Origin of the sequence: Kiloniella sp. (genome assembly GCF_048259265.1) — a bacterium.
Classification (GTDB): Bacteria; Pseudomonadota; Alphaproteobacteria; order Kiloniellales; family Kiloniellaceae; genus Kiloniella.
Map to the genome: position 1 here is coordinate 1 of NZ_JBLXHT010000004.1, position 57,671 is coordinate 57,671.

Below are 57,671 nucleotides of genomic sequence, written 5' to 3' on the forward strand. Positions count from 1 at the left end.
CCCTAAAACTTCCGCTAACTGCCTGTTTTTACTCTGTCTTTCCGATGTACCGTCGAAGCGTCTGCCCCGTCGGTGAGCGGTGTTATAGGCCCCACACCACACACTGTCAAAGACCTTTTTGCAAAAAACTCACATTTTTTTAATATTACCGTCATACGACCGATTTGCGTAAGTTTATTGCGCAAAAACACCCCACTTGTGATGTTTTCTAAATATCCCAGTTTCCAAGAAGGTAAGTTCAAGGGAAAATTAGGGCAAATCCATGAAGAATCCCTGAATCCAGATGTAAAAAAATGCGAGATTCTTAATAAATAATCTTTAAACGTAACTTTCAGACTACAAGATTTGCACCTATTTCCGCGAATCCCCCCAAACAAGAACAATCACAACACAGAATTCTGATAACAGATGCCTATCCATAATGTTTTTACACTTAAAAGAATCCTATCCGAGGACGCAGCTCTTTATAAAGGGCTCAGAGTGGAAGGCCTCGATGAAAGCCCAGAAGCTTTTGGCGCATCTTATAGTGATGAAGTAAACACTCCTCTGAGCCACTACTCCAAACTTTTAACAAACAACATTGTTTATGGTGCTTATAGTGATAGAGGCTCTCTGGTTGGTATCGCAGGCCTACGAATCCCCAAGCAAGAAAAGCTCAAGCATAAAGCGACGCTTTGGGGAATGTATATAAAGCCGGAAGCACGCGGCAACGGATTGGCCAAACAGATCCTTTTACAGATTATCGAAATAGCAAAAGAAACCACCGAAGAGATTCTCTTAACTGTAGTAGTTTCAAATGTCTCAGCTATCACCTTATATGAGAATCTGGGTTTTATTGAATACGGACGCGAACCCAGAGCACTTAAAATCCAAGACCACTATCATGACGAAATACTTATGCGCTTGCCACTCACATAAAAAGCCACGCGAAAGTGTCTCTCCTAGATCAAAGTCACTATTGCTAAATAGTGCCTCTATACACTCCCCCTGATAAATAGACCTACTATAAACCCCTCCTATAACCATTAAGGCACCACGTGATAGAAGCTGAACTTAAGCGTGAGAAGGAATTTTCCGTAATATTGTCGTCGCACTTTCAAGGTATCTTGCCTAATCTCAATTCCTCTGTGATCTTAGAGACTTATAAGAGAGGGACAAACTAAGTATGAATGCGAGTACAGAACCAGCAAACGGACAGGTCGTTATCGGGCTGAATGCCGTTATTGTTGCTATCATTGAAGAGCAACCAAAGGTTCTTGTCGTCCAACATACTTCTGAAACACTTACTGCTCAGCATGAAACCCTGACAGAACGGACAGCACTTCCCCATGACAATCGGGCCCATGACAATCGACACGAAGCACTGCCCTTTGGTCCCTTTTATCCGCTGAAACACCGTACGCTTGAATCCGGGCTGAGATCGTGGGTCGAAGAACAGACTGACCATGAGATTGGATACGTCGAACAGCTCTACACATTCGGAAATGAAGGGCGCGACCCTCGTGAAGAGGCAGCTGGCGCCCGCTTGGTGTCCGTCGGCTATCTCGCCCTTGTACAAGATACGGCTCCAACAGCAATTGAGAATGCTGTGTGGCAGGACTGGTATCGCTTTTTCCCATGGGAAGACTGGCGCGATGGACCCCCTACTATACTAGAGAGTGATATCATCCCCGCACTGCGAAAATGGATTGAACAGGCAGAAAATAACATCGAACAGAAAGATCGTTACGAACGCACCTGTATTACCTTTGGTCTAGATGACACCCCCTGGAACGATGAACTTGTTCTGGAAAGATACGAATTGCTTTATGAAGCCAGCCTGGTCGCGGAACGACAGGATAGCCTTGATAAAGGCGACATAAGTAATCAGCACGGAACGGCGATGGCACTGGATCATCGACGTATACTGGCAACGGCAATCGGACGGTTACGGGGCAAAATTAAATATCGTCCCGTCGTGTTTGAACTCATGCCGCCGACATTTACCCTGTTACAGCTCCAAAAAGTTGTTGAAGCTCTTTCTGGATCACTTCTTCATAAACAGAATTTTCGCCGTCTAATCGAGAAAAAAGGTCTGGTTGAAGCTACGGGGAAGATCGAAACCCAAACAGGTGGGCGACCTGCGAATCAATTCCGTTTTCGCCGGGAAGTTCTGATGGAACGGCAAACACTAGGCATTTGACAGAACCGCCCCCTCATCCACGTCTCCCAGTTCATCCCACCAACACCACTTATACTAATATTGAGCATAATGTGCTTGACCCAAGTAATACTCACTTGTAGCATAAGTATAACTGGGAGCTCCGGTATTTTTTATAGCCCCCTTATACTCAAATAGAGCAAAAGAGGTTGCCATGTCTGACAATACTGCAGTCGCAGAGACAGAAGAATATACATACACCCCAGAAGTAGCAGAGCGTACTGCCGCTATCTTTGAGCAGGTGTATCCCGCGATCAGTAAAGAAGAATGGCCCGATTTTGCGCCCTATGTTGATGAAATCCTACGTTTGAAAAAAGAACGCAATGCTGTTGTTCTCGCCCACAATTATCAAACCAGAGACATCTATCACTGTGTTTCCGATATCGTTGGAGATTCACTGGCGCTTGCGCAAAAGGCTATTGATGTCGAAGCCGATGTGATCGTTATGGCTGGTGTTCACTTCATGGCAGAAACAACAAAGCTTCTTAACCCATCTAAGACCGTGTTAATACCGGACCCCAAAGCCGGCTGTTCACTGGCAGATTCCATCACAGGCGAAGACGTCCGCAACCTTCGCAAAAAGTATCCCGGCGTTCCGATTGTGACCTATGTAAATACCTCCGTCGAAGTAAAGGCTGAATCAGATATCTGCTGTACATCCGGAAATGCAGTGAAGATCGTTGAATCACTGGGTGTTGATCGGGTGCTATTAATCCCCGATCGCTTTCTTGCTGCAAATGTTGCCGCCGAAACCAACGTTGAAATTCTAACATGGCAAGGCGAATGTGAAGTGCACGAACGCTTTACCGCGCGACAGGTGAAGCAACTGCGCAAAGCACACCCCAATGTCACGGTCCTCGCGCACCCGGAGTGCCCGCCGGAAGTTGTTGAAGCTGCAGACTATTCAGGATCAACAGCAGGCATGATCAATTTCGTATCCGAGCAAAAGCCTGCTGAAGTTGCCCTGATCACTGAATGCTCTATGGGCGATAACATTGCGTCTAAAAACCCGGAAACAAACTTTATTCGATCCTGTAATCTTTGCCCCCATATGCAGCGCATCAATCTGATGAACATCTGTGAATCGTTAAAGACGATGTCACACGAGGTTACCGTCGATCCTGCGCTTGCGGATCGGGCACGCCTCGCGGTTCAACGCATGCTGGATGCAAGTTAAGGAAGTTCCCCATGGCGTATTCCCCCAACACAATTAAAAGCACAACGACAGATGTTTTGGTAATTGGCGCAGGCCTCGCCGGCTTGATGGCCGCGTTACGCCTTGCGCCAAAAGCTGTCACGCTTTTATCAAAAGGGCCGCTTGGGGAAGAAGCATCCAGTGCTTGGGCACAAGGTGGGATATCAGCTGCACTGGACCCCGCCGATAGTCCTGTAAGTCATCTCGCGGATACGCTTGCTGTCGCCGGGGGTATTGCGGATGAAGACATTGCCGCATTGGTCACCGATCTTGGGCCAGAACGCATCCGCGATTTAATCGATCTTGGCGTGATCTTTGACCATGACGAAAAAGGCTTAAGTTTGAGCAGGGAAGCCGCCCATAGCCACAGACGCGTTGTCCACGCCAACGGCGATTCGACGGGCCGGGAAGTCATGCGCGTTCTGCAGCTTAGGGTAAAAGAGGCCGCACACATTACCGTTCTTGAAAATGCGGAAGCAGTAGATTTACTTTCACACAACGACAATATCCAGAATGTTCAGATTTATGGCGCAACGCTTCTGAAAGACAACGAGCTCCAAGCGGTAAATGCCAAAGCCGTTATCATTGCGACCGGCGGCATCGGGCAAATCTACAGCGCAACCACCAACCCCTTCGCCGCTTGCGGAGATGGGTTGGCCATGGCCGCCCGCGCAGGTGCCAGATTAAAAGATCTCGAATTTGTTCAATTCCACCCCACAGCCATAGATGTGGAAGCGACTCCACGTCCCTTGGCGACAGAGGCACTCCGCGGAGATGGTGCTTGGTTGGTGAATGAAACGTCTAATCGCTTTATGCTCAATGAACATCCACTCGCCGAGTTGGCACCACGGGATATTGTCGCCAGAAGCATATGGAAACAAATACAACAAGGCCATCGCTGCTACCTCGATTGTCGCGCTTCTATAGGAGATGTTTTTCCACAGCACTTTCCTACCGTCTATGCACACTGCGAAGACCACGACATTGACCCGACAAAAGATCTGATCCCCGTTGTCCCGGCAGCGCATTATCATATGGGGGGCATTGAAACGGACAATCGTGGGCGAACTAATCTCGATGGTCTCTGGGTTTGTGGCGAAGCCGCTTGTACTGGTTTACACGGCGCGAACAGGTTGGCAAGCAACTCCCTGCTCGAAGCGCTAGTGTTCGCACCTCTTGTCAGTAACGATGTCTGTGATTTCCTCAGCAGCAAAACAATAAACACGCACGCCAAAGTTAAAGCTTCAGAACAATCGCAAATCCAAACCAATGTTGTAAAAGATCAAAATGTCATAGGTGAACTACAAACTTTGAACTATCGCTATATCGGACTTTGCCGGGATGAAACTGGATTGAAGATACTTCTGAAAGAACTGGATCGAATAGAGCTAGACAATCCATATCCCTCGACACGACTAAGAAATATCATGACCACCAGTCACTTGATTGCGACCGCGGCACTTGAACGGAAAGAAAGCAGAGGTGGGCATTATCGCCTTGATTACCCCAATAGCGACCCACGATACCAGCGCCACAGCATTGTAGAACTGAGCCGCCTCAAAAAAGACATCGTCAACGATACGATCAAATTGGCTTCATAGATTGCCCCGAAAACATATAGACGACAAAAAGTATAGATGATGAAAATAACGCCCCTGCCTTCCCCCCTTATCACACAGGCCGTACAGGCCGCGCTTTTGGAAGATCTTGGATCAACCGGGGATCTCACCAGCCAGTCAATGATCCCGGAAGATGCCCAACTCACAGCATCAATTGTAAGCAGGCAGAGTGGCACCCTCTCGGGTACCGGATTTCTCAATGCTGCAATGGCAGAGCTATCGGAACAGGTGATTGTCAAAATTTTACTCGGGGATGGAGCGCGTCTCTCTCCCGAAAGTATCGTTGCCACAATAACAGGTCCGGCACGCGCGATCCTGAGCGGTGAACGTGTTGGCCTGAATTACATGGGCCATCTATCGGGAATTGCCACAGCCACCCGAAATATCGTTGATTTGGTTGACGATCTGCCTGTGCGCGTCACCTGCACTAGAAAGACCACCCCCGGCCTGCGTGCCTTTGAAAAATACGCTGTGCGATGCGGCGGCGGGCACAATCATCGCTTTGGTCTTTATGACGGGGTTATGATTAAGGATAACCATATTGCTGCGGTTGGCGGCGATATAGGGAAAGCCATTGCAACCGCCAGATCTCAAATCGGGCACATGGTCAAAATCGAAATCGAAGTTGATCGGCTTGATCAACTTCGGCAAGCGCTCCCCCACAAGCCCGATATCATCCTACTGGATAATATGGACTTACCAACCTTACGTGAAGCCGTTGCCATGATTGATGGAAAGGCCATCGCAGAAGCATCCGGTGGCATCACTCATGAAACAGCACGGGCTATTGCTGAAACCGGGGTTGATGTGATTTCGATGGGATGGCTAACCCACAGCGCCCCTTGTCTTGATTTGGGGTTGGATACTCTCTAGCCAATTACTCAGGATGAATATTTCGGCCAAAACCTCATGACAATCCGAGCCAGGCACGGATTGTATACCCAACCACCCCCAGAGCAGTAACACCGCCAAACCACAACCCAGCAAACCAAGTTAGTCGGCACCTGAGACTCTTTGCCTCTGGTTGGTTCGGCGTCTTATCTGCAAGGCTTTCCCTAGCCATCAATGGTACCCCTCTTCCGGGTCAACTTTTCCTCGGAATACCCAATAGGCATAAGCTGTATAACCTAGGATTAACGGCACGAGCACTGCGGTGCCAACAAGCAAAAACTCTAGGCTTACATCCGGCGCCGCCGCTTGCCAGATTGTCAGGCTCGGGGGCACCATGTAAGGAAAAAAGCTGATCCCCAAGCCAATATAAGTCAGAATAAATAAACCCAAACTGGCAAAGAAAGGCCAAACGTCATTCTTTTGCTTAAGACCACGTAGCAAGACCAGCGCCGAGGTCAATACAAGAAGCGGAACCGGCGCCGTATAGATAATCTGTGGCATGGTAAACCAGCGTGCCAGAAACTCTGGATTAAGAAACGGCGTCCAAATACTGACAATCCCGATTAAACTCAGGAGGCCAAACAACGCAGGTTTCGCATAACGATAAGCTTTCTCTTGAACTGGTCCGACAGTTTTCAATATCAGCCATGTCGACCCCAATAGAATATAACCAACAACAACAGCAACACCAGTGAGCAGTGAGAAGGGCGTCAGCCAATTCCACCATCCACCAGCATAGGCACGATCAACCACGTCGATGCCCTGTACCAAGGCTCCCAAGGCAATCCCCTGACAAAAGGCCGCCGCAAATGAACCGCCAAAAAAAGCCAAATCCCAAAGCCACTGAGAGTTCTCGCTTCGCCACCTGTATTCAAAGGCAACACCCCGAAAGATCAGCCCTAATAACATAATGGTCAAAGGCGCATAAAGTGCAGGTAAAACAACAGAATAAGCCAAGGGAAAAACAGCAAAAAGCCCTCCGCCACCAAGAACGAGCCAAGTTTCGTTTCCATCCCATACCGGAGCAATGGTGTTCATGGCATAGTCACGTTCGCTTCCCCTCTTAATGAGGGGAAACAAAATACCAATACCTAAATCGAAACCATCCAGCAAAACATACGCAAGAACAGCAAAAGCAATCAGTAAAGACCAGATAAGTGCGAGATCAATTTCCATTTGTCTTACTTCCTGTTTCTTGTATTAGAGTCCGATCATCTGAAGAAAGTGTTTTGGTCGGAAACATACTCGTGGCACGTGTTGGAGCGCCATCAGGCCTGTAATCATTAGGTATATCCGTGTCTGGCGTTCGCTTCATCAGACGAAGAATATAAACCACCCCCACACCAAACACAGCAAAGTACACAACGACAAAAGCAAATAGAGATATTGCGACAGCAGGTGCATCAATCGGTGAGATGGAATCAGATGTCCGCAGCAACCCATAAACCGTATAGGGCTGCCTTCCGACCTCTGTCGTGATCCAACCAGCCAAAAGGGCGACAAAACCAGATGGCGCCATCCATGTTGCAAATCGTAGCATTAGAGGCGTTTCATAGAGTTTTTTCTGCATGCGCCGAAGAAAACTCCACGCCCCCAAAGCAGCCATCAGAAAACCCAAACCGACCATGATGCGAAATGACCAGAAAACAATGGGAACATTCGGCCTGTCTTTCGGGCCCCATTCTTTCAAGCCTTTGATCTCGCCATCGAGATCATGGGTTAAAATCAGACTGCCCAGTTTTGGAATTTCCAGTGCATAATGCACGGTCTCATCCTGCATTGACGGCAAGCCAAAGAGAATAAGCGGAGCACCTTTTTTTGTATCAAAGTGCCCCTCCATCGCCGCAATTTTAGCTGGCTGATGTTCCAATGTGTTTAACCCATGAAAATCACCTGCGATAATTTGGATCGGGGCAACAATAACGGCCATCCACATCGCCATTGAGAACATGATTCGTGCAGATTGATTCGTTTTGTCACGCAACAGATGCCATGCCGCAACACCGCCGACAACAAACGCCGTCGTCAGATAGGCTGCCAAAACCATGTGAACCAACCGATAGGGGAATGAAGGATTGAAAACTGCAGCCCACCAGTCCACGGGAATAAATTGTCCAACATCGTTGATACCGTAACCTGCTGGCGTCTGCATCCAAGAATTTACCGACAGTATCCAGAAGGCAGAGAAAAGAGTGCCAATCGCCACCATAAGCGTGGCAAAGAAATGTAACCTTTTCCCCACCTTGTTCATGCCAAAAAGCATGACACCTAGAAACCCTGCTTCTAAGAAAAAGGCGGACAGGACTTCATAGCCCATCAGCGGACCAAGTATCGGACCCGTTTTGTCAGAAAAAACACTCCAATTCGTCCCGAACTGATAGCTCATGACAATGCCGGAAACCACACCCATCCCAAAGACAACGGCAAAGATCTTTATCCAGTATTTAAATATGCGCAGGTAAACATCGCGACCTGTCCAGAGCCAAAGACCTTCGAGAACAGCAAGATAACTCGCTAATCCGATAGAAAAAGCCGGAAAAACAATATGAAACGAAATCGTAAAGGCAAATTGTACACGCGCCAGAAGGGCTGCATCCAGAAACTCAACCATGTCTAATCGCACTCAGATCAGAGCGCCCTCAGTTGTTGATCTGAATTTATAGTCACCCCAAATAAGTTCGAGCGCAAGACACCCGGTGCGTGCGTATTGTCTCACACAAAAAGTAAGGTTTTATCTCATACTCTAATCACAAAACAAAAAGAGGGTACATCTGGTAAAATGTACCCTCTGATATACATCTCGTGATCAGGACGTTTGTACGCACTATACCTATTAACTGTTCGCAACCGCCGAGTAATCATTCCAGCTGGAAACGGGAACAGTAACCTCACGTGGGGAAACATTCGGTCGTGTAACAGGGCGATAGCCATCTGCCGCTTTTTTACGCAAAGCCTGATCAAGTTGTGCGGTTTCTCTTGGAGAACGCCCACCGTGTACAAGAATTTTCTGACCAACCTGATGTACAGGGAATCCTGCCTTGATCGTATCGCCATTTTCAACATAGCAAACACCATCTACCAAATCGCCGACAGTATCATCGGTAAAATCGAGATCTTCGGAATAATCTAGAAGCAATGGCACAGAAGACCCCAGCTCTAAAAGGGCCTGTCTTGCAGATGCCAATTGCGCGCGCGCCTGTTCCAAATCGGCCACCGGCTTGAACGTCAGGGCATCGACACCACCAGATACGAGGCCCTGCACCTGAATGTAAGCACCGTAACGTAGCTCATTATCTGTGCCTGTCGCACTAGACTGGTCTGCAACACCCAAAACAAATCGACGACGATCACCACCCGGTATGGAATCAACAGCCAAGCAAGCCGCTTCAGCGGCCAGGTGATTTATAATAAAAGCTTCGTCCTGCATATTAAACTTCGCCAAAGCATCCAAAGAGGCTTCTTTTGTATGGGTTCGAATAACATCGGCCCCCGCCTCTAAAAAGTCTTTATGTGCAGCTGTTACCAAGTCTGGACGCGAAATATTCAAAGCTGTCAGGCAATCTTCATTACCAAAGGTTGCACGGTTGAGATCAACAGAAGCCTCGCGCAAAGAGGATTTCAAATCACCGTCTGTCAATAAAACACGACTGTTTAGCGCATCAATAAAGTTTCTCATTATGCAGCTTCCTTCTCTTCAGCTTGAATAGATAGAAGCCGGCACACAGCTTCTGTTAACGGAGAACGATTGAGGGTATAAAAATGGAACGCGTCAACACCGCCATCGATCAAATCACGGCAAAGATCCAGACAAAGTGAAACAGCAACGGCAGCAGCAGTTTCCGGATTATCTTCCAAGCCCTCAAATGCTTTACTCACCCAATCTGGAATGGTTGCGCCGCAACGATCTGCAAACCGTCTAAGTTGAGTAATATTATTAATAGGTAAAATCCCGGGAATAATCGGAATTGTAATTCCGGCTTTTCTCGCCTCTTCAACAAAGCAAAAATAGCTCTCAGCCTCAAAGAAAAACTGTGTAATTGCTGTCGTTGCACCGGCATCCTGTTTTTGCTTTAAGAAAGCCAGATCGTCCGCCAATGATTTACTATCCGGGTGCGGATCAGGATAGGCAGCAACCGCAATATCAAAATCACCAAGCTCTCTCAGGCTTGCTATAAACTCGACAGAATTCTGAAAGCCATTTTCATGAGGTGCAAAGGCCGCACCAAGCTCCTCGGCATCGCCACGGAGGGCAACCAAACGGGTCACACCGAGGTCACGCCAAGCTTTGACTGTTTTCAGGATATCTGTTTTTGATGCCCCTGCCATTGTAATATGGGCCGCAAGCGTCAGGTCTTTATCCTGCGAAAGCTTATTCAGTAAATCTTTTGACTTTTGCTGCCCGGAACCACCCGCTCCATAGGTAATAGAGTAGTATTTTGGCTCAAAAGCTTTCAACCGCGTTACGGTCTTTGTTAGATTATCAAGACCGTTTGCCGAAGCCGGCGGAAACAGTTCAAAACTGATATCTGGTCTTTTCATTCCTATTACTCCGTATCGGGATCGCGACGTGCTGTCCAAATGCAGACCGTCAGCGGATCGCCCGGAAGATGTTCAGGATCAGAAAGGGTTAACCCCGCATCATCGCAGAACTCTTCAATTTGTTTATCATCAAAACCCAACCAATGATGCGCATGATCATCACGTAGGCTGTCCATACGGTGGGGCGCGAAATCCACCAAAATCAATCGACCTCCGGGTTTGATAACCCTTGCAGCCTCGCGCAAACACATTCGTGGATCGAGCGCATAATGGAGCACCATGTTTAAACACACAGCATCAAAGCGGGCATTTGCAAATGGAACTTGGTACATATCACCTTGGCGTACCTGGCAGTTCGTTAACCCCGCACGATCAATGTTATTTCTGGCAATCGCCAGCATCTCACGGGAAATATCCAACCCTACAATCGAGCCAACTTCGCCTGAAACTAGCTCTAGAACACGCCCTGTCCCCGTACCGATATCCAGCAATTCCTTTACAGGTTCCTTTAGCAAGCTTTCCTGGAATGCCGCTTCGATAGAAGACGTGTCGATGTGAAGGGATCTTATTTCATGCCAATCGGATGCATTTTTGCTGAAATATTCATGCGCTTTACGGGCTCGCTCTGCTTTGATGTCTTCCAGACGTTGAAAATCCAAAGCGAGTTTGGGATCTTCCGCCGGGATCAAATCAATAATCAATCGAGCCAGCTCTGAACAAGGTTGATTATCGGACAACCTGAAATAAGCCCAGTTACCTTCTTGATGACGCTCCAGAAGGCCTGCTTCCATCAACAGCTTTAAATGCCGGGAAACGCGCGGCTGACTTTGTCCAAGAATTTGAACAAGCTCGCTCACAGTCAATTCCGCATGGGCACAAAGACCCAAAACACGCAACCGTGTTGGCTCGGCAATAGACTGCAATCCTTTTAATAGTACTTCCACGGTAACGTCTCCTCTAGGCGTAAGCTCTGCGCCAAAATCAATATAACAATATCTTTATATCGTAATTTATCAAGAAAAAAAATAACCCAATAGCGATCATTTTTTATTTTTATGCGACAAAACTCTATTTATCTATTTGTTTTCTCTCCGTTTTGCATGAGGAATCAAGCGCCTTTACAAAAAAATGAAGAATCCTTGGCTTTAGAATAAATCACCGTTTTGCCACATTTAGGGCTAAGTCCCTTCAAAATTGAGTCCTACATTTAAAACCGTAGAGAGCTTCCCCTCTCTACTAGAGATCCTGAAGATCTCCATATTACCCCAAAGCTGGACTCTAGCGGCTGCCGGATACCCGACTGGCAGCCGCATCCCGTTTTAAGACTCCCGATCCCCTTGCGTCATAAGGAAACACCTTATTGGCGAGAGGGGATTTTTTTTGCTATACGCTTTTTAGTTATACGCAAGAGAGTCGATCAGGCATGATGACCTTTCGCATCTTAGTTCCGATAAAAAATAAGGGTTTAGATATTGGGCAGAAGCCTTTTTCAAGGGGAAGACCTTACCTGTATAAGAGGCGGGCGCACTGTCTTTCTGGGATTGAACTTCAATCTTGCTCAGGGACAAGCCCTTATTCTCGAAGGACCAAACGGTAGTGGAAAATCAAGCCTGATACGTATGTTGTCTGGCCTTGTTCGCCCAAAGCTGGGAAAACTTGTCTGGCAGGATCAGGACGCTACGAGAGAGCCTGAAATTTTCCAGCGACATATTCACTACATCGGGCACCGAAACGCAATTAAACCAGTTTTGACGGTTTTAGAGAATCTGGCCTATTGGTCTGGAAAAAAGAAAGACGACCCAAGCCTGGATGACGCTTTAGATCATTTCAGAATGCTCCCACTCAAACATACGCCAGCGAATCTACTCTCATCCGGACAAAGCAGACGCCTGACCCTGTCACGTTTACTAGCCTCAGAGCGATCTGTTTGGTTATTAGATGAACCCTCTGTAGGTCTGGACGTTGCGTCAGTGGCGTTACTTGAAGACGTCATAAAAACACATCGATCAAAAGGTGGTGCCGTTATTTTTGCAACACATAGCTCCATTAATGTCGAGAACCCGAACAAACTTAATCTGCAAGATTACAGCCCGTTATATAACAAGAAACTTCTGGCGGTCGAAAACGAAGAGGATTCCTGGATATGAAGGCTTTCCTCAATATTGTTTCCAGAGATTTGCATTTGGCATTCCGCCAAAAATCAGATTTAACCATGGCTGTTTTATTTTTTATTCTCACCGCCATGCTGTTCCCATTTGGCCTCGGCCCCGAACCAAACTTGCTGGCCCGTATTGCTCCCGGTATTATTTGGGTCACAGCTCTACTGGCCGTCTTGCTCTCCCTTGAGCGCCTGTTTCTGGCTGATTACGAAGACGGCAGTCTGGAACAACTTATTCTGTCATCAACATCGCTAGAAGTTGCCGTTCTCGCCAAGGTCTTTGCCCACTGGTTAACAACAGGTCTTCCCCTAATTCTCGCCGCGCCCTTAATCGCATTACTGTTTAATATGGATTCTGATGCCATGACGATTCTTCTTATCGCCATGATATTAGGGACACCAAGCCTGAGCTTAATTGGGGCGATCGCAGCAACACTGACCCTTGGCGCAAGGCGCGGGGGCGTCTTGATTCCCCTACTTGTTCTCCCACTTTATATACCGACACTGATTTTTGGTGTCGGTGCTATCGATGCAGCTATGAACAGTCTGGAAGCTGGCGCGGTTATCGCGAATGCGCGACCTCACCTTTTGTTGCTTGGCGCGATATTGCTTGTTTCGTTACTAATAACCCCGCTAGCCGGGGCCGCCGCCTTGCGGCAGTCGGTAGAATAGAACACGTAGAACAGAACGTTCAAAATATGAAGAGTTGAGTACGTCCAAATTGAAGGATATCCCTGAATTTATTGATATCCCAAAATTGATTGATATCAAGGCAGGGTATATACCTTTGTTCTAGGGTCTGCTCACCGTTAAATGAACCTGTGCCTGATGCACAAGAATGTTAATTGAAGGGATAAGGACAATGTCGGTCTTTCACCGATTTGCCAATCCAAACAGATTTTTGAAGCTGACCAATCAGGTGCTTCCATGGGTTTCCGGCCTGACAGTACTTTCACTGGCCGCCGGCCTATATATGTCTTTTTTCACCTCTCCCCCTGATTACCAACAGGGTGAAAGCGTACGGATTATGTACATTCATGTGCCATCAGCCTGGATGGCCATGTTCGTGTACACATCAATCGCTATTGCGTCAGTCTGCTCTTTGATCTGGCGTCACCCCCTTGCCGATCTTGCCGCCAAAGCCTCTGCACCTATCGGGGCCGGCTTTACCTTCTTGGCACTTGCAACGGGATCGCTATGGGGTAAGCCAATGTGGGGGGCTTGGTGGGTTTGGGATGCACGCCTGACATCTGTGCTAATCCTCTTCTTCCTCTACCTTGGGCACATGGCCTTGATGCACGCATTTGAAGAACAGGAACGCGGCAACAAGGCTGCGGCCGTTCTTGCCATTGTCGGCTTTGTGAACATTCCAATTATCAAGTTCTCTGTCGACTGGTGGAATACCCTTCATCAACCCGCCTCTGTCATGCGTGCTGATGGCCCGTCAATTGATCCATCGATGCTCTGGCCGCTCTTGATTATGGGGGTTGCCTTCAAGCTTTTTTATATCGTTGTTTTATTGATACGAATCAAAAGCGAACTTATAGAGGCCAAACTACGCAAATATCGCCGCGCTGTTGTCGATAAAGCTCATTAAGGTCAAGGTTAAAAAATGTTGATAAACCAGCAAGAGATCAACAAATATTGATCATGATGTGAATCAAAGTCTTAGGATTTTAGTGTGACATAATGCGCTAGTGTTTAAAGGATAGAATTATGTCTATCTACAGAATAAGAGAAGAAGCTGGGAAAGTATTATAATTAATCCCGGCACAACTCAGGTTACGCAGGACAGTATGGAACAGATAACGAACTTTCTCTCTATGGGAAACTATGGTGCCTACATCTGGACGGCCTATCTTTTGACGGCTGCTGTGATGTCAGGATTACTTGTCACTACCTTACAACGCCTGCGAAAAAACAAAGCTGAATTAGAAGAATTCCAAACGATTCAAAATTCAACCGAACAGTCTGGTCACAAGGAAGAGGCAACCCGCTCATGACACGGAAAAGCCGTAGAATGTATGTACTCGTGGTCGCCATTGCTTTGCTGGCTTCTGCGACAGCGCTCGTGTTAACTGCTCTGGATGATAATATTACCTATTTTTACAGCCCCTCTGACCTCAAAACCAAACAGGTAACTGTTGGTCGGGCGCTCAGATTAGGTGGCCTTGTCGAAGATGGAACTTTTGAAAAGCTGGACGGCGGCCTCAAGGTTAAGTTTTCCATTACAGACGGCGCAGAAACTGTCGCCGTAACCTACGAAGGCATACTTCCTGACCTCTTTCGCGAAGGGCAAGGTGTTATCACCGAAGGTAGCCTGAATGAAAAGGGTGAGTTTGTTGCCCATGAAGTATTGGCAAAACACGATGAGAATTACATGCCTGCCGAAGTTATTGAAGCTTTGAAAGCATCCGGAGAATGGCGCGGAGATGAGGAGCAAATAACAGAATGATTGCTGAACTTGGACAGTTTGCCATTATCATGGCCCTGCTTGCCGCGATTGCTCAATCAATCCTGCCCCTGATCGGCGCGGAACGACTTGATAGCCGTTTGATGGCTTTTGGTAGTCAGGCATCATTGATTCAATTACTTTTTGTTTTTCTGGCTTTTGGCTGCCTGACCCAAGCTTACATCGTTTCTGATTTTACCCTTGTCAATGTTGCTGAGAACTCTCATTCAACAAAACCATTGCTATATAAGATCAGCGGTGTTTGGGGCAATCATGAAGGATCTATGTTGTTATGGATACTTATTCTCGCCGTTTTTGGCGCAGCTGTTGCGGCTTTCGGGCGTAATTTGCCCGTAACGCTCAAGGCACGGGTTTTGGCGGTTCAAGCCATGATAGGCGTTGGTTTTCTGACCTTCCTGATCTTTACATCGAATCCCTTTGCCCGCCTTCTGCTACCGCCTGAAAACGGCCGCGACCTTAACCCCTTGTTACAAGATCCAGGCTTGGCCTTTCATCCCCCGATGCTTTATGTCGGATATGTCGGTTTTTCCGTAGCCTTTTCCTTTGCGATCGCCGCCCTTATCGAAGGCAAGGTTGATGCCGCATGGGCACGTTGGGTTCGCCCCTGGACGCTGACGGCCTGGACCTTTTTAACGGGTGGAATCGCGCTGGGAAGCTGGTGGGCCTATTATGAACTTGGCTGGGGCGGTTGGTGGTTTTGGGACCCCGTAGAGAATGTTTCTTTCATGCCATGGCTTATGGGAACTGCCTTGCTGCATTCCGCCATCGTGGTCGAGAAAAGAAACTCCCTCAAGGTTTGGACCATTCTTCTTGCAATCCTGACCTTCTCTCTCTCTCTTATTGGCACCTTCATTGTACGCTCAGGATTGCTGACCTCTGTTCACTCCTTTGCCGTAAACCCGGAACGCGGTATTTTTATCCTCTTCCTTCTAGCAATTGCCATTGGCGGATCGTTGACGCTTTTTGCGTTCCGTGCCCCGTCCCTCAAAGCTGGCGGCATTTTCTCGCCAATCAGCCGCGAAGGTGGGCTATTGTTAAATAACCTTTTGCTCAGTACTGCCTGTGCAACTGTGTTCCTCGGCACACTCTATCCCCTGTTTATGGAAGCTTTGGGAGGCAGTCGCGTTTCAATCGGACCTCCTTTCTATAACAACACCTTTGTCCCAGTTATGGTTCCCCTCCTTCTACTGGTTTGCGTTGGCCCACTGCTTCCTTGGAAGCGGGCCGACTTGATCGGCGTTCTTGGCCGCTTAAAATATGCAGGCCTGGCAACAATCCTAGCAATATTACTTGCATGGTATGTCACAGAAGGTGGGCCTCTTCTGGCTATTCTGGGGCTTGGCATCGCCGCTTGGATGCTGTTGGGCACCCTGAGCGAATGGGCTGATAAAATAAAGCTTTTCCGCGCACCGCTGTCCACCAGCTGGCAACGCATGATCAAACTCCCCGGCTCCACATGGGGCATGACCTTAGCCCATAGTGGTCTGGCCATTGCCGTCGCGGGAATGATTTCGACCTCTGCATGGAAAGTCGAAGACGTTGCCATCCTGAAACCCGGCGAAACAATCTCAGTTGCTGGAACTGATTATCGTTTTGATGGTGTTCGTGAACTGATTGGCCCGAACTATCAGGCTGTAGAGGGCACCTTCACTGTTAGTCAAAACGGTGAATTCATGGCAACGTTGAAGCCGGAGAAGCGTCTCTATAACGTCCAAAAAATGCCAACAACAGAGGCCGCAATCTATTCCACTTTTGTCGGAGATTATTATGCCGTTATTGGTGATCAGGTAGAAGACGGCGGCTGGACGGTTCGCATTTATCGCGAGCCGATGGTCACATGGATCTGGTTCGGCTGTACTTTAATGGTATTGGCCGGGTTGCTCTCACTGGCGGACCGACGCTTGAGAGTCGGTGCCCCTGCCGGAAAGCGTAAACAGGAAAAGCGAGAACAAAAATCTCAGCGGAATGCCGCAGCATGAACAAGAAAATACTCTTTACCCTTCCGCTTCTGATTACGTTGGTTCTGTTTGGTTATTTTTTCTGGGCTCTAACTAAACCCGGAAGAGATCCTAAAATTCTGCCATCGGTATTAATCGACAAACCGGCACCAGAATTCAATCTGACAGCATTGGAGAACCTCGGTGTGCCCGGCTTTTCCAGAACGGACTTGACGACCAATGGCAAGATTTCTGTTGTAAACATTTTTGCCTCTTGGTGTGTTCCCTGTCTTGCAGAACATCCCGACATGGTCAAGCTTGGCAAACGCAATGATATCAATCTCTACGGCATTAATTACCGAGACAAACCCCAAGACGCTCTTAATTGGCTAAAGCGTAATGGAAACCCCTATCACAGAGTTGGCAGAGATCCCAAAAGCAGAACGGGGATTGATTGGGGCGTTTATGGTGTCCCGGAAACCTTCATCGTCGATGCTACGGGCACTATACGTTATAAACATGTCGGCCCTTTAAACCCGGGTGATCTCGAAAACAAGATTTTACCGATTATCGACAATCTTCAGACACAAGAATAGTCTGATATTCGTTTTTATATCTGGCTTTATATCTGGGAAAATATTTACCTATGCGTGGCTTACTTTTTTTTACAGCCGTCCTCTTCCTCTTCACAGTCAACAGTGACCCTGTGCAAGCTTTCGAGCCTGACGAAGTTCTTGATGATCCGGCATTAGAGGCGCGTGCCCGCGAGATCTCAAAAGAGGTCAGGTGCTTAGTGTGTCAGAATGAACCCATCGATTCTTCAAATGCAGATCTGGCAAAAGAACTACGGATTGTTGTCAGGGAACGGCTAGTTGCCGGTGATAGTGATGACGACGTGAAAAGCTATCTTTCGGATCGCTATGGCGATTTCGTTTTGTTTCGTCCCCCCTTCAACACAGCCACTTTTTTACTTTGGTTCGGGCCCCTACTTGTTTTTGGTATCGGCGGCATCGGACTGATCTTTTTTTACAAAGGAAGCAAAAATCTAAAAGTTGCTAAACCGCTCAACGCAGAAGAAGAAGCACGGTTAAATGAGCTTCTTGACAATGAAAACAAGACAAAAAGCTCAAATTCAGGAGAAACCTCATGATTTTTTGGGCAATTATCGGCGCACTGACAGCACTTTCTCTTGTTGTTCTCATCAAGCCTCTGGCCAGAAAAGCAGATTCTGCGCCTGCCGATACGGCTGAATCAGACCTAGCCGTTTATAAAGACCAACTGAACGAAATAGACAAAGATCTCAAAGCAGGAAATATCGTCGAAGCCCAGGCTGAAATTGCGCGCATTGAAATTCAACGACGCATCCTGAACACCGAACAAGAACAATCTGGATCAACCAAAGGACAACCCTTATCGTCAAATGCGATGAAAGGATTGTTGGGATGCCTCGCCATAACATTCCCAATCGCTGGGTTAGCGTTATACATGTATCTGGGACAACCCGGCGTTTCGGGTATGCCCCTTGCCGAGCGTGACATCGCCGCTGAACGCATGGCAATTGCCCAACAACAAAACAATGAACGCAACACCGAAATGATGGGGCTTGCGGAAAAACTCCAGGCCCGTCTCGAAAATGAACCTAAAAACTTAGAAGGCTGGATGTTACTAGGTAGCACCTATGCAGAAATAGGGAATTTCCCTCTTGCAGAGAGAGCCTTTCGCCATGCAATGGAAAATAACCCGCCGAACCCGATGATATATAGCGCGGTTGGCGAAATGCTAGTTGCACAAGCCGAAGGACAAGTTTCATCTGATGCGCTTGAACTCTTTAGAAAAACACTTGAACTCAACCCTCGAGATCCCCGTGGCTTGTTCTATAGTGGCTTGGCTTTAACACAAGCTAACGCGAACGAGGATGCCCTTAAAATCTGGCTAACTTTACGCACCTATACGTCTGCCGCAGATCCTTGGCTACCAATACTGGATGCACAAATTGTCGAACTCGCCAACCTGGAAAAGATGAACCCGGAAAAGCTGCTCGCATCTTATCCTGCAGAAGAACCAAAAGAAACGGCAGAGCAACAGGGTGATGACCAATCAGGACCCTCTGCTGAAGACATGGCTGCCGCGGCAGAGTTAAGTGCAGAAGAAAGAACCGAGATGATCAACGGCATGGTCGAAAGGCTTGCCGATCGTTTGACAGAAACGCCGGATGATCTTCAAGGTTGGGTACAATTAGCAAGATCTTACCATACACTTGGCAGATCATCAGATGTACTTGAAGCGATAAAAGGGGCTGAAATGGCTGCGGAAAACCAACCTGACGCAGAAGAAGCCCAAGAACAAATTCAAAAACTAAAGCAAGAACTTGGGCTTTAAAGTAAGGCCAGAAGAGCAGCCTCAAGAGTTGTATATATTTTTTTTGCTTTTCATAATGAAAAAACCACACTAATTTCATTAGGAAGTAAAAAACAAGACATTTAAACAATGGGGACATAACCTATGGCGTCAAACGCCGCGGCTATGGTGGATAGAACACCTGCTCTTGTCTGTGAAGACATTCATAAATCATTCGGTAATATCGAGGTTTTAAAAGGTGTTTCGTTAACTGCACACGAAGGTGATGTTATCTCGATGCTCGGTTCCAGTGGTTCTGGGAAGAGTACATTTCTACGATGCATCAATCTTTTGGAAACCCCGAATTCAGGTAAAGTAACCGTTGGCGGCGAGCTCATTAACATGAAAGCTACCAAGTCAGGGGAACCTGTACCCGCAGACAACAAGCAAATCGAACGCATTCGTTCCAAGCTGTCGATGGTGTTCCAGGGTTTTAATCTCTGGTCTCATATGACAACACTGGAAAACATCATCGAAGCCCCAATCCACGTTCTTGGCCTCAGCAAAGCAGAAGCTACCGAGCGTGCGAATGAAATGATGGATAAAGTCGGCATCTACGAACGAAAAGATTATTATCCTGCGCATATGTCCGGCGGGCAGCAACAGCGCGTGGCAATTGCCCGTGCACTGGCAATGAACCCGTCCGTCATGTTATTTGATGAACCAACGTCAGCTTTGGACCCAGAGTTGGTCGGCGAAGTATTGAAGGTTATCCGCGACCTTGCCGAAGAAGGTCGCACAATGATTGTTGTAACCCACGAAATGGGTTTTGCCCGGGAAGTATCAAATCAGACACTTTTCCTTCACAAGGGCCATATACTGGAACAGGGAAATCCAAAAGAGATTTTCGCCAATCCACAATCAGAGCGTTTCAAACAGTTTATCGCTGGAAATCTAAAATAATAAAACAAACACGAGTATAACAATTAAATTTAGGGAGCCATTAAATGAAAAAGTTTCTTGTAACTGCTGTAGCCGCAGCAATGACATTCACAGTTGGCACCGTCGCAGCGAAAGATCTGCGTATCGGTGTAGAGGGCGCTTACCCTCCATTCAGCAGCATCGACACAAATGGTAACGTTGTTGGTTTCGACATCGACATTGCCAATGCGCTTTGTGAAGAAATGAAAGTAAAGTGTACTCTGGTCGTTCAAGACTGGGATGGTATCATTCCTGCCCTTAACGCAAAAAAATATGATGCAATCATCGCGTCCATGTCCATCACCGAAGAACGTAAAAAGAAAGTGGATTTCTCAGAGAAATACTACAATTCTCCTGCTCGATTCCTTCGCAAAAAAGGTTCTGGTATTGAAATCACTGCTGAAGGCATGAAGGGTAAAACTGTCGGCGTACAACGTGGTACAATTCACGACACCTTCATCACCGCTGAGTTCCCAGACACCGAAATCAAACGTTACGGTACTCAAGACGAAGCATATCTGGATATCGCCGCCGGTCGTGTTGATATGTTGATCGCTGATTCCATTGCAATGGATGATGGCTTTGTGAAAACTGATGCTGGCAAAGATTATGAACTTTTCGGCCCATCTTACAGTGAGCCTAAATATTTCGGCGACGGTGCAGGTATTGCTGTACGTAAATCAGACACTGAACTACGTGATCGTTTCTCTACAGCAATCAAAGCTATTCGTGCAAATGGCGTTTACAAAGCAATTAACGACAAATACTTCGACTTTGATATCTACTAAGAGCAATGATGGAATGACCATCTTGTATTCTGGTTAAGTAGTAAAACAGCATCCCGGAACCCAGAACATAGTACCTGAGTTCTGGGGTGCTTTTTTTAAAAGCCCTTAATAGAATGGGCTTAAAATCGGAAGATTTAAAATGATTAACCTTGATGGCTACGGATATAGCATCCTCGTTAGTGGCGGCATAATCACCGTCTCCATCTCTTTGGCGTCTCTGCTGGTTGCATGTATATTGGGGATGGTTGCAGCACTTGCGCGTCTATCAAACAACAAAATCACCAGCTCAATCGCCTTTGGCTATACCACAATCATCCGCGGCGTACCTGATCTTGTTCTCATGTTACTGATCTTTTTTGGAGGACAGGTTTTTATTAACAACCTGCCAGAAAATCTCCTCAACTTCACAGCATGGTTTGGGGAAGTCATCGGAGCGGGGGATTCCCTGAAAGTGGCTGCTGAACCTTACCTTGATTGGGGCTATATAGATATCAATCCCTTTATCGCAGGTGTTCTAACCATTGGTTTTATCTTTGGCGCCTATATGGGAGAGACATTTCGTGGTGCGATTATGGCCGTAGATAGAGGAATGCTAGAGGCCGGAACAGCCTACGGCATGACTAAATTTCAAATCAACCGACGTATCCTCTTTCCCCAGATGGTACGCCACGCTCTGCCCGGAATTGGAAACAACTGGCTTGTCCTGATGAAAGCCAGCGCGATCACCTCTATCATTGGCTTAGAAGATATGGTTCGAAAAGCTGGACTGGCAGCCGGGGCAACACGCCAGCCCTTCAAATTTTATCTAACTGCTGCGATTGCATTCCTTATTCTAACAACACTATCGATCTGGATACTCAAAATCATAGAAAAACGGTACTCCGCCGGTGTAAGGAGCGCACTCTGATGGATTTTCAAATCATACAAGATGAGCTACCTTTATATTTCGAGGGGTTGCTCCTCACCATCAAGCTTGTACCACTTTCACTTTTGATTGGTTTTGTTTGTGCGATTCCTTTGGCTGTCATGCGGTTGTCTAAAAATCCGCTAATAAACTATCCTGTTTTTGCTTTTACTTACGCATTCCGTGGGACACCACTTATTGTACAGCTGTTTATTCTTTACTACGGCGTAGGACAGTTCGAAGGCTATAGCGAACTTACCAAGGAGTTTGATTTCCTAAAGGGCGCTTATTTCTTTGCTTTACTTGGCTTCACGTTAAACACCGCGGCTTACACAACTGAAATCTTTCGCGGGGCTATGGCACAGACTTCCTTTGGCGAAGTCGAAGCAGCAAAAGCCTGTGGCATGTCTCAATTCTTGATCTTCAGACGAATAATCATCCCCAGTGCTTTAAGGCGTGCCCTGCCAGCATACTCCAACGAAGTGATCTTTATGCTTCACGGCAGTGCATTGGCCAGCACCATTACACTAGTCGACTTAACGGGCGCAGCACGTATTGTACAATCCCGCTATTACGCACCCTACGAAGCCTTCATTACCGTAGCAGTATTTTATTTCGTCCTGACCTTCATGTTTATCTGGCTCTTCCGTCTGGTTGAAACACACTACAATAAACATTTGAAACGGCGGGAAGAAACCATTCAGGTTGTCACCTGATTTCAAGATTTCTTCTTATGATCAAAGGCCGGATGTTTATTTATTCGGCCTTTGTGACAGTAAAAAGACCGATGAATAAACATTTCGAATACCTAAATTCCATATTTCCATTCGATAAATACAGGCATCCGCAGCCTAAAGCATTAATAGAACTAACGCTTATTACTCATGCGTGAGAAACCCATCAATAATTGGTGATTATACGATAAGTAATATCCTCAATTAAGATATTCTTTACGTTGTTCTATGTTAAAATCAGATACTGCTTTTTTGGTATAAAAACTTACCTTCTCGGAGTTAAGGGTAAATTTATTTAGTTCGCAGATGATAAGTTATGGTTAATAACGCGCATAGCGTAAGATGACCATAGAATGATAATAAAAAAGGTGAGAACTACGTGGATAGTGAAGGTATCAAGGCACAATTACCAGGCTCAAACATTGATGAGACCAGCTTCCTAGCGACTGATTATTTAAATCATCTCAACGAAGCCGTAATGATGCTTGAAATGGTGCCAGATATGCCAGATCTATTTGAAGAAGTTCAAGCCTGGCAACCCAAAAGTTATCAACAACACTTCTTAGACAGCAGCTTTCAGGCAAAAGAACTCGCCGTTGCAGCTTACGAAGCGGCCCCGAAAGAGTTCCGAGAACCTTTTGATAAAGCGGTTGAACTTGCCGACAAAGGCATCAAAGATAGTAAAGATGCTATAGAACAGGCATTGGCTGCTGGTGATCATGTATCTATTGCTGCACTTGTACCCGATGCATCCACACATATCCGCCACATGATCGACATCGCCAGTGCCGTCATCCACGGCAATCACAATGTGCTTCCCGCGGACAAGATCATGGAAATAGAAATGGACTGGCAGGCCACGCTATCCGGTAACATGATGGCTGGTGGCATGACGGAAGAAGAAAAAATTGATTTGGAGGCCATGGGACAAGACGATATCGATGCATTGTTCGACTAAATCAATCCGACCCTTTGTTCAAAGCAAACTTTTGAAGCTTCAAATACATCTGCTTTCACTCTTGACGACTTAGGCCTCCCTGAGCAAACTCCCCTCGCGCATAAACGAGGAGATATCATGGAAGACTTATCAACTTTCTGGGAAATAACACTGGACGTCTGGAATCAGGGCGTTTTTGGTCTCAGTATTGGTCACATAGTAACATCCATAGTTATTTTCTTTACCTTTCTCGTTATCCGCGGATTGTTCTCAAGGCTGGTGATCAACCGCCTCAAGGTATTAACGCTCAAAACCAAAAACTCCGTGGATGATCATGCGCTCGAAGCTCTGGAAGGTCCGATAAGGATGATTCCTATTGCCCTTGGCGTGTTCTTCTCGCTCGATCATTTAAACCTTGACGGAGAAGCCGCCGTACTGGGCAATAACCTTGTACGCTCTCTGATTGCCTACACACTTTTTTATGCCGTCTTTAAACTGATAGATCCGCTAGACTTTCTGCTACATCGCTTCACAACGATCCTTACCAGCATCATGGTGGACTGGATCATCAAAGCCCTCAAAATTTGCGTGGTCTTACTCGGTGCAGCCAGTATTCTTGAACTCTGGGGAATCAATGTTGGCGCAATCATCGCAGGTCTTGGCCTATTTGGTGTTGCCGTTGCTCTGGGCGCTCAGGATCTGTTCAAAAATCTGATTGCTGGAATTCTCATCATCGCAGAAAAACGGTTCAGCCGGGGTGACTGGGTCAGGATCGAGGGAATTGTCGAAGGAACAGTCGAAGACATCGGCTTCCGATCCACCCGGATTAGACGCTTTGATAAAGCTCCAGTTTATGTGCCGAATGCCAAGCTGGCAGACAACGCCGTTATCAACTTTTCCAAAATGACTAATCGACGTATTTACTGGAAAATCGGCGTTGAATACGACACAACAAGCGAGCAACTTCGCAAGATTGTGCAAGAGATCAAAGATCACCTTTATGGCACAGAAGCTTTTGAAACTGATGATGCCCGCGCAACAACCCTCGTCAATGTTGATTCTTTCAACAGTTCATCAATCGACATCATGATCTATTGTTTCACCAAGACAACAAATTGGGGGGATTGGATGAATATTAAAGAAGATTTCGCCCTAAAATTAAAAGAGATTGTCGAAGGTAACGACAGTGCATTTGCCTTCCCGACGTCAACCTTACATGTGGCAAGCCTACCGGAATCACCAGCCCAGGTCCAAAGCCTTCCAGGGCTTGAACCTGAGACACCGCTCAATAAGGGTTAAAACGAAAGGGGCTTCTTATGGGCCCCTTTCGTTATCAGTACAGGTCTAATTTTTATTACCTTCATTCCTTTATTACCCTTCATTCCAGGGCATAATCGGTACAGACGTAAGCGAGTTCTTCGGGCTACCCTCGATAACTCGGTCACTATAGACAAGATAAATCAGCACATTACGTTTCTCATCAAAGAAGCGAACCACCTGCATGGTTTTGAATACAAGAGATGTGCGTTTCGTGAAAACTTCTTCGCCATCCTTTAGCTCTTCTCGGAATTTAATAGGCCCAATCTGGCGACAGGCAATTGATGCATCAGTTGTATCTTCGGCCAATCCGACAGCACCCGAGATGCCCCCCGTTTTCGCACGGCTGAGATGACAGGCAACACCTTCGACCTTTGGGTCGTCAAACGCTTCAATCACAATTTTATGATTCGGGCCTAACCACTTAAAAACGGTATCAACCTCTCCAATCTCTTCCGCCTTGACAGCCGAGGAAAAAAGCAACAGGCCAGCGCCAAAACATAAAGACATCGGCTTGATAATATAAGATAAATTCAAATTCATTTTTTACAGCTCACTAAGTTCTAGGTGCGTGTTTTTTATAACAAAAGCAGTCAACAGTATGGTCGTTAACCATGCCGCACGCTTGCATAAAAGCGTAACAAATTGTCGGTCCGACAAAGCGAAAGCCATTTTTTTTCAACAGCTTGGAAAGCTTTTCAGATTCAGCTGTTGAAGCTGGCACTTGTGACAGGCCTTTCCAGGCATTCACATGGGTTTTATTATCAACAACCGACCAGACCAGGTCGCGAAAAGACCCTTCACCCTCTTTCATAATTTCCAACCAGGCTTGTGCATTGCTGATAACCGAATTGATTTTCAAACGATTGCGAACCAAGCCCGTATCCTGCATCAATCGTTCAACATCATCCCCGTTAAAGTGGACAATCTTTTGCGGGTCAAAACCAACAAAGGCTTTTCTATAATTCTCACGCTTTCTCAACACAGTAATCCAAGACAGTCCAGCCTGTGCACCTTCCAGGATAAGCATCTCAAAGAGTTCGCGATCATCTGTGACCGGAACGCCCCACTCTTTATCATGGTACTCAAGATACAAGGCTTCATCACTGACCCAGCCGCAACGATTCTTGCTCTGATTATTACTCAAGACCATCCCTCACCTTAACTTTCAAACACTTACCTTCCTTTGCGCATCAAAATTTGTAAAGCAGTTGCGAAAATGTTTACAACATATTGATAACGGGATACTGAATCCCCATTTGGGGATACAATTAACGACTATATAGGATGCCAAATGAGCGAAATCAATTCACTGATCAAAGGCTATCATGCTTATCACACAGTAGATTATCGCAGAGATGAAGTGCTATTGCAGTCTCTTGCCGAAAAAGGCCAATCACCCAAAGCAATGGTCATTAGTTGTTGTGACTCCCGTGTTGAACCTTCATCAATACTTGGTACCTTACCCGGTGACCTTTTCATGGTTCGTAATGTCGCTAATCTTGTCCCCCCTTGTGCTGCAGATGACCGCCACCACGGGACATCAGCCGCTCTTGAGTATGCGATAACGCAACTGCACATCCCGAATATCATTATTATGGGCCATGCAATGTGCGGCGGCATCAAAGCCCTTGTTGACGGAGTCCTCGACGACTCCAATGACAGCTCATTTATTTCCAACTGGATCGAAATTGCAAAAGACGCAAAAGAAAACGTCAGCTGCTGCGGAAAAGATGGCGAAGAATTACAGCGTGCAGTCGAACAAGCTTCTATTCTTAACTCATTGGAAAATTTGATGACTTTCCCCTTCATTGAGGAACGCGTTGCTGATGGAAGAGTCCAGTTACATGGTTGGTATTTTGACTTTTCGACTGGTGAATTATTTAGCTATGACAAAGAAAAAGGCACCTTTATCAACCTTTAGAGCCTAACTGATTCAAATCGTTAACTTTTAATCAAATGAATCGAGTCACACTACCCCCACAAGGTAAACTTTTGGGGGTAGTGCGCGTCTGCGCATTACAGGGGACATGGCATTGGTTGAGTTAGACGAAAGAACACCCAACAAAAAAGTACAGGGCAAGAACATTGAAAAAGATATAGATAGAAAAACTGACTCTTCTGAAGATCCCTTTATCAAGCATTACTTTAGTCGTATTGATCCCGATATTGCCGCCAGTTTCTCTAATGATCAAAAACACGCCATCAAACAGATGTTTGGTGCACGCGGCTATGCAAAACATCCCGTTGAAGTCAGAAGATCTATCCCCTTTGGCAAGCACAGGTTCTATCTAATCTTTTTGCTTGGCCGTGAAAGAAGAGCATATGAACGCTTGAAGTCAGAAGGGCAAGCTGCAGGCTATATTACCTATGCACTTGCCAGTGCTTTTTGGTTGGCACCGGCCATAATGATTGCCGCACTCGTACATTTTTTCGCATAGCATTACTTCTTTAAAGAGCACTCATTTCAACCAGTGAACACCGATAAAAAAACCGTCTTACGATGACTTGCTTTTATCAATTTTTGCGATTGTACTCGTTGTCGAAAAGCCGTCTTTAAGGTCCGCGAGAATGACCTGACCTCCGTTTTGGATCACGATATCCCCACCAACAACTTGATTCAGGGTGTAATCAGCACCTTTGACCAAGACATCTGGAACAATAGCTTCGATCAACTTCAAAGGCGTGTCGTCGTCAAACAGGACAACCTGATCTACTATTTCCAAAGCTGCCAATACCGTTGCCCGTGCACTCTGATCCTGAATTGGGCGGCTTTCACCTTTGTAGCGTTTTACAGACGCATCCGTGTTTAACCCTACAATTAGGCGGTCGCATGCCGATCTCGATTGCTGTAGCGACGCAATATGGCCGGGATGCAGAAGATCAAAGCTACCGTTGGTAAATCCAATTTTATACCCCGCCTTACGCCATTGATCGACGCGGTGCAGTACCGCATCAAGCTCAGAAACTTTCTCTTGGGACGAATGCCCATTTCTCGCCAACAAAGCCTGTCGGATTTCACTGCCATAAGCAACAGCCGTGCCTGTCTTGCCGACCACGATGCCCGCCGCAACATTCGCGAGGCACGATGCTTCCAAAAGATTTAAGCCGGCGGCAAGAGCAGCCCCAAGCACAGCAACAACGGTGTCGCCAGCCCCTGAAACATCAAAGACTTCCCGTGCCTCTGCCCCAAGGTGTTCAACGACACCATCTGATGTGACCAAGGTCATTCCTTCTTCGCTACGCGTAGCAAGAACGCCCTTAATCCCGCAAGTTTCAATCAAGTGACGACAGGCCGCGACAACGGCTGCATCTCCGTCAACGGACATGCTAGTGGCTTCATGTAGCTCTCTGCGATTTGGCGTCACGATGCTCACGCCTTTATAGATGCTATAATCCCGGCCTTTCGGATCGGCAATTATTTGGCAGCCTGCCTCAAGAGCAGAACTAATAATCGTACTCAAAGTCTTTTGATTCAAAACCCCTTTGTCATAGTCTGACAGAATCAGAACCGGAACTGAAGAAAGGTTCTCTTGAACCCGATCTATTATCCGGGCACAGGTCTCATGCGCGAGAGGGCGATCCATCTCTCGGTCAGCCCGCAAGAGCTGCTGATTACTTGCGACAAAACGTTCTTTAATTGTTGTCTGACGTTGTGGCTCAACAACAAGGTTCAGAGGTTCTGTACCGATTTCCTTTTGCACAAGACCACTAACTTCCTGTCCAACCGCATCATCCCCTATAACCGCAACAAAATTAGTTGAAGCACCAATCGCGGCCAAATTACGAAGGACATTTCCTGATCCGCCCAGCATTGAAACCTGGCGATTGATCTTTAGGACCGGAATTGGCCCTTCGGGGGAGATACGATCAACACTGCCATAGATAAAACGATCAAGCATCAAATCACCCACGGTACGCACACGAGCACCAGCAAGGTCATCAACCCGTGCAACTAAATCCAATAAATCAATAGAAGGAAGAGTTTCCGCAGTCATCCGAATTTGAACCATGTATCCATAAAGTTTCTTGCCTCTCTTTTGCAATCAATTCAAACGACGAGCAAGTTTTTTAAGGGAAAGTCTTATTCCACAACTATATTTTAATTGTAAAAGGCATAAATATAGGTCATTCCGGTAAGGTTAACGAACTTTGAAGACTCTCAAGGTTAATAATGTTACACAAGCTGATGCAATCTGGATGTAATGTAGTCTACCCTTATGGATAACTCGACCTCAACTAAACAACCTGAGGGCCAATTCAGTCAAGAAAAGGTCTTTTTGGATTATGTGAAGCGGATCGGAAAACAAACCGAGAACCGCCGCGCAGTTCATGTACATCTATCGCGTCTGCGACCCTATCATCAGCGAGACCACCATCTACGCATTGCACAAAATGCCTGTGAAGATCTGGTTGCAAAATTTTCTGGAACTGTTTTCAGGCTACATAATAACGATTTGGTTGTTGTTACTTCTGGTGCATCCGTTGCCCAAATAGACGAAACGATCCTAAGGCTCCGCTATCTTTTTAGCGATGACCCTATGCTTGCCGGTGACTATGACCTTCAGACAGATCAATTCTGTAGTTGGTTTGATCTCGACCACGAATATACTGATCTGATCGCGCTTGCTGTTAAGATGAATGAAGATCTTGATACGCAATTACGCCGAGAAAAAGCAGAAGCAATAGCAGCAATACACGGAAAACCACCCGCAAAGCCCAAAATTCCACTAATGCCTTCGCATCTAGCTGCAGTGTCAAAGGCAATCAATCAAGCAGATTTATCAAGCCTAATGAAACGGCAGTCCATTTTTTTAGTTAACAAAGATAAAAAACCTGAAGCCCTATTCAAAGAACTTTTCTTTTCCATTGATCAGCTTCAACAGACGCTACTACCAACCCACGACTTACTATCAAACCGTTGGCTTTTTCAGGACCTAACGCGTTATCTCGATAAGCGAATGTTAGTCATTCTTCGGCAAAATGATGATTCTAGCCTCAGTCGATCCTATAGTTTGAATCTCAATATTTCGACAGCATTATCCGACGAATTCTTGAAGCTGGATCATACCCTAGGCGAATCAGTTCGTCGGTCAATTGTCATAGAATTCCAGCTCCTTGATGTTTTTGCTGATATCGGGAGCTTTACCTTTGCGCGTGATTTTCTAAGAGAGCGCGGCTACAAAATCTGCCTTGACGGTATAACCCATCTTTCTTTGCCAATGATTGATCGTCGAACGATGGGTTTTGACTTGATTAAACTGCAATGGAATCAAGATCTGACAAAATTCCTGACAACACCACGCGGTGATGAAATCAGAGATACAGTCAAAAAAGTTGATCCCAACAGAATGATCCTCTGCCATTGTGGTGCTGAAGATGCGATCGCAACTTCGCATGAGCTTGGCATTAAACTTATGCAGGGTTTCTACATCGATAAATTTGTCAGAAACTGGGCTGCGTCGAAAAAAGAAGAGTCTAAAAGCCTTGCTGACGCCATGGGTCGCCATCGTGCCGAAGCCGATCACGACGACTAAGCGTGCGGAGCATACTTTGCCAGAATACGTTGTAGCGTACGGCGGTGCATCCTCAAACGTCGAGCTGTTTCAGAAACATTACGATCGCATTGTTCATAAACACGTTGAATGTGTTCCCAGCGGACACGATCTGCCGTCATGGGGAGTTCAGGCGGGGGCGGCATATCCCCATCGACACTTGACTGCAGAAGAGTTGCAGCGACCTGGTCAGGGTCTGCAGGCTTTGGTAGATAATCTAATGCACCAACCTTCACAGCAGCCACAGCAGTTGCGATGTTTCCATAGCCCGTGAGAACAACGACACGGGCACCTTTGGATGTTTCGTGAATGGCCTTTACAACATCAAGGCCAGATCCATCCTGAAGCCTTAAATCGACGACAGCATACTCTTGAGTATCAGAATGTGCCAATCGGATACCGTCAGCAACAGAATTGGCAACAACAGGCTCAAATCCACGCCGATCCATCGCTCGCGACAAGCGTTCAGCAAAACGCTCATCATCATCAACAATCAGCAGCTTCTTTTTCTCCGCATCTTGCGACTCTGACATTACTTGTTACCCCTAGATTAATTCTATTCTTTGTTATCTCTAACCATTCTAAGCTTCCAGATACAGGTGGTCAAAGATGTATTAAGCTCGTCTGTCTTGCAAAATATTCATACGACAAGCTGATCACCAAAATCCAGAAGTATGTCACTTACACTGGCTGAGTCGCAACTTCCAGACGGTTTCTTGGCCATACAATCTCAACGACGGCACCACCAGCCTCATGATTAGCATAAGTCACCTTCCCTCCCGTATGGGACAGTAAGGTTGTTGCAATAAACACCCCCAAGCCCATATGATCTCCGTCCTCTTCCTTACGACTTTCTTGGTTTTTTGGGGCCTGAGCTTTTTGAGCTTGTTCTCGATTAGAAAGCAAGGGATCTCCTAAACGCCCCAGAACTTGTGGGTCAAAGCCTGGTCCATCATCATGTATTGTCAGGGAAATTGTTCTTTTATCCCAAACCAGCGTTATATCCACTTTTTCTTTTGCGAACTGGATCGCGTTTTGTGCAAAAAGCCCCAGAGAGTGTAAAATTTCAGGACTGCGTTCTACCATTGGATGCTCTGATGGGTGCTCTGGGTTTGAGTTCTCACCATCACTTTCATGTGAAGATGCCCGTATAACGGTTTCGATATCCAACTTCTCATAAGGAGCAATGGCTGCTTCAACCAAGGTTTGAACTGGTATAAAATTATATGGATCTCCACCATCTTCTTCCGGCCAGGCAGCAAGATTTTGCAGAATTTCCCGACACCTGAGAATCTCACTAATTAGAAGTTCGACGTCCGGCAGATAAATATCATCAGGCGGTAATTCTTCTTTCATTTCTTTTGCAACAACCAGCATCGTTCCCAAGGGACTACCAAGTTCATGGGCTGCTGCCGCCGCCAAGCCCCCCAACGCAGACAACTTTTGTTCCCGCGCTAAAGCCATTTGCGATGCCACAAGAGCCATACCCATCGACCGCGCCTCTTCTGTTAAGGAAGAAACATAAACGGCCAAAAAAATCGCCGTAAAAACCAACGCAGCCCACAAGCCATAGAGATAAAGAGAGTGAAGGAAAAAGCTACCTTCAGGCCAAGGTAGTGGTAAATAAAAGAAAACATCTGCTGTCACCGCAACAATCGCCAAGATACCTAAACAGATTGTACTCCGCCTGGTAAGAATAGAAGCGGACACCGTTACCGGACCCAAAATCAGGATTGAAAAGGGATTTGTCAGCCCCCCTGTCAGAGACAGCAGCACTGATATCTGAATCAGATCAAACGCCAATGCCATAGTTGCTTCTTTGTTACGTAACCAAGATGATGCCGGGCGCGTCGCTACCTGTGCTACATTCAAAACACCAGATGTAAGAACGACCAAGAACGCTGCAATCAAAGGAAGTTCTAACCCAAGACCGAAATGAGCGATCAACAACGCAGCTGTTTGGCCACAGATTGCCATCCACCTGATAAAAACCAGTGTCCTCAAACGGACCCGGCCTTGTTCAGGGTGTAACCCTACTTCGGGCTCCAATCGGAATGCACTACTCACTGCCTTGTTCCATTCGCTTATCTTTGCTTTCCCGATAGAAATTTAGGTTGTAGATTAGGAAACTGTTACAATTCATAAGATTTTATAGCGTGATATTCCAGTAGATATCATTCTATTACAAAACAGAACAAGATCCCTTTCCCAATCATGTTATATTAAACCTATGATCCAGCACGCTATTCATGTCGAGAACCTCAACAAAAGTTATGATGATGTTCTTGCCGTCAAATCAATTTCATTTACAGTGAAACCTGGCGAAACCATCGCGCTTCTGGGTGGGAACGGCGCAGGAAAAACCACAACAATATCTATGCTTCTTGGCATTCTATTGCCATCATCAGGGACGATTCAAGTCCTTGGTGAAGATATGGTCAAAGACCGTTTCAAAGTCATGCACCGCCTGAACTTTTCATCACCCTACGTAGATCTGCCCAGACGGCTGACCGTTCGACAAAACCTTATGTTTTTCAGCAAGCTCTACGGCATTATCAACGCCCGTGAACGTTTGATGCATCTGGCCGAAGAACTTAACCTTCTCGAGTTATTAAACCGTCCAACGGGAAGCTTATCCGCGGGTCAAAAAACCCGAGTTTCAATTGCCAAAGCCCTAATCAACGAACCTGAAATTCTCTTGTTGGATGAACCAACCGCCTCTCTCGATCCAGACACTGCTGACTGGGTCAGAAGCTATATAAAAGAATATCAAAAAAGAACCAGCGCTGCGATCTTGCTAGCCTCTCATAATATGACAGAGGTAGAGCGAATTTGTGATAAAGTTCTGATGATGAAATATGGAAAAATTGTTGATCAGGGTACACCTGCAGATCTGTTGCACCGTTATAGTCGAACAAACTTGGAAGAGGTCTTTCTTGATATCGCCCGTGATCGGAAAAACGCTCCAAAACAAAAACGCACTGGTACACCCGGGGAGAACAACCCCAGAAAGCCGCCTCATGATGATTTAGAGTACGGGGATATTTAAGATGTCAAATTCACCAAGCCAAACACCCCAAACCACATCCCTTATTCCCAAAATAAGGCATAATCCATCCGCCTTGATCCGTATCCAGTCGGTCATGATGCGGCATCTTTATCTGATGCGTGCTTCCTGGCCTCGTATTTTTGAAATGATGTACTGGCCATCAATTCAAATTGTTCTTTGGGGCTTCATTACACAGTTTTTGTTAACAAACAGCAGCTATGTCGCTCAAGCTGCAGGGGTTTTGGTTTCTGCAGTACTTCTGTGGGATATTCTCTTTCGTGCACAGCTTGGGTTCAGCCTTTCTTTTCTCGAAGAGCTTTGGTCCCGTAACATTGGAAATTTGGCTGTAAGTCCTCTACGTCCCCATGAGTTCCTCACTGCCCTGATGGTCATGAGTATGATCAGAACACTCATCGGCATTCTTCCCGCTACATTCCTCGCGATCCTTTTTTACGAGGTTTCACTCTACGATCTGGGACTTCCTTTATTACTTTTTTTCAGCAACCTGATGATGATGGGATGGACCATTGGTCTTTTAGTCTGTGCTCTCATTCTCAGGGTCGGGCTAGGCGCAGAATCCATGGCTTGGCTGACCATCTTTTTGATTGCACCAATTTCAGCAGTCTACTACCCCGTAGACATCTTGCCCGAATGGCTACAGGCACTTGCCTGGGCATTACCAACAGCGCCGGTGTTTGAAGGCATGCGCGCTATTCTTTTTAATCAAGGTTTTCAGCTTAACCTCTTTATCCACTCTCTGCTTTTGAATATCCTCTATTTCTCTATCGCAATCGGGATTTTTTTGTGGGCTTACCACGTTGCACGGAAACGCGGCCTCTTATTACAAATGGGGGAATAGCGTCGCTACACCCCCATTAAAATTATTTGTGATACCAACCAGAAATTGGAATTAAGCCGGACCACTAACTCCGGCTTCAGCAAATGTTGCCATGCCATTATGGCAAGCACAGGCCGCTTTCAGAATTTGCATTGCAAGAACAGCACCGGAACCTTCACCCAGACGCATATTGAAGTCCAACAAAGGTTCTTTACCAATATTTGTCATTAGAGACTGGTGTCCAGGTTCTACGGACTGATGCCCGACAACACAGTGGTCAAGAAGCCTGTCATCAATAGCATGCAGAATAGCCGCCGCGGCCGTACAAGTATAACCGTCCAAAACAACAGGTGTACGGGCAAGGCGTGCCGCAATAATAGCCCCGACAATTGCCGCGAGTTCAAAACCGCCAACACAGCGTAGAATCTGAAAAGGATCATCAGCAAAGATTGGCTTATGCAATTCAATCGCTTGATTGATCAGCTTGGTTTTCAGGGCAAGTGTTTCGTCATCAACACCTGTACCACGACCAACCCAATCAGCAGCATCCCCACCATAAAGCGCCAGACAAATCGCAGCAGCTGACGTGGTATTACCAATGCCCATCTCGCCAACAGCCAAAACATCGACGCCTTCTTCAACCGCCATCATTCCATAAGCGATCGCCCGTACGAAATCTTCTTCTTCCATTGCCGGTTGCTCGCTAAAATCAGCCGTCGGCTCATCAAGGGCGAGTTCATACACACGGAGATCGGAATCGGCCAACCCGCAAAGCTGATTAACTGCCGCACCACCGTGGATGAAGTTCGCAACCATTTGCTTGGTAACTTCGGTCGGATAGGCAGAAACCCCCTTTGCTGCAATGCCGTGATTTCCAGCAAAAACAGCGGTAAAGGGCCGTTCGACCTGTGGCTTCTTTTTTCCCTGCCATGCAGCAAGCCAGATTGCCAGTTCTTCTAAGCGCCCTAAAGCTCCCAAGGGTTTTGTAAGCTGTGCCTGCCTTTCCTCAGCGGCTTTTGCTGCCTCTCGGCTTGGCCCCGGTAATTCCTTGAGCAAAACATGAATTTCATCCAGCGTCGAAATAGATGCCGCGTCTGACATAGTTTATTATCTCCCTTGCCCCTGATTTAACACAGGATTGCGATGCCTTCAGACTATCAAATACCTTTACAGAACCGCTTTGGGGCGGCATTTGTTTCTTTGTGCGTTGATAACCCGATTTAATCGGTTTTAAAGCTCTGGCCAAAGCCATACCATAGCAACAAGCCATTGTCTTTACCTCAGAACCACTCACTTTGTCGCATATACACCGGATAAGGCAACATGACAGCTCAACAGAATGACAAACCACACCAATGGCTGAACATGATAAAACAGTTTGAACAGGATATACGTATTGTACTTGCCTTTATGACACGCATCCCGGTGCCCTATCCAATGAATAACGAAGGCAACCCGACAAGTCGTAGCCTCGCAGAAGCATCCTGGTCTTTTCCTCTTATTGGCATTCTGGTTGGTTTTATCAGTGCATCAGTTCTGGTCCTAAGCTTTTACCTCTCGCTTCCGCTCTATGTCTGCGCCCTTCTCGCAATTGTCTCCAGTATCTTGATCACAGGCGCCCTTCATGAAGACGGTCTGGCTGATGTTGCCGATGGCTTCGGCGGCAGTCACGATCCGGAACGCAAGCTTGAGATCATGAAAGATAGCCGCGTTGGGAGTTATGGTGTCCTGGCCCTTGGTATCTCTGTTCTAATGCGCACCCTGTTGTTAGGTAGTTTACTCTCTTTTGCACAACTAAGCCCAATAGGTGCAGACAACTATCAATGGGCAATCCTGACCCAAATTTTTGCTATTTACATTTCCGCACATATGATTGGGAGAGGCCTTGCCCCCTTGATAATGAGCCACCTTCCCCTAGCGAAAAAAAGCGGAATGGCCGCAACCGCCGCAAAACCTAAATTACGAAGTAGTTATGGCAGTCTGCTTCTGACTTTGTTCTTCCTTTTTATTTTTCTCCCCCCGCTGTCCATCTTGATTGTTCTTGTTTCCAATGTCCTAATGATTCTGTTTTTATCATGGCTAACAATGCGACAAGTTGGCGGGTATACTGGTGATGTCCTTGGCACTGCGGTCCAACTGTGTGAAATCATGACCTATCTTGTCCTATTAAGCTATATCGCCTAGGAGGCACAGGTGACACAAACCAGATGGTGGTGGATCAGGCATGCGCCTGTAACCGAAAACAACGGCACGATATACGGCAATCTGGATCTTAACTGTGACTGCCATGACAAAGAGAGCTTTCAGGCTCTCGCTGGGACCCTGCCCGATGACGCCATCTGGGTGACCACACCGCTAAAACGAACTGACCAAACGGCCAATGCTATTCGCGCAGAAATGCAAGAAACCTGTTTTCCTGACTACGATGTAATCGGCGACTTTCAGGAACAGTCTTTTGGCGACTGGCATGGTATGACACATCAAGAACTCGGCGAAATTCGAGGTGATGCATGGCATCGTTTTTGGCATGCGCCTGCATCCGAAGCCCCTCCGGGTGGTGAAAGTTTCGAAGACCTTATTTCCCGAACAGCAAGATCTATTGATGTCCTTAATCAAAAATACAGCGGCAAAGATATTATTGCAGTAACCCATGGCGGAACAATTCGAGCCGCAGTCGCCCATGCGCTGGGCCTAAAACCCGAAAAAGCCCTTGGTCTGTCCATTGGCAATTTGTCTTTGACGAAGCTTAATTACTACACGACCAAAGACGACACCAAATTGGATCAGTCATCTTGGGGAGTTGATTGTATAAATACAGAACCTCTAAGCTTCAAAAGCAAAAAAGCCCCGGAACCGGAGCTTTTTTCGCAATCACAGAAAATTAAGTTATAATACAAACGTTATCGCAAAGAAGATCGAAGCAGACAACAATGCTGCGGCGGGAACGGTGATCACCCAAGCTGCAATAATGGTCGTGAAGTGGGACCGACGAACCAATTTACGCCGCCCTATTTCTTCACGGTCAGAAATAGTTCCTTCGTGTTTGCTTTCCGGGTGACGTTCATGCTGTCGAACATACTGACGGCGACGTTTGCTTTTCTTGGTGTAGTATTCACGAAAGAAGCCAACACCAAATACTGCACCCACAGCAATATGCGTAGAGCTAACCGGTAATCCCAAAGCCGATGCCATGATCACAGTAATCGCAGCAGAAAGTGCCACACAATAAGCCCGCATCGGGTTCATCTTGGTAATCTGTTCCCCAACCATACGGATAAGTTTAGGGCCATAGAGGAAAAGACCAAGGCTGATACCAATTGCCCCAATAATCATCACCCAGACCGGAATGGTAACTTTCGCAGCGATGTCACCTGATTCCACAGCGTGTAAAACAGCCGCCAAAGGACCAACAGCATTAGCCACATCATTCGCACCATGCGCAAAAGACAACAAAGCAGCAGAGAAAATTAACGGAAGATGAAACAGTTCTCTTAAAGACTGGTTCCTATTTTCCATACCCTCGGACTGTTTCCGAATAACGGGCTTTAAAAGCGCATAAGAAGCAACAAATATTGCAGCACCAATCATGGCAACAGTTACAAGGTCAGGCTTCCAAATTTTCTTCAGGCCCTTCATCATCAAATAACATGAAAAAGCCGTTGCCATGATCGCAAGCAACATAGGCACCCAACGACGCGCGGCCGCGATTTTATCATCGCGGTAAATGATGTTACTTTTGATAAAGGCAAGGAATAGTGCCGCAATAACACCGCCCAGAACGGGGGAGATTACCCAGCTTGCTGCGATTTTACTCATGGTAAACCAGTTTACAGCGCCAAAACCAACAGCAGCAATACCAGCCCCCATCACACCACCAACAACAGAGTGTGTCGTTGAGACCGGCGCACCAATGTAGGTTGCAAGATTTACCCACAGGGCTGATGACAAAAGTGCTGCCATCATCGCCCAGATAAAGGTCTGGCTATCAGGGACAAGGGATGGATCAATAATTCCCTTGGAAATCGTGGAGACAACATCACCACCGGCCAACAGCGCACCCGCACTTTCAAACACAGCTGCAATAATCAGCGCCCCGGTCATGGTCAAAGCCCGCGACCCTACAGCTGGGCCAACATTGTTTGCTACATCATTGGCACCAATGTTCAGCGCCATATAGCCGCCAAGAGTTGCCGCAACGATGATATAAACCGCGTTTGGCTGCGCCCCGATCAAAATACTGGCAAAACCACCGGCAACCGCCAGAAAGAGTATCGCCAAACCCGGTGCAAAAAGGTGTTGCGATATCGAGCGCGTGGCCTCTTCCATCGTAACGATTTTGCTTAAATCTTTATCCAGGGATGGTTTTGCTAACTTCATATCGCCTGATGACGATGAATTCGTATTTCCTGACGGATCAGAAGATGTCATTTTTCAAACTTTCATACACCAAGATCGGGGTCATTTTCGATTTGTGATAGTTTCGTTGCGGTTAAATGACAAATTATCGTTTCGTGACTCTAATATGACAGTTTGATGACACGCCCCATTCCCCAAACAAATCAGATCCTTCAGCAGAATAAATCAGTGAAGTACTCACCTTTGAAGATATATTTTTAACTAATAATTTTAGATTTGATCCGTTTGCATCAACTCTATGAGATGCCAGCCTTTGAATTTTTGAACGATACCATCCTGCTGAATACCTTTTTGTAGACAGTATCTCATCAAATCCGGGAAGATTTAATAAACGTTTTGTTCCCGGCCTCTTATCGAATCATAAAAGATGATGAAAAAATCACTCATAAGTCAGGCAGATTGATTTAGCTTGAGCTATTTGCCCCAAGAATCATATCGCTCGCCTTTTCAGCGATCATGATAGTTGGGGCATTTGTATTACCAGAAGTAATGGTCGGCATGATTGAGGCATCTGCAACCCGTAATCCCGTGATACCATGTACACGAAGTTCTTCATCAACCACCGCCATTGAATCAGACCCCATTTTACAAGTGCCCACGGGGTGAAAAATTGTTGTGCCAATATCCCCGACAGCTTTGAGGATGTCTTCATCACTAACAATATCAGAACCAGGTAGATACTCCCTCGGTGAGTGGCTTAATAATGCCGGGCTTGCGCATATTTTACGTGTCAGTTTAATCGCATTAATGGCCACCTGCCGGTCCCCTTCGGTCGAAAGATAATTCGGCGCAATAGTTGGCATGTTCTTCCCGTTTGGATCACTGAGGTGAACATAGCCTCTTGATTCCGGACGTAGATTACAGATAGAAGCGGTAAAGCCAGAAAACTTATGGAGAGGATCACCCAGCTTATCTGTCGAAAGCGGTTGCACGTGATATTCCAGATCAGGTGTTTCCAATCCCGGATTACTCTTTGCAAAGCACCCTAACTGGCTTGGTGCCATAGACAAGGGTCCTTTTCGAAACAAGGCATAGTCCACCGCCATACCCGCTTTGGCAAAAAGGCTATGCGACATTTCATTAAGCGTTTTTGTACCAGAGACCTGAAATACGGTGCGAATTTGCAAATGATCCTGCAAGTTTTTGCCAACACCAGCAAGCTCGTGCTGCACCTCAACACCATGCTGTGCCAAAAGCTCTCCCGCGCCGATACCAGAGCTTTGTAACAGCACTGGGGACGCCACGGCGCCCGCAGATAAAATAAGCTCTTTTCGGACCTTCACTTCTGAACGCACGTCCTGAAAATCAAGCTCTAGCCCCTTGGCGATCTTATCCTCAAGTAATATTTTTCGTGCCTGTGCTTGTGTGAGAACGGTCAGGTTTTTTCGATCTTTAACCGGATGAAGGAAAGCACGAGCTGCGCTGAAACGTACCCCTTTTTTTTGGGTTACTTCAAAATACCCAACCCCTTCATTATTCCCCTGATTGAAGTCTTTTGTGACTGGGATACCAGCTTCTGCAGCAGCTTCTTGGAAGCGATCAAGGATTGGCCAGGACAGGCGTTGTTCTTCAACCCGAAGTTCGCCCCCACCGCTGTGAAACTCTGAATCTCCTTTGTGGTAACTCTCTCCCCGTTTGAAAAGGGGAAGAACATCGTCCCACGCCCAACCTGTATTTCCCATCTGTCGCCATTGATCATAATCACGGGCCTGACCGCGCATATAGATCATGCCATTTATTGAAGAACAGCCACCCAAGACTTTACCGCGAGGATAACTTAAAGAGCGACCATTCAATCCCTTCTCCTTAACTGTTGAAAAACACCAATCGGTTCGAGGATTGTTGATGGTATAGAGATAGCCAACAGGGATATGGATCCAGTGGTAATTATCTTTGCCACCCGCCTCCAACAAAAGGACAGAATTATTTTGATCTTTTGACAACCGATTTGCCAGTACACAGCCTGCTGTTCCGGCACCGACAATCACATAATCATAAGATCCTAAACTCTGCATACTCAGACTCCCAAAACCAAAGCGCTTAAAATGGGCTTGGCTTTTTATTTTGGATTAAAGGAAATTACTGATTTGCGTGACAACCGATAATGAATCAGCCTGTTTTATAAGTATTGTCGTAAAATCCTTTTCATAGAAGACAATAAATTATGCTAATTGACACAAATTGTCTCTGCCTTTTCTGGTATTTTCCTGCGATACTGCTTTGCAGAATTAACCATATCCGTCCTTAACAACCGCTTTCGAGCGAGGAGAACGACATGATCAAAAGCCTCAGACAGGCTTTCACTTCTGCCATTTCATCCAAATTGATATTCCTGACCGCCCTTTTTGCAGTATCTTTTTCTTATCAAGTGCAAGCCGCAAGCGATGCCGAAGAGCTCGTTGCAGAATCCCGCTACACACTGGAAAAAATGCTCAGCAATCCTGACTATTCCAAATTGCAGGAATTCGCCAAACAATCCAAAGGGATCATCATCATTCCCCAATTGGTCAAAGGCGGCTTTATTATTGGTGGTGAGGGAGGATCAGGTGTCCTTCTGGTCCGTGGAGCCGATGGCACTTGGAGCAACCCGTCCTTTTATACTCTCGCAGCAGGTAGCATTGGTTTACAGATCGGTGGCGAAGTTTCCGAAGTGGTCTTTACGCTTATGAATCAAGGCGCTGTCGATGCCATTTTGGATAGTGAAATCAAATTTGGTGGTGACCTTTCGCTTGCCGTCGGCCCCTTTGGTGCGGGAGTAGAAGCCTCAACAACAGCGAATCTTGACGTTGATGTTTATGCCTTCTCCAGCTCTGTCGGCCTTTTCGGAGGTGGTGCTTTCGAAGGTGCGAAACTTTTTACCCGGGAAAGTTATAACAGTAGTTACTACGGCGCAGGAGCCACCCCGAAAAAAATTACCATAGAACGCGCCTTCTCAAATCCGCATTCAGATAAACTGCGCGCTGCGATGCCCCAATAAAAATCACCTAAAATAAACGATAAAGACTTCCCCCTGTCAGAATGTGTAACCCTGACAGGGGTTTTAATTTACCCTGAGTCTTAATTTAACAGGAAGGGGGATTCAAAAAGCAAAGCGAACCAAGATCGCACCGGCTATAAGGCCAACAGCCATAATGCCCGCGATCAGCACAATCATGTTACCCCTCTCCAGTTCCTGTCGCCAATTCGTCGCACTTGGTAGGGATAAATCCAGTTGTAAAGCACCGCCAAGTGCGGCATCTGCCATATGCTTGCCCCGCCAACATCTGATGAATGATTGCGAAAAAGATGTTTTGGGAATGAACAGGGTAGAAACGATAAACATCAGCGCAGCAAGCGCGTCAGGCACAACAATAAATATCCGCTCAAGGATAAAATACATCTGACTAAAGTGCTTTTCCTGCGGTGCCTGCAAATAGCGCTGTTTATAAAACAGTGCCCCCTGATAAACGGCTTGCTGCACAAAAAGTCCGGGTAGGCCCAATATGGCATACCAGAAAACGGGGGTAAGGAAACCTTCGACAAATCCACGCGCCATACCCCCAACACAAGCCGCTGCCAATTGGCTTTCAGATAATTTTTCAAGGTCTCTCATGCGGAAAAGAGATGAAACTAAAGGATACAATTCACCACGGACCGTAATATAGCTTTTTAAAGCCAAAGCTTTGCGTACTTTCCGCATTCGAACCTGTTGATTGCGATAATCCAAGCATAAAGCAATCATAAAAACTTCGATCAACCACAGAAAAGGTGCGTTTAAGCTAACCAAAGAAATCCCAAAGCCGACGAGGGCAGCAAGAAAAATCAACACAATGGCACTTAACCCACCAGTCACAACAGCTATGCTGGATGAAGACGTCGAATCATTAAGTAAGCGGTCAAAGCGGACAATTATCCCGGCCAATAAACGGCGCGGTTTCGGTAACCATTTTTCAAGGAAAAATACGCCTCCGTACAATGCCTCGATACCCAAAGCAAAAAGCAAAAGAAACAGTGGTTCAGCTGAACCATAAACACCCGGCACGTATTCTTCCTCTTGGTGTGTTACAACGAATTTTGTTTGATACGATTGAGCACTGAAATAAGTTTTCCCGCAAGTTCCTTTCGCTCCACAGGGGCAAGAAACCGTCCAAGAGATACAGATCGACCATGTGAGCTCAAAATCAGGACATTTTCCTCGTCCTGTTCTTCAAATGACACTTGCATCCAATACGGCTGGAAAGAGAAAGATGTCTTTTGCCCCCAAGGATTAACCCTAGTCACAAGCATCTCATTCTCTGTCATCTCAATCAATTCATACTGTCCACCAGATCGGTAGCTAAATCGAAAAGCAAAATAGATTAAGGCAACATCCAGCCCCAAAAAACCAAGAACAGGCCATGCCCCCGCAAGAAAGAAACCTAAACTACTAATGAAAATAATGCTCAGAATAAACACCATCAAAAACCTAAAGCCCTTCTTACTCAGGCTTCGATTAGGGCGTAAAACAGCATTAAAAAGAAGATTTTCTGCGCTGGAAATTGAACCTTCTGAACTCAGCATAAGCCTTTATCCCTGATACAACAAAGCTATAGCCCTTAAAGCTTAATGCTTTTATCAGAAATATCCCACCAAAATTATTTGGCGGGATAAAAGTGTAAAACACTACTGTTTAGACAAAAGCAGCCGACGCAAGCATTTACGGTTGTCCATAGGCCTCACCTGTTCATCCCGCGCCTCGACATAGGACGTTACAGAGTCATAAAGCACCAGATCCAGAACACAGCTTTCTGCATTGTATTGCCAAATCACAGCCGGGTTTTCCTTGCGCACTAACGATGGCTTTCCAAGCAATGCCTCTAACGCTTTTGTATCAATTCCTAATAACTGCTTGGGATCATCGTTGACGTCAGGCTCCAAGGGAGTCGCATCATAGCTCAAAGCTGCCAGTTCTTCGGGTTGATCCGCAGTATCACCACGACTTGGTTCTGCGTTCTTTTCTTCAGTATTACTCGGGTTATCTTGAGCAGACTGTAGTGGTTCCGAGCCAACAATAACCACTTTACGCTTCGCAGCATTACCGCAAGCACTGAGGGTCATTGTCAGAATGACAAGAAGGAGAATTTTTTTATAGCTGCGCATTCTTTTACTATCTACGCAACGTCCCGCCGAATTCGCTCAAACCGATGAAGCATAAAAGCCGTCGCCCAGATTGGCATAACAATATTTAGAATTGGAACCGTCAACAAAAATGCAAGAAAGAAACCTGCGATAATGACGCGGCCACTAAACTGCTTACGCAGCAACTTTGCTTCTCTTAAAACCAAGCGACGCTGCGCTACCATTTCAAAATACTCACGCCCAAGCAGATAACCGTTGATTAAATAGAAGGCAAAAAGGTTTACGAGCGGAATAAAATACAGTGGCAAAGCAATAATATTTACCAGCAACGTCACGCCAACAAACTGTATTGATCCTAAAATCGTTTCACCCACAGGCGGTTGGCGTCCTTCCCCTAGTTCAGGATAAAATTTAGACTCAACAGCCTTTGCAATATCTTCCAGAAAAAAAGGAATGATAATCAACATAACTGAAGGGAAGAGCATGATACTCAAAAAAGCAACACCTATCCAGGAGATCGCTTCGGCAACTGTGACTAACACACTGGTTATCCAACCATCAGATTCAGCCCATCCTGCGATCAATCCATCCAAAAAGCTGACGCCATATCCTGCCAAGCTCCAAAGAAGCGCAAAGATTACCAGCGAAATAGCCGTAGAGATAAAAAACACTTTTCTGAAAGCCGGATCACCTGTTTGACCAAATGCTTTTGAAAGATCGCTGAACATAAGTTTAGATTCCGTCGCTTAACCCAATGGAAGAAAATCATAAGCAAAACCCTGCCATAACAAAACAGAACTCTACTTCTGAAAATAGATCTATTTCTTAAGGGGGAAACGTGCCTTTTTCAAGGCGAGAAAGAATTTTGTCGCGACGTAACACCTACTTTGGCCAACATCATAATTCCATAAATGGGCGCAAATGCCGCAACCTTTCTCTTTATTGTGATCAGATAGGGTTATTGTCTTCCCCTTCTATTCACTTTAAACATAGGGATGATTATTAATCTTCTTCCCGTGAGCAAAATCTAATGCCAAAAAGTTTTATCGCACGTTCAATTTTTATTCTCTGTATTGCCTTGATTGTTGCAGCTGCGGCTTTTATCGGCATGAGAGTTTTCGATCAAAAATCAACCTCTAATCAATCTGGCTCCCTAATTGGTGGGCCTTTCAACTTGGTCGACCACACAGGTAAGGCTGTTACAGAAAAAGATTTCCTGGGTAAATATATGCTTATTTACTTCGGGTATACCTATTGCCCTGATGTTTGTCCTACGTCTTTAACTCTACTATCCGGTGCAATGGATATCGTGGAAGAAAAAGACCCCGAACTCGCCAAGCAGATAACACCCGTTTTCATAACTGTTGATCCGGAACGAGACACAGTGTCTGCAATTCACGATTATGTAGAAAATTTTTACCCCACCATGGTTGGGCTGACAGGAACAACTGAACAGGTAGCCGCAGCGGCGAAAGCCTATCGTGTTTTTTACCAAAAGGCTGAAACGGAAGAATCAAATGAATACTTAATGGATCACTCATCCATTACCTACCTGATCGGTCCAGATGGTCTTTATGCGAAGCACTATGGCCACGGTACTGAATCAGACAAAATGGCGGCTTCTTTGATTGAAATCCTATCCAAGTAACGATAAGAAATTTGCGGCTTCTGATTTAAACTAAACAGAAGCCGCAGACTAAAAATGCCCCCAAGAGAACGACGATATCTAGGTGCTAATAGGCGCATTGAGTGACTGCTAATGCCGAATTCAATCTTCGAGCTTGCGGCTATTAAAGCTGGCAGATAACCTACGCCAATGATCCAGAAAAATAGTTATCTTGATATTCAGGGACAAAAAATTGAGGTCATTATCCAGCCTCATCCGACCTCTAAAAAATTGTCCCTCCGACTGGTTACCGGCAAGACAGCTGTTAAAGTTGTTTGCCCCCCCAATTACCCTGTTGCAGATATTCTGGATTTTGTTGAGCGGCAAAAGGGATGGATTTCAGACCGCTTAGACAGACAAACTGGCCCGATACCCATTAAAGAGGGAATTGATATACCCATCCTCGGGCTTCCCCATAAAATTGTTAGAATTGCACCCGACACACAAACTCAACGTCAAAAGGGCGCAGCTTGGCTGGAAGCAAACCAGCTTTACATCAAATCACATTCAGAACATTTGCCGCGCAGGGTCCGGGATTTTTTGAAAAAACAAATACGTTTTGAAATTGATTTAAGAGCACAGGAAAAAGCAGCACGAATTAACAAAAAAATTGCCACGATTCGTATTAAGGACACGACAAGTCGATGGGGAAGCTGTTCAACAAAAGGCAATCTGAACTTTTCCTGGCGTCTGATATTCTCGCCAGAAGAAGTTCTGGATTACGTTGTCGCCCACGAAGTAGCCCATTTAGAACATATGAACCACAGTTCGGAATTCTGGACGCTTGTCGATCAATTGACCGATACCCGAAGAAGCTCTCAACAGTGGCTTAAAATCAATGGTAATCAGCTTCTTTCTTATAGCTAGGCATATAAACCAAGGTATCTATTTTTCAGAGTAAACCTCGACCTCATAAATACGAAAATTCCCCCCTTGATTACCAAAGATAAGGCCATCAAAATCACCTTTCAAGGTCGTATCGTTAGTCTCAATAATAAGTTTATCATCAAGCAAAACATCCATTTCACCCCGTCCATTACGACGTAGTTCTACATTATGGATATCACCACTTAACGATTGGTCTAAATTAGCCGTTCCCAGGACAACCTGCCCATCCTGAGACGTTCGTGTCAGCTTAATTTCACTTTCCTTCGTATCTGTAATATAGGCTAGGGAATAACCGTTGATTCGAGAAGATCCCTGATAAACACCAAAGTTCGCACGCCCATTATCCAACAAGCCATTCATGTTCACTCTCACAGAGAAACTGTTCGTGATATTTGTCGCGCTATAAATCTCGGCATAGCCTTTATATTGCGTACGTTTTTGAGACTGATCCTTGTTTTGAAGGAATATATCCGAGAAAATACCAACAATTTCCTGAGCACTATTTTTATCGTTTTCTGTTGCTTTGATTTCCGCAACGGGGACAGAGCTGTATAGATACTCTCTGTTGACCACATTAAAATCACCTGATTCAACAAACCAACGTGGATTAAGTAAGAAATCACCATCACGGAATGAATCAAATAAAACCCGGGTAGACCAAGGACGATCATAATCAGCCAGTATCGCCGAAATTCGTTGCTTATACTGATCACCGGAAAGGGTGGATTTCTGTCCCTCGTTATTGAGGTCTCTCAACTGTTTGACTAAAACCTCAGAGCGCGAGTCAATCACCGTCTCTACTTCTGTATCCGCAAAGTTCCGAGTTCTAATATCTCTCAGAATTTCTCGGCTGACCAAACCATCAACGATCAATCCAAAATCAGACTGATAAGACCTGATCGCTCTCAAAGTTCGTTGGCCTGGTAACCCATCGATTGGCCCCGGGTCATACCCGGCATCGCGCAACCTTCGCTGTAACTCTCTCTTTTCGTCACGTGTAAGATCTACTTGCGGGCTTGTGGTCGAGGAATTGGGATCAGACCACGTAATTGACGGTTTACTTTGAACTTCGCCAGTATCAATTTCTTCGGATGGGATCTCCTCCTCAACATTTTTTGCTTCAGCGGAACCTGGCTGCCAATTTGCAGCTTCTTCTTGTGCCTGAGATATTTGTTGCGCAGACATAAAGGGGGACAGCTTGTCCCGTGCTCTACGGGCCTCTCTATCCCCTTGTGACGCGGCAATGTTAAACCACTTATGGGCCTGAACATAATCTTGGGTTGTTCCATAGCCTTTGGAATAAACATATCCCAACATAAATTGAGCATCGCGATTTCCAGACGTTGCAGCTTTGGAAAAATCACGAAATGCAACAGCATAATCCTGGCGATCAAAAGCCACCATGGCATCATCAAATGTGGCCGATACAGCAACCGTGCTCATAGCCAAATTCAATCCCCAAATTCCTGCCAGAATTAACTGCTGAAGCTTTCTCATATCCGCTCTTTCCCGACGACATAGTGATCTGTTGTCCTACTTAGAGTATAAGCATCGGAATTTGACCAAAATATGCTGCAACTTATGATTGCTCATCAAGGAAAGTTAAAAACAAGACCCGTTTAAAAGATTACTTAAATTTCCCAGTACCATTATTGGACGGCAGGTAATCTAAATCATTTTTATCGCGGGGCTTATTATCCTTCCTGTCAGCAGAACCACCACCGGACTTCAATCGTCCAAAAAGACTTTCCAAAAACCCGGATGCTTCCTCTACGGTATCTTCCAGCAGTGTTGGGGATTCTTTTGGCAAGTCTGCGACCGGTTTATTCTGTTCAATTTCACGAACAAGGCTCCCCCATACCTTGGCAGGAAGAGTACCCCCCGTCACAGATTTCATCGGGCTGCCATTGTCATTTCCAAACCACACACCGGCTACTGTATAGGGAGTATAACCCACAAAAAGAGCATCTCTTGAATCCTGGGTTGTTCCTGTTTTCCCTGCCGCCACACGGCCTGTTTGCGCCGCTTTCCCGGTTCCCCAGGCAACCGTTGCACTCATCATGTCATTCATCATGCCAACATCACGTGTTTTCACAACGCGGCCGAGGCCACTTCCTGTTCGCTGATAGAGCTTGTTACCATTACGGTCCTGAATTTCTTTAATACCATACGCAGAAACCGCATTCCCCCCATTAGAGAAAACAGAATAAGCAGCGGTTAACTCTAATAACGTTACTTCAGACGCACCCAACGCAATTGAAGGAGATGTATCCAGATCGGTTTCGATACCAAGCCTATGTGCCACTTCTGCCACTTGCTTACGCCCGACTTTTTCCGACACCTGTACAGCAACTGAATTCATAGATCGGGCAAAAGCATCCCGTAGAGTGACATCGCCATAATACTTGCCTTTATAATTTCCAGGTTTCCATTTACCCACCTTGATAGGCTTATCAACAAACCGACTATCAGGCCGCAAACCGCTTTCGATGCCCGCAAGAAAAACAAATGGCTTAAAAGCAGATCCAGGCTGGCGCAAAGCCTGCGTCACACGATTGAATTGACTGGCCCGATAGTCACGCCCCCCAACCATTGCCGTTACAGCTCCGTAGTTTGACATCACAACAGCGGCCGCCTGCTCAACATTATGCTTTTTACGATTGTCTTTCAGTATCTTGAGAAGATTTTTCTCTGCCAAACGTTGATGTCGGGTATTCAAGGTCGTGTGAACCACGATATCACCCCGATAACCACCGATATATTCATCAACCTGCCGTAAGACCCAATCTGTAAAATATTTACCCTGTCCATTTGTATCCCGCTTTAAGGATGGACGGTTTTTCTTCGCCTTTGCCGCTTCTTCGCTGGTGATAAATCTTGCATCAACCATTGCCTGTAGAACAAGATTGGTTCTGTTTTCTGCCTTAGAAGCACTGCTGGTCGGGTTATAACGTGACGGTGCTTTTAATAACCCTGCGATAAGAGCTGATTCATACAACCCCACCTTTCGGGCAGACAAGCCAAAATAAATACGGGATGCAGCATCAACACCATAGGTTCCAGCGCCAAAATAAACCCTGTTCATATATAGGGTAAGGATTTGTTTTTTGGTAAACTTTTGCTCTAACCAAATCGCAAGAAGAGCTTCCTGAACTTTTCGTTTTAAACTGCGTTCTGAGCTTAAAAAGAGATTCTTCGCCAACTGTTGAGTAATTGTTGACCCACCGTGTGCCATACGACCAGCACGAATATTGACGAGCATTGCCCGGGCAATCCCCAATAAATCAATACCAAAATGATCATAAAAGCGACGATCTTCAATTGCGATAATCGCCTGTGACAAATAAGGCGACATCTCATCAACGTGGAGAACATCACCATAGACATCACCATAACTGGCAAGGCGAATACCATCGTCAGACATCAAAGTAACAGAAGGCCGTCTGGATACCTGATCCAATCCGCCCACGTCGGGCAAATCCCATGCGTAGTAAGCAACAAGACCACCCAGCAGTATGGTTCCCCATATTGCCAGGACTGAACACCATAAAACCATTGTTTTAAGAAGCCCACGTTTAACCGTTCGTTTCTTGCTGGTCCCTTTGGTTCTTTTTTTCGCCTGTCCAGTCTTACGCGGTTTTGTCGATCGTTTACTCGCGCTCGTGACTCTTTTTCTCGAATCAGCCTTCAGCCCCTTCGATCCCTTAGAACCAGATCCCTTTTTTGATGTCTTTTTTGTCGTCGCCATAATTTCACTGATAAACTATTCGTATTTGGCAAGCTAGTGGCAGGCCGGTGTCAAGAAGATGACCTCTTAAAAATAAAAGGCCGGAACTCTGAAAGCACCGGCCTTTTATTGTTACAAACAATGAGCTTTAAACGTCGAGGTTAGCAACTTCCAGCGCATTGCTCTGGATAAAGTCACGACGTGGCTCAACTACATCCCCCATAAGGGTCGAGAAAATATCAGAAGCCTCGTCACTGTGACCAACTTTTACCTGTAGAAGGGTTCGTGCGTTCGCATCCAGCGTGGTTTCCCAAAGCTGATCCGGGTTCATTTCCCCCAGCCCCTTATATCGGGATACGTTGATGCCTTTACGGCCAAGATCAAACACAAGGTTTGCCAAAGCATTCGGCCCTGTAATAACCGTCTCTTTATCTTTCACGCGATAGGTCGAGCTGGCCGCATAGAATTCCTGCATCTCATCGGCAAGGCTGTTTAGACGACGCGCTTCGCCAGTCCGGACAAGCGTCAGATCAATCACACGGCGTTCCGTCAAGCCACGTAAGGTACGAGTCAGTGTCATTTCACCGTCCACAGTGTTTGTTTCAGCGGTCCACCCACGTTGTAATTCAGGCAGGTTTTCATTCATCCGCTTAACAATTTTTTCTGCGACAACAGGTGCACGATTTTCATCCAGCAACAATGGTTCGCTTAATGCGCCCAGAATTGTTGCCTGTTCTACCAGTTCAACGGACCCAACCTTGCGAATAAGAGGAACCATCAAATTACGGGCAGTGACCGCGTTGGAAACAACCTCAATCAAATCTTCTCCGGCAACCTGAACACCTTCTTTGGTTTCAAGAAGAGCATCCTTGACACCACTACTGATCAAATAGGATTCCATCATGCTGTCATCTTTAAGATAGCGAATAGAATCGCCTCTTTTTGCGCGATAAAGCGGCGGCTGAGCAATGTAGAGATAGCCCCGTTCAATAATTTCCGGCATCTGGCGATAGAAAAATGTCAGCAACAGTGTACGGATATGGCTTCCATCCACATCCGCATCGGTCATGATGATGATCTTATGATATCGAAGCTTCTCGATATTAAACTCATCACGCCCGATCCCCGTACCCAATGCTGTAATGAGAGTTCCGATTTCAGTGGAAGAAAGCATTTTGTCAAAACGGGCACGCTCAACGTTTAGAATTTTACCCCGCAACGGCAAAATAGCCTGAGTTGCACGATCGCGTCCCTGTTTAGCAGATCCCCCCGCAGAATCACCCTCGACGATGAAGATTTCTGAAAGGGCAGGATCTCGTTCCTGACAATCGGCCAGCTTTCCTGGTAGCGAAGAAATATCCAAGGCCCCTTTACGTCGGGTCAGCTCACGTGCTTTACGCGCAGCTTCACGTGCCGCAGCGGCTTCAACGACTTTCCCGACAATCCGTTTCGCTTCATTGGGATGCTCTTCAAAGAACTGTCCAAGACGATCGTTAACAATATTCTCAACAACAGGACGAACCTCGGATGAAACCAGTTTGTCTTTTGTCTGGCTAGAGAATTTCGGATCAGGCACTTTAACGGAAAGAACACAGGTCAAACCTTCACGCGCATCATCGCCTGTCAGGCTGACTTTTTCTTTCTTCATCAAGCCAGAGGACGTCGCATAAGAATTAATTTGACGCGTTAAGGCCGCTCTGAAACCCGCCATATGGGTTCCGCCATCACGCTGTGGAATGTTATTGGTAAAACACAGAGTATTTTCGTGATAACTGTCTGTCCATTGCATCGCAACTTCGACAGTAATCCCATCTTTTTCGGACTCCATATGTACAACATCTTCGAAAAGTGATGTTTTGGTCCGGTCAAGATATTGTACGTAGGCCTTCAGACCACCTTCGTACATGAATACAGTTTCTTTTGGTTCGGCATGACGATCATCACGAAGTGTAATGCGCACCCCTGAGTTCAGGAATGCCAACTCACGCAGACGATGTTCCAGTGTGTTAAAATCAAATTCAACCATCGTGAAGGTTTCTTGCGACGGCAAGAAGGTTACATGAGACCCTTTTTTACCATTTGCAGGTCCCTTTTCGATCAAACGACCATCAGCTTCACCGTGAGTAAAAGAGATATAGTGCTCTTTATCATTACGGTAAATATGAAGCTCCAACTTCACAGACAGCGCGTTCACAACAGAGACACCAACACCGTGCAAGCCACCGGAAACCTTATAGGAATTCTGGTCAAACTTACCGCCAGCATGAAGTTGTGTCATAATAACTTCGGCAGCAGAAATTCCCTCTTCGGTGTGAATATCAACCGGAATACCACGGCCATTATCGTGAACCGTCACAGACCCATCGCCGTTCAGAATAACACCAACCGTATCACAATGCCCGGCGAGGGCTTCGTCAATCGCGTTATCAACAACCTCATAAACCATATGGTGAAGACCGGAACCGTCATCGGTATCACCGATATACATACCGGGACGTTTCCGAACAGCTTCGAGGCCACGCAGCACCTTAATAGAATCAGCGCCGTAATCGCCGTTCTGGCTGCTGTTTTCTTGGTCTTGCATATCGCCGTTTTCGGTCATTTTTACCACTTTCTTCCAAGTTTGACGTTCACGAAGTTATTCCCCCGTGTGGGCCAAAAATACAGCCCCGTCCTTAATCGTTAAATACTGCGCTTTTTCGCCCATGTCTGTGAAGACATTCGCATCAGTTCCTGTCATCCAGGCCTGACAACGCAAGTGTAGTATTTCATCAAAGAGGCTCTTGCGCCGTTTTTCATCAAGATGCGCAACAACTTCGTCCAGCAACATTAAGGGTGCTGCCCCCCGTTCCAACATCACCAATCGCGCATGAGCCAGAACAATAGATAACAAAAGTGCCTTTTGCTCACCTGTTGAACACAGAGAAGCCGGCATATCTTTTTCAAGATGGTGAACCACAAGATCACTTCGATGCGGTCCCCATGAGGCCCCGCCTGTAACAGTATCTTTTGATCGACTGTCAGCCAAACAAGATCTCAGGTCTTCTTCTACCAACAAGGCAGGTCTGTCTTCTAACCAACCTTCAACAGATCCTTCCAAAGCCAAGCCAGCAATGGGAAAATCACCAACAGTTTGGGCACAAGCATCTATTAGTTTTTCAGTCATTTCACGACGCGCAACAGCAATTGCCACACCGTGTCTTGCCATTCTATCTTCCAACGTGGACAACCATGCCTTGTCCGTATTTCCTGCTTTGAGTAAACGTGATCGTTCTCTCAACGCATGATCATAGGCGCTGGTATTGCCTGCATGTGCAGGGTCAAAGCCAAGAACCAATCGATCCAAAAACTTGCGACGCCCTGCGGCCCCATCCCTAAGTAAACCATCCATTTGCGGCGTTAGCCAAATCGTCGAAAAAACCTCTGCCAATGCTTGTTGGCTTTTACAGGTCTCTCCGTCGACGCGGACAATACGACGCTCTCGGGATGTTCCGTTCATATTCAAAGGATCACGACCGGTTCCGACATCTCGTGGTCCATCTTCGGTCATGACTTCTGCCGCAACAGCCCAAGCTTCTGGTTTTTCAGGTGTCGACCTTCTTGCAATTTCCGGTAAGGACGCACTCCGTAAACCCCGCCCAGGATTCATAAGCGAGATTGCCTCTAACAAGTTGGTTTTGCCGACACCATTTGCACCCGTTAAAATCACTGGTCGCGCATCAACCGTAACTTCCGCACGTTCGTAATTACGGAACTGGGTAAGAACAACCCGACGCAACCAAAGGTTTTCTGACAAGGTTTCGTCAGTCACAAATGATGTTCCATTCTGGGCGGCAGCCTGCATAAGACTGTTTGATCCAGATCCGATTAAACACGCATCGGCATCAGCACATAAAGCGCAGATGTATCAGCAGAATCCCGGACAATAGTTGGGGAAGCAGCATCAGCCATTAAAAACTCTGCAGAATCACCTTCAATTTGTTGCGCAATATCCAGAAGATATCTGGAGTTAAATCCTATATCGAGAGACGTTCCCTCGTAATTCACTTCTAGAACTTCAACCGCGCTACCATTTTCTGCCGACGTAGCAGAAAGCGTCAGTGAAGACCCGTCTAACGTGATTTTGACCGCACGGCTCTTTTCTGTAGAAATCGTGGAAACACGATCAACTGCGGCAGAGAAAGTCTTACAATCCAGCACCAAGCTCTTGTCGTTACCGCTTGGGATAACACGCTGATAATCAGGGAATGTACCGTCAATCAATTTAGAACTCAGAACCGTTGAATCAAAACGGAACATAATTTTTGTTTCAGAGAGGGAAACTTCAATCGGATCACTGGTTTCATCAATCAGCTTGCGAAGTTCATTGACTGTTTTACGCGGAACAATCACACCGGGTAGATTTTCAGCACCCTGCGGCAATGGCATTTCAAACCGCGCCAGGCGGTGACCATCTGTGGCAACAGCACGTAACACAGGAATGCCTTCGGCTTCTGTTGCATGAACATATATACCGTTCAGATAATATCTAGTTTCTTCAGTTGAAATCGCAAAGCGGGTTCTATCAATCAGGTTCTTCAGTTCACCTGCCTGAATACCAAAAACCTGAGGCAGATCAGCAACGCCAGCTGCAGGAAAATCTTCGCGCGGCAGTGTCTGAAGCGTAAAGGTAGAACGCCCGGCTTTAAGGGTCATCTGTGCGGTTTCAGCGTTGGCCGTCAGTTCGACTTCGGAACCATCGGGAAGCTTTCGCACAATATCATAGAAAGTATGCGCAGGGGCTGTCGTCACACCTGCATCAACAACTGTTGCCTCAACCTGATCAACAATGGTCAGATCCATGTCTGTTGCCGTCAAGGACAACTTCCCGTCTTTCGCTTCCATTAAAACATTGGAGAGAATTGGAATAGTATTCCTGCGTTCGACGACACTTTGAACATGTGCCAGGGATTTCAACAATGCAGAGCGTTCGATTGTCAACTTCATGATGCTATGACTCAGTCCGTATCTTTCATCAGTACCAGTTCAAACCCCTTCTGGGTAACACCGCAGAACAAGGTCACGATTAGCCCGCATCCCATCATTGACAGCCCTAGGACTTTCAGGGTGGGACTCGGGCGGAAAGTATAGCGGGTTAGTTCACAGAAGGAAAACAATTATAACATCTTATCTACTTATGAGGCGAATTTCCAAAATCTTGGAATCACATCAAGGAGATATGAGTAAAATGATGAAGGCTATCCTCGATTGTCAGTGTCATTAAGCCTAAAAAATGGCGTTTGACTGACTTAGCTTTCGAGCATCCGGCTGAGAAGCTCAATATCCTCTGCAAACTCTAGGTCTGTGGACTTTAACTCTTCAACTTTCTTCACAGCATGCATAACAGTTGTATGGTCACGACCGCCAAATTTGCGTCCAATTTCAGGTAGCGAACGCGATGTCAGCTGCTTTGAAAGGTACATTGCAACCTGTCGAGGCCGGGCAACGGCTCTGGCACGACGGGCAGAGTGCATATCCGAGACACGTACATTAAAATGTTCAGCGACTTTCTTTTGAATTTCTTCAATTGTCACCCGGCGATCATTTGCCCTTAGAAGGTCGTGCAACACTTCCTGCGTGGTTTCCAGGGTGACCGAGCGCCCAACAAGTGTTGCATGAGCAACAATGCGGTTCAGCGCTCCTTCCAGCTCCCGGATATTGGATGTTATTTTATGTGCAAGAAATTCGACAACCTTTTGCGGGATCTTCACATCCAACTGTTCGGCTTTTGATTCGAGAATGCCCAATCTAAGCTCGTATGTTGTCGGATGGATGTCAGCAACCAACCCCCACCCAAGGCGAGATTTCATGCGTTCTTCAACACCTTCCAGGTCAGAAGGGCTTTTATCCGCAGAAATAATAACCTGACGATTCTGATCAACCAACGCGTTGAAAGTATGAAAAAATTCTTCCTGTGTGGCTTCCCGCCCACCGATAAACTGAACATCGTCGATCATCAACACATCAACTGAACGGAACTGTTCTTTAAAGGACATCGTATCCTTTGTCCGCAAAGCACGAACAAACTGGTACATGAACTTTTCAGCAGAAAGATAAATAACCTTTTTTTCAGGGTGTGCTTTACGAATTTGATGTGCAATAGCATGCATCAAATGCGTTTTACCAAGACCAACGCCCCCATAAAGGAAAAGAGGGTTAAAAGGCACTGCCTCGGCATCAGCAACACGTTGAGCTGCCGCATACGCAAGTTCGTTTGGCTTCCCAACCACAAAATTTTCAAAGGTAAATCGAGGATCCAAAGACCCCGTAATTTGCTGAACTTCGCTTTCCTGCACAGCCTCTACAGGCACACTAGAAGCAACAGGCAAAACCGGTGCCTCTCTCTCTTGGGCGCGCAACACCTCGGGTTCATCCTTAACATCGACGATAGCAGGTTTTGGTACTGGGCGTGATGGAGACAGAACAACAATCTCAACACCGATGGGAGCCCCGATCTCTTCGAGCCAAAGTGCTTGAATTCGATCTTGGTAGTTGCTCGCAACCCAATCGCGCATAAAACGTGTCGGCACAGCCATACGAATAAAGGATTCATCACCAGACAACAATGACAGCGGCTTCAGCCAACTGCGATAAGCGGCCTCACCAACTTCTGTACGCAGCTTTCCAAGCACACGATCCCATTGCTCCTGAAAAGATAAAACCACCTCACTCTGAGCCATATGCCTCCCCGCCCGTACACACTAACAAATATAAATTACACATTAATCGTCACGATTAAGTCCAAATATGAACAAATCAACAAATGAACCAAAGATTCCCGTGTAAAGACAAAATAAAAACGATCCCAAAATCAATAAAATTTTAGGCTTTACTTACACTCTAATTATCAAGGACGGAATAACCTAAACTCGCAGAAATATTATGCAGAGCAAACCATATTTTAATTATGAATTTCCCTTCCCGAGAGGATATAATGTACTCGGCAATGACATTTCATGCAATACGATCAGATCAAGAACATGACATTTTTTCGACAAAAATTCAGTCCTTGGGTATCACCTAAAAGGCGACCCACTAAATCTGGTATGGCCTAACTTCCAAGTAATAAAATTACAACTGGAACACCTGAGAATCCAAGCGACTCCGCATAAAAAAAGTCGCACCCAAAAAGAGTACGACTTTTCTTTCAACCCATCCTATAAATGGGAAGAATAACTTAACCCAGTGCTTTAATGCGTCCGTTTAAACGGGACAGCTTACGAGACACTGTGTTTTTGCGTAAGATACCGGCACGAACACCGCGATGCATTTCAGGTTGAGCAGCTTTGAAAGCTTCCTGAGCAGCAGTTTTATCGCCGTCGCCAATCGCAGCTTCAACACTCTTAACAAAAGTGCGAATGCGACCGAGACGTGATGCGTTCAGTT

Annotated in this window: 55 protein-coding genes (1 of these 55 running past the window's edge); 30 read left to right on the plus strand and 25 right to left on the minus strand. The window is 46.2% G+C overall.

What is annotated here, in order from left to right; translation table 11 throughout:
• Positions 1 to 408: 408 nt before the first annotated feature.
• The 5 genes from ACN0QW_RS08195 (at position 409) to nadC (ending at position 5,887) form a co-directional block, all read left to right on the plus strand.
• Positions 409 to 918 (plus strand): GNAT family N-acetyltransferase, encoded by a 510-nt coding sequence (locus ACN0QW_RS08195; RefSeq protein WP_417430441.1) that lies wholly within the window; start codon positions 409 to 411, stop codon positions 916 to 918.
• Between the two features lie 247 nt (positions 919 to 1,165).
• Complete coding sequence (locus tag ACN0QW_RS08200) at positions 1,166 to 2,182, plus strand: NUDIX hydrolase (protein WP_417430443.1); 1,017 nt, start codon at positions 1,166 to 1,168, stop codon at positions 2,180 to 2,182.
• Positions 2,183 to 2,354: 172 nt separating this feature from the next.
• Positions 2,355 to 3,377 (plus strand): quinolinate synthase NadA, encoded by a 1,023-nt coding sequence (gene nadA / locus ACN0QW_RS08205; RefSeq protein ID WP_417430445.1) that lies wholly within the window; start codon positions 2,355 to 2,357, stop codon positions 3,375 to 3,377.
• An 11-nt stretch (positions 3,378 to 3,388) separates the two neighbouring features.
• A complete protein-coding gene (locus ACN0QW_RS08210) occupies positions 3,389 to 4,996 on the plus strand; it encodes an L-aspartate oxidase (protein ID WP_417430447.1) in 1,608 nt (535 codons plus the stop codon).
• Positions 4,997 to 5,032: 36 nt separating this feature from the next.
• Positions 5,033 to 5,887, plus strand: coding sequence for a carboxylating nicotinate-nucleotide diphosphorylase (gene nadC / locus ACN0QW_RS08215; RefSeq protein ID WP_417430449.1), 855 nt, complete (start codon positions 5,033 to 5,035; stop codon positions 5,885 to 5,887).
• 34 nt (positions 5,888 to 5,921) lie between these two features.
• On the opposite strand, the gene ACN0QW_RS08220 is transcribed toward nadC, so the two are convergent.
• From ACN0QW_RS08220 to ACN0QW_RS08245, 6 genes are all read right to left on the minus strand, one after another.
• On the minus strand, positions 5,922 to 6,077 hold the full coding sequence (locus ACN0QW_RS08220) for a hypothetical protein (RefSeq protein ID WP_299379049.1): 156 nt from the start codon (positions 6,075 to 6,077) through the stop codon (positions 5,922 to 5,924).
• Entirely contained in the window at positions 6,077 to 7,081 is a 1,005-nt protein-coding gene (cydB, locus tag ACN0QW_RS08225) for a cytochrome d ubiquinol oxidase subunit II (protein ID WP_417430451.1), read from the minus strand. Before cydB ends, ACN0QW_RS08220 begins: the two co-directional genes overlap by 1 nt.
• A complete protein-coding gene (locus ACN0QW_RS08230) occupies positions 7,071 to 8,516 on the minus strand; it encodes a cytochrome ubiquinol oxidase subunit I (protein WP_417430933.1) in 1,446 nt (481 codons plus the stop codon). Before ACN0QW_RS08230 ends, cydB begins: the two co-directional genes overlap by 11 nt.
• Positions 8,517 to 8,738: 222 nt before the next feature.
• A complete protein-coding gene (locus ACN0QW_RS08235) occupies positions 8,739 to 9,581 on the minus strand; it encodes a homocysteine S-methyltransferase family protein (protein WP_417430453.1) in 843 nt (280 codons plus the stop codon).
• Positions 9,581 to 10,444, minus strand: a complete 864-nt coding sequence (gene metF / locus ACN0QW_RS08240) for a methylenetetrahydrofolate reductase [NAD(P)H] (RefSeq protein ID WP_417430455.1) — start codon at positions 10,442 to 10,444, stop codon at positions 9,581 to 9,583. The genes ACN0QW_RS08235 and metF overlap by 1 nt, the downstream gene beginning before the upstream one ends.
• 5 nt (positions 10,445 to 10,449) lie before the next feature.
• Positions 10,450 to 11,388 (minus strand): ArsR/SmtB family transcription factor, encoded by a 939-nt coding sequence (locus ACN0QW_RS08245; RefSeq protein WP_417430457.1) that lies wholly within the window; start codon positions 11,386 to 11,388, stop codon positions 10,450 to 10,452.
• A gap of 528 nt (positions 11,389 to 11,916) precedes the next feature.
• Between ACN0QW_RS08245 and ccmA the strand changes: the two genes are divergently transcribed.
• The 15 genes from ccmA (at position 11,917) to ACN0QW_RS08320 (ending at position 24,992) form a co-directional block, all read left to right on the plus strand.
• A complete protein-coding gene (ccmA, locus tag ACN0QW_RS08250; protein ID WP_417430459.1) occupies positions 11,917 to 12,591 on the plus strand; it encodes a heme ABC exporter ATP-binding protein CcmA in 675 nt (224 codons plus the stop codon).
• Complete coding sequence (ccmB, locus tag ACN0QW_RS08255) at positions 12,588 to 13,274, plus strand: heme exporter protein CcmB (RefSeq protein ID WP_299375711.1); 687 nt, start codon at positions 12,588 to 12,590, stop codon at positions 13,272 to 13,274. The genes ccmA and ccmB overlap by 4 nt, the downstream gene beginning before the upstream one ends.
• 190 nt (positions 13,275 to 13,464) lie before the next feature.
• A complete protein-coding gene (locus ACN0QW_RS08260; protein ID WP_299375714.1) occupies positions 13,465 to 14,199 on the plus strand; it encodes a heme ABC transporter permease in 735 nt (244 codons plus the stop codon).
• 199 nt (positions 14,200 to 14,398) lie between these two features.
• The gene (ccmD, locus tag ACN0QW_RS08265) at positions 14,399 to 14,605 is read left to right on the plus strand and encodes a heme exporter protein CcmD (protein WP_417430462.1); all 207 of its coding nucleotides are present in this window, start codon (positions 14,399 to 14,401) and stop codon (positions 14,603 to 14,605) included.
• Positions 14,602 to 15,057: a cytochrome c maturation protein CcmE gene (gene ccmE, locus ACN0QW_RS08270; protein WP_299375720.1), complete on the plus strand. Its 456-nt coding sequence runs from the start codon at positions 14,602 to 14,604 to the stop codon at positions 15,055 to 15,057. The genes ccmD and ccmE overlap by 4 nt, the downstream gene beginning before the upstream one ends.
• Positions 15,054 to 17,054 (plus strand): heme lyase CcmF/NrfE family subunit, encoded by a 2,001-nt coding sequence (locus ACN0QW_RS08275; RefSeq protein ID WP_417430465.1) that lies wholly within the window; start codon positions 15,054 to 15,056, stop codon positions 17,052 to 17,054. The genes ccmE and ACN0QW_RS08275 overlap by 4 nt, the downstream gene beginning before the upstream one ends.
• Positions 17,051 to 17,608 carry a DsbE family thiol:disulfide interchange protein gene (locus ACN0QW_RS08280; RefSeq protein ID WP_417430467.1) on the plus strand — a complete coding sequence of 186 codons (558 nt, stop codon included), beginning with the start codon at positions 17,051 to 17,053 and terminating at the stop codon, positions 17,606 to 17,608. The genes ACN0QW_RS08275 and ACN0QW_RS08280 overlap by 4 nt, the downstream gene beginning before the upstream one ends.
• Before the next feature lie 50 nt (positions 17,609 to 17,658).
• Positions 17,659 to 18,162 (plus strand): cytochrome c-type biogenesis protein CcmH, encoded by a 504-nt coding sequence (locus ACN0QW_RS08285; protein ID WP_417430469.1) that lies wholly within the window; start codon positions 17,659 to 17,661, stop codon positions 18,160 to 18,162.
• Positions 18,159 to 19,391, plus strand: coding sequence for a c-type cytochrome biogenesis protein CcmI (gene ccmI, locus ACN0QW_RS08290; protein ID WP_417430471.1), 1,233 nt, complete (start codon positions 18,159 to 18,161; stop codon positions 19,389 to 19,391). The genes ACN0QW_RS08285 and ccmI overlap by 4 nt, the downstream gene beginning before the upstream one ends.
• A 144-nt stretch (positions 19,392 to 19,535) precedes the next feature.
• Entirely contained in the window at positions 19,536 to 20,312 is a 777-nt protein-coding gene (locus tag ACN0QW_RS08295) for an ABC transporter ATP-binding protein (RefSeq protein ID WP_417430935.1), read from the plus strand.
• Between the two features lie 44 nt (positions 20,313 to 20,356).
• Positions 20,357 to 21,118 carry an ABC transporter substrate-binding protein gene (locus ACN0QW_RS08300; protein WP_417430473.1) on the plus strand — a complete coding sequence of 254 codons (762 nt, stop codon included), beginning with the start codon at positions 20,357 to 20,359 and terminating at the stop codon, positions 21,116 to 21,118.
• 139 nt (positions 21,119 to 21,257) lie between these two features.
• Positions 21,258 to 22,025 (plus strand): ABC transporter permease, encoded by a 768-nt coding sequence (locus ACN0QW_RS08305; protein ID WP_299375742.1) that lies wholly within the window; start codon positions 21,258 to 21,260, stop codon positions 22,023 to 22,025.
• On the plus strand, positions 22,025 to 22,738 hold the full coding sequence (locus ACN0QW_RS08310; protein WP_417430475.1) for an ABC transporter permease: 714 nt from the start codon (positions 22,025 to 22,027) through the stop codon (positions 22,736 to 22,738). The genes ACN0QW_RS08305 and ACN0QW_RS08310 overlap by 1 nt, the downstream gene beginning before the upstream one ends.
• A gap of 397 nt (positions 22,739 to 23,135) precedes the next feature.
• Positions 23,136 to 23,714, plus strand: coding sequence for a hypothetical protein (locus tag ACN0QW_RS08315; protein WP_417430477.1), 579 nt, complete (start codon positions 23,136 to 23,138; stop codon positions 23,712 to 23,714).
• A gap of 117 nt (positions 23,715 to 23,831) precedes the next feature.
• Positions 23,832 to 24,992 (plus strand): mechanosensitive ion channel family protein, encoded by a 1,161-nt coding sequence (locus tag ACN0QW_RS08320; protein WP_417430479.1) that lies wholly within the window; start codon positions 23,832 to 23,834, stop codon positions 24,990 to 24,992.
• Between the two features lie 72 nt (positions 24,993 to 25,064).
• On the opposite strand, the gene ACN0QW_RS08325 is transcribed toward ACN0QW_RS08320, so the two are convergent.
• Both ACN0QW_RS08325 and ACN0QW_RS08330 read right to left on the minus strand, forming a co-directional pair.
• The gene (locus ACN0QW_RS08325; protein ID WP_417430937.1) at positions 25,065 to 25,529 is read right to left on the minus strand and encodes a CreA family protein; all 465 of its coding nucleotides are present in this window, start codon (positions 25,527 to 25,529) and stop codon (positions 25,065 to 25,067) included.
• Positions 25,530 to 25,566: 37 nt separating this feature from the next.
• Entirely contained in the window at positions 25,567 to 26,157 is a 591-nt protein-coding gene (locus tag ACN0QW_RS08330) for a DNA-3-methyladenine glycosylase I (RefSeq protein ID WP_417430481.1), read from the minus strand.
• 147 nt (positions 26,158 to 26,304) lie between these two features.
• On the opposite strand from ACN0QW_RS08330, the gene ACN0QW_RS08335 reads away from it, so the two are divergent.
• Together ACN0QW_RS08335 and ACN0QW_RS08340 are read left to right on the plus strand one after the other, a co-directional pair.
• The gene (locus tag ACN0QW_RS08335; protein ID WP_417430483.1) at positions 26,305 to 26,934 is read left to right on the plus strand and encodes a carbonic anhydrase; all 630 of its coding nucleotides are present in this window, start codon (positions 26,305 to 26,307) and stop codon (positions 26,932 to 26,934) included.
• Positions 26,935 to 27,040: 106 nt separating this feature from the next.
• On the plus strand, positions 27,041 to 27,451 hold the full coding sequence (locus tag ACN0QW_RS08340; protein ID WP_417430485.1) for a hypothetical protein: 411 nt from the start codon (positions 27,041 to 27,043) through the stop codon (positions 27,449 to 27,451).
• Between the two features lie 57 nt (positions 27,452 to 27,508).
• Here the strand turns inward: ACN0QW_RS08340 and rfaE1 are convergent, their stop codons facing one another.
• Positions 27,509 to 29,008 (minus strand): D-glycero-beta-D-manno-heptose-7-phosphate kinase, encoded by a 1,500-nt coding sequence (gene rfaE1 / locus ACN0QW_RS08345; protein WP_417430487.1) that lies wholly within the window; start codon positions 29,006 to 29,008, stop codon positions 27,509 to 27,511.
• A 222-nt stretch (positions 29,009 to 29,230) separates the two neighbouring features.
• Here rfaE1 and ACN0QW_RS08350 point away from each other — a divergent pair, with 222 nt between their 5' ends.
• A complete protein-coding gene (locus ACN0QW_RS08350) occupies positions 29,231 to 30,547 on the plus strand; it encodes a hypothetical protein (RefSeq protein ID WP_417430489.1) in 1,317 nt (438 codons plus the stop codon).
• Here the strand turns inward: ACN0QW_RS08350 and ACN0QW_RS08355 are convergent.
• The gene (locus ACN0QW_RS08355; protein WP_417430491.1) at positions 30,544 to 31,098 is read right to left on the minus strand and encodes an ActR/PrrA/RegA family redox response regulator transcription factor; all 555 of its coding nucleotides are present in this window, start codon (positions 31,096 to 31,098) and stop codon (positions 30,544 to 30,546) included. The genes ACN0QW_RS08350 and ACN0QW_RS08355 overlap by 4 nt on opposite strands.
• A 148-nt stretch (positions 31,099 to 31,246) precedes the next feature.
• On the minus strand, positions 31,247 to 32,632 hold the full coding sequence (locus ACN0QW_RS08360) for an ActS/PrrB/RegB family redox-sensitive histidine kinase (RefSeq protein ID WP_417430493.1): 1,386 nt from the start codon (positions 32,630 to 32,632) through the stop codon (positions 31,247 to 31,249).
• A gap of 163 nt (positions 32,633 to 32,795) precedes the next feature.
• Here ACN0QW_RS08360 and ACN0QW_RS08365 point away from each other — a divergent pair, with 163 nt between their 5' ends.
• Entirely contained in the window at positions 32,796 to 33,614 is an 819-nt protein-coding gene (locus ACN0QW_RS08365) for an ABC transporter ATP-binding protein (RefSeq protein WP_417430495.1), read from the plus strand.
• 1 nt (position 33,615) lies between these two features.
• Positions 33,616 to 34,473 carry an ABC transporter permease gene (locus ACN0QW_RS08370; protein WP_417430497.1) on the plus strand — a complete coding sequence of 286 codons (858 nt, stop codon included), beginning with the start codon at positions 33,616 to 33,618 and terminating at the stop codon, positions 34,471 to 34,473.
• 51 nt (positions 34,474 to 34,524) lie between these two features.
• Here ACN0QW_RS08370 and cobT read toward each other — a convergent pair whose 3' ends face one another.
• Positions 34,525 to 35,553 (minus strand): nicotinate-nucleotide--dimethylbenzimidazole phosphoribosyltransferase, encoded by a 1,029-nt coding sequence (gene cobT / locus ACN0QW_RS08375; protein ID WP_417430499.1) that lies wholly within the window; start codon positions 35,551 to 35,553, stop codon positions 34,525 to 34,527.
• A gap of 222 nt (positions 35,554 to 35,775) precedes the next feature.
• Here cobT and cobS point away from each other — a divergent pair, with 222 nt between their 5' ends.
• Together cobS and ACN0QW_RS08385 are read left to right on the plus strand one after the other, a co-directional pair.
• Positions 35,776 to 36,636, plus strand: coding sequence for an adenosylcobinamide-GDP ribazoletransferase (cobS, locus tag ACN0QW_RS08380; RefSeq protein WP_417430501.1), 861 nt, complete (start codon positions 35,776 to 35,778; stop codon positions 36,634 to 36,636).
• A gap of 9 nt (positions 36,637 to 36,645) precedes the next feature.
• A complete protein-coding gene (locus ACN0QW_RS08385; RefSeq protein ID WP_417430503.1) occupies positions 36,646 to 37,344 on the plus strand; it encodes a histidine phosphatase family protein in 699 nt (232 codons plus the stop codon).
• Here the strand turns inward: ACN0QW_RS08385 and ACN0QW_RS08390 are convergent.
• A complete protein-coding gene (locus tag ACN0QW_RS08390) occupies positions 37,339 to 38,880 on the minus strand; it encodes an inorganic phosphate transporter (protein ID WP_417430505.1) in 1,542 nt (513 codons plus the stop codon). The two genes, ACN0QW_RS08385 and ACN0QW_RS08390, sit on opposite strands and share 6 nt — an antisense overlap.
• 392 nt (positions 38,881 to 39,272) lie before the next feature.
• Entirely contained in the window at positions 39,273 to 40,883 is a 1,611-nt protein-coding gene (locus ACN0QW_RS08395) for a GMC family oxidoreductase (protein ID WP_417430507.1), read from the minus strand.
• Positions 40,884 to 41,143: 260 nt separating this feature from the next.
• Here ACN0QW_RS08395 and ACN0QW_RS08400 point away from each other — a divergent pair, with 260 nt between their 5' ends.
• On the plus strand, positions 41,144 to 41,845 hold the full coding sequence (locus tag ACN0QW_RS08400; protein WP_299378744.1) for a lipid-binding SYLF domain-containing protein: 702 nt from the start codon (positions 41,144 to 41,146) through the stop codon (positions 41,843 to 41,845).
• Positions 41,846 to 41,947: 102 nt separating this feature from the next.
• Here the strand turns inward: ACN0QW_RS08400 and ACN0QW_RS08405 are convergent, their stop codons facing one another.
• From ACN0QW_RS08405 to ACN0QW_RS08420, 4 genes are all read right to left on the minus strand, one after another.
• Positions 41,948 to 42,889, minus strand: coding sequence for a cobalamin biosynthesis protein (locus ACN0QW_RS08405; RefSeq protein WP_417430510.1), 942 nt, complete (start codon positions 42,887 to 42,889; stop codon positions 41,948 to 41,950).
• Between the two features lie 20 nt (positions 42,890 to 42,909).
• On the minus strand, positions 42,910 to 43,407 hold the full coding sequence (locus ACN0QW_RS08410) for a DUF2244 domain-containing protein (RefSeq protein ID WP_299378740.1): 498 nt from the start codon (positions 43,405 to 43,407) through the stop codon (positions 42,910 to 42,912).
• A 102-nt stretch (positions 43,408 to 43,509) separates the two neighbouring features.
• Entirely contained in the window at positions 43,510 to 43,986 is a 477-nt protein-coding gene (locus ACN0QW_RS08415) for a hypothetical protein (RefSeq protein WP_417430512.1), read from the minus strand.
• Positions 43,987 to 43,997: 11 nt separating this feature from the next.
• Entirely contained in the window at positions 43,998 to 44,693 is a 696-nt protein-coding gene (locus tag ACN0QW_RS08420; RefSeq protein ID WP_299378736.1) for an EI24 domain-containing protein, read from the minus strand.
• A gap of 302 nt (positions 44,694 to 44,995) precedes the next feature.
• Between ACN0QW_RS08420 and ACN0QW_RS08425 the strand changes: the two genes are divergently transcribed.
• Both ACN0QW_RS08425 and ACN0QW_RS08430 read left to right on the plus strand, forming a co-directional pair.
• On the plus strand, positions 44,996 to 45,613 hold the full coding sequence (locus ACN0QW_RS08425) for an SCO family protein (protein ID WP_417430515.1): 618 nt from the start codon (positions 44,996 to 44,998) through the stop codon (positions 45,611 to 45,613).
• A gap of 168 nt (positions 45,614 to 45,781) precedes the next feature.
• Positions 45,782 to 46,498, plus strand: a complete 717-nt coding sequence (locus tag ACN0QW_RS08430) for a M48 family metallopeptidase (protein ID WP_299371432.1) — start codon at positions 45,782 to 45,784, stop codon at positions 46,496 to 46,498.
• A gap of 18 nt (positions 46,499 to 46,516) precedes the next feature.
• On the opposite strand, the gene ACN0QW_RS08435 is transcribed toward ACN0QW_RS08430, so the two are convergent.
• The 7 genes from ACN0QW_RS08435 to rpsT form a co-directional block, all read right to left on the minus strand.
• Positions 46,517 to 48,016, minus strand: coding sequence for a peptidoglycan-binding protein (locus ACN0QW_RS08435; RefSeq protein WP_417430517.1), 1,500 nt, complete (start codon positions 48,014 to 48,016; stop codon positions 46,517 to 46,519).
• Between the two features lie 130 nt (positions 48,017 to 48,146).
• Complete coding sequence (locus tag ACN0QW_RS08440; RefSeq protein ID WP_417430519.1) at positions 48,147 to 50,267, minus strand: transglycosylase domain-containing protein; 2,121 nt, start codon at positions 50,265 to 50,267, stop codon at positions 48,147 to 48,149.
• 127 nt (positions 50,268 to 50,394) lie between these two features.
• Positions 50,395 to 52,848 (minus strand): DNA topoisomerase (ATP-hydrolyzing) subunit B, encoded by a 2,454-nt coding sequence (gyrB, locus tag ACN0QW_RS08445; protein WP_417430521.1) that lies wholly within the window; start codon positions 52,846 to 52,848, stop codon positions 50,395 to 50,397.
• Positions 52,849 to 52,884: 36 nt separating this feature from the next.
• A complete protein-coding gene (gene recF / locus ACN0QW_RS08450; protein ID WP_417430523.1) occupies positions 52,885 to 54,057 on the minus strand; it encodes a DNA replication/repair protein RecF in 1,173 nt (390 codons plus the stop codon).
• 56 nt (positions 54,058 to 54,113) lie between these two features.
• Positions 54,114 to 55,232 carry a DNA polymerase III subunit beta gene (gene dnaN / locus ACN0QW_RS08455; protein WP_417430525.1) on the minus strand — a complete coding sequence of 373 codons (1,119 nt, stop codon included), beginning with the start codon at positions 55,230 to 55,232 and terminating at the stop codon, positions 54,114 to 54,116.
• A 302-nt stretch (positions 55,233 to 55,534) separates the two neighbouring features.
• The gene (gene dnaA, locus ACN0QW_RS08460) at positions 55,535 to 56,965 is read right to left on the minus strand and encodes a chromosomal replication initiator protein DnaA (protein WP_417430527.1); all 1,431 of its coding nucleotides are present in this window, start codon (positions 56,963 to 56,965) and stop codon (positions 55,535 to 55,537) included.
• Positions 56,966 to 57,462: 497 nt separating this feature from the next.
• Positions 57,463 to 57,671 carry the 3' portion of a 30S ribosomal protein S20 gene (gene rpsT, locus ACN0QW_RS08465; protein WP_299378107.1) on the minus strand. The gene runs 55 nt beyond the window's last position, so the window shows 209 of its 264 coding nt (coding positions 56–264); the start codon falls outside the window, past its right edge — the gene reads right to left on this strand; it ends in the stop codon at positions 57,463 to 57,465.

Coding starts and splice junctions, on each gene's coding strand:
- ACN0QW_RS08195 (WP_417430441.1), top strand. CDS start 409: ATGCCTATCCATAATGTTTTTACACTTAAAAGAATCCTATCCGAGGAC.
- ACN0QW_RS08200 (WP_417430443.1), top strand. CDS start 1,166: ATGAATGCGAGTACAGAACCAGCAAACGGACAGGTCGTTATCGGGCTG.
- nadA (WP_417430445.1), top strand. CDS start 2,355: ATGTCTGACAATACTGCAGTCGCAGAGACAGAAGAATATACATACACC.
- ACN0QW_RS08210 (WP_417430447.1), top strand. CDS start 3,389: ATGGCGTATTCCCCCAACACAATTAAAAGCACAACGACAGATGTTTTG.
- nadC (WP_417430449.1), top strand. CDS start 5,033: ATGATGAAAATAACGCCCCTGCCTTCCCCCCTTATCACACAGGCCGTA.
- ACN0QW_RS08220 (WP_299379049.1), bottom strand. CDS start 6,077: ATGGCTAGGGAAAGCCTTGCAGATAAGACGCCGAACCAACCAGAGGCA.
- cydB (WP_417430451.1), bottom strand. CDS start 7,081: ATGGAAATTGATCTCGCACTTATCTGGTCTTTACTGATTGCTTTTGCT.
- ACN0QW_RS08230 (WP_417430933.1), bottom strand. CDS start 8,516: ATGGTTGAGTTTCTGGATGCAGCCCTTCTGGCGCGTGTACAATTTGCC.
- ACN0QW_RS08235 (WP_417430453.1), bottom strand. CDS start 9,581: ATGAGAAACTTTATTGATGCGCTAAACAGTCGTGTTTTATTGACAGAC.
- metF (WP_417430455.1), bottom strand. CDS start 10,444: ATGAAAAGACCAGATATCAGTTTTGAACTGTTTCCGCCGGCTTCGGCA.
- ccmB (WP_299375711.1), top strand. CDS start 12,588: ATGAAGGCTTTCCTCAATATTGTTTCCAGAGATTTGCATTTGGCATTC.
- ACN0QW_RS08260 (WP_299375714.1), top strand. CDS start 13,465: ATGTCGGTCTTTCACCGATTTGCCAATCCAAACAGATTTTTGAAGCTG.
- ccmD (WP_417430462.1), top strand. CDS start 14,399: ATGGAACAGATAACGAACTTTCTCTCTATGGGAAACTATGGTGCCTAC.
- ccmE (WP_299375720.1), top strand. CDS start 14,602: ATGACACGGAAAAGCCGTAGAATGTATGTACTCGTGGTCGCCATTGCT.
- ACN0QW_RS08275 (WP_417430465.1), top strand. CDS start 15,054: ATGATTGCTGAACTTGGACAGTTTGCCATTATCATGGCCCTGCTTGCC.
- ACN0QW_RS08280 (WP_417430467.1), top strand. CDS start 17,051: ATGAACAAGAAAATACTCTTTACCCTTCCGCTTCTGATTACGTTGGTT.
- ACN0QW_RS08285 (WP_417430469.1), top strand. CDS start 17,659: ATGCGTGGCTTACTTTTTTTTACAGCCGTCCTCTTCCTCTTCACAGTC.
- ccmI (WP_417430471.1), top strand. CDS start 18,159: ATGATTTTTTGGGCAATTATCGGCGCACTGACAGCACTTTCTCTTGTT.
- ACN0QW_RS08295 (WP_417430935.1), top strand. CDS start 19,536: ATGGTGGATAGAACACCTGCTCTTGTCTGTGAAGACATTCATAAATCA.
- ACN0QW_RS08300 (WP_417430473.1), top strand. CDS start 20,357: ATGAAAAAGTTTCTTGTAACTGCTGTAGCCGCAGCAATGACATTCACA.
- ACN0QW_RS08305 (WP_299375742.1), top strand. CDS start 21,258: ATGATTAACCTTGATGGCTACGGATATAGCATCCTCGTTAGTGGCGGC.
- ACN0QW_RS08310 (WP_417430475.1), top strand. CDS start 22,025: ATGGATTTTCAAATCATACAAGATGAGCTACCTTTATATTTCGAGGGG.
- ACN0QW_RS08320 (WP_417430479.1), top strand. CDS start 23,832: ATGGAAGACTTATCAACTTTCTGGGAAATAACACTGGACGTCTGGAAT.
- ACN0QW_RS08335 (WP_417430483.1), top strand. CDS start 26,305: ATGAGCGAAATCAATTCACTGATCAAAGGCTATCATGCTTATCACACA.
- ACN0QW_RS08340 (WP_417430485.1), top strand. CDS start 27,041: ATGGCATTGGTTGAGTTAGACGAAAGAACACCCAACAAAAAAGTACAG.
- rfaE1 (WP_417430487.1), bottom strand. CDS start 29,008: ATGACTGCGGAAACTCTTCCTTCTATTGATTTATTGGATTTAGTTGCA.
- ACN0QW_RS08350 (WP_417430489.1), top strand. CDS start 29,231: ATGGATAACTCGACCTCAACTAAACAACCTGAGGGCCAATTCAGTCAA.
- ACN0QW_RS08355 (WP_417430491.1), bottom strand. CDS start 31,098: ATGTCAGAGTCGCAAGATGCGGAGAAAAAGAAGCTGCTGATTGTTGAT.
- ACN0QW_RS08365 (WP_417430495.1), top strand. CDS start 32,796: ATGATCCAGCACGCTATTCATGTCGAGAACCTCAACAAAAGTTATGAT.
- ACN0QW_RS08370 (WP_417430497.1), top strand. CDS start 33,616: ATGTCAAATTCACCAAGCCAAACACCCCAAACCACATCCCTTATTCCC.
- cobT (WP_417430499.1), bottom strand. CDS start 35,553: ATGTCAGACGCGGCATCTATTTCGACGCTGGATGAAATTCATGTTTTG.
- cobS (WP_417430501.1), top strand. CDS start 35,776: ATGACAGCTCAACAGAATGACAAACCACACCAATGGCTGAACATGATA.
- ACN0QW_RS08390 (WP_417430505.1), bottom strand. CDS start 38,880: ATGACATCTTCTGATCCGTCAGGAAATACGAATTCATCGTCATCAGGC.
- ACN0QW_RS08395 (WP_417430507.1), bottom strand. CDS start 40,883: ATGCAGAGTTTAGGATCTTATGATTATGTGATTGTCGGTGCCGGAACA.
- ACN0QW_RS08400 (WP_299378744.1), top strand. CDS start 41,144: ATGATCAAAAGCCTCAGACAGGCTTTCACTTCTGCCATTTCATCCAAA.
- ACN0QW_RS08410 (WP_299378740.1), bottom strand. CDS start 43,407: ATGCTGAGTTCAGAAGGTTCAATTTCCAGCGCAGAAAATCTTCTTTTT.
- ACN0QW_RS08415 (WP_417430512.1), bottom strand. CDS start 43,986: ATGCGCAGCTATAAAAAAATTCTCCTTCTTGTCATTCTGACAATGACC.
- ACN0QW_RS08420 (WP_299378736.1), bottom strand. CDS start 44,693: ATGTTCAGCGATCTTTCAAAAGCATTTGGTCAAACAGGTGATCCGGCT.
- ACN0QW_RS08425 (WP_417430515.1), top strand. CDS start 44,996: ATGCCAAAAAGTTTTATCGCACGTTCAATTTTTATTCTCTGTATTGCC.
- ACN0QW_RS08430 (WP_299371432.1), top strand. CDS start 45,782: ATGATCCAGAAAAATAGTTATCTTGATATTCAGGGACAAAAAATTGAG.
- ACN0QW_RS08435 (WP_417430517.1), bottom strand. CDS start 48,016: ATGAGAAAGCTTCAGCAGTTAATTCTGGCAGGAATTTGGGGATTGAAT.
- ACN0QW_RS08440 (WP_417430519.1), bottom strand. CDS start 50,267: ATGGCGACGACAAAAAAGACATCAAAAAAGGGATCTGGTTCTAAGGGA.
- gyrB (WP_417430521.1), bottom strand. CDS start 52,848: ATGACCGAAAACGGCGATATGCAAGACCAAGAAAACAGCAGCCAGAAC.
- dnaN (WP_417430525.1), bottom strand. CDS start 55,232: ATGAAGTTGACAATCGAACGCTCTGCATTGTTGAAATCCCTGGCACAT.
- dnaA (WP_417430527.1), bottom strand. CDS start 56,965: ATGGCTCAGAGTGAGGTGGTTTTATCTTTTCAGGAGCAATGGGATCGT.